At 57.5% G+C, this 57,671-nt stretch carries 49 protein-coding genes and 1 riboswitch (1 of these 50 only partly in view); of the genes, 31 read left to right on the top strand and 18 right to left on the bottom strand.

From position 1 onward, the window contains the following. Positions 1-773: 773 nt before the first annotated feature. Genes ABUK73_RS15160 through ABUK73_RS15180 form a run of 5 tightly spaced genes read left to right on the top strand, consistent with a single transcriptional unit; the run spans position 774 to position 7,661 of the window. Positions 774-1,577, top strand: a complete 804-nt coding sequence (locus tag ABUK73_RS15160) for a hypothetical protein (protein WP_353578013.1) — start codon at positions 774-776, stop codon at positions 1,575-1,577. 11 nt (positions 1,578-1,588) lie between these two features. Next, positions 1,589-3,880: a transposase family protein gene (locus tag ABUK73_RS15165; protein ID WP_353578014.1), complete on the top strand. Its 2,292-nt coding sequence runs from the start codon at positions 1,589-1,591 to the stop codon at positions 3,878-3,880. A gap of 16 nt (positions 3,881-3,896) precedes the next feature. Continuing rightward, positions 3,897-4,919: an ATP-binding protein gene (locus ABUK73_RS15170; protein WP_353578015.1), complete on the top strand. Its 1,023-nt coding sequence runs from the start codon at positions 3,897-3,899 to the stop codon at positions 4,917-4,919. Then, a complete protein-coding gene (locus ABUK73_RS15175; protein ID WP_353578016.1) occupies positions 4,916-6,964 on the top strand; it encodes a hypothetical protein in 2,049 nt (682 codons plus the stop codon). The genes ABUK73_RS15170 and ABUK73_RS15175 overlap by 4 nt, the downstream gene beginning before the upstream one ends. A gap of 46 nt (positions 6,965-7,010) precedes the next feature. Then, positions 7,011-7,661, top strand: coding sequence for a type IV toxin-antitoxin system AbiEi family antitoxin domain-containing protein (locus tag ABUK73_RS15180; RefSeq protein ID WP_353578017.1), 651 nt, complete (start codon positions 7,011-7,013; stop codon positions 7,659-7,661). Between the two features lie 178 nt (positions 7,662-7,839). On the opposite strand, the gene ABUK73_RS15185 is transcribed toward ABUK73_RS15180, so the two are convergent. Continuing rightward, complete coding sequence (locus ABUK73_RS15185; RefSeq protein ID WP_353578018.1) at positions 7,840-8,160, bottom strand: low molecular weight protein tyrosine phosphatase family protein; 321 nt, start codon at positions 8,158-8,160, stop codon at positions 7,840-7,842. Positions 8,161-8,308: 148 nt separating this feature from the next. On the opposite strand from ABUK73_RS15185, the gene ABUK73_RS15190 reads away from it, so the two are divergent. Continuing rightward, positions 8,309-9,358 carry a hypothetical protein gene (locus ABUK73_RS15190; protein ID WP_353578019.1) on the top strand — a complete coding sequence of 350 codons (1,050 nt, stop codon included), beginning with the start codon at positions 8,309-8,311 and terminating at the stop codon, positions 9,356-9,358. Between the two features lie 124 nt (positions 9,359-9,482). Next, positions 9,483-9,702, top strand: a riboswitch (cobalamin riboswitch). Positions 9,703-9,724: 22 nt separating this feature from the next. Here ABUK73_RS15190 and ABUK73_RS15195 read toward each other — a convergent pair. Then, positions 9,725-10,033, bottom strand: coding sequence for a hypothetical protein (locus ABUK73_RS15195; RefSeq protein WP_353578020.1), 309 nt, complete (start codon positions 10,031-10,033; stop codon positions 9,725-9,727). On the opposite strand from ABUK73_RS15195, the gene nrdH reads away from it, so the two are divergent. From nrdH to ABUK73_RS15225, 6 genes are all read left to right on the top strand, one after another. Next, the gene (gene nrdH / locus ABUK73_RS15200; RefSeq protein ID WP_353578021.1) at positions 10,032-10,253 is read left to right on the top strand and encodes a glutaredoxin-like protein NrdH; all 222 of its coding nucleotides are present in this window, start codon (positions 10,032-10,034) and stop codon (positions 10,251-10,253) included. The genes ABUK73_RS15195 and nrdH overlap by 2 nt on opposite strands. 56 nt (positions 10,254-10,309) lie before the next feature. Then, positions 10,310-10,708 (top strand): class Ib ribonucleoside-diphosphate reductase assembly flavoprotein NrdI, encoded by a 399-nt coding sequence (nrdI, locus tag ABUK73_RS15205; protein WP_353578022.1) that lies wholly within the window; start codon positions 10,310-10,312, stop codon positions 10,706-10,708. Beyond that, positions 10,696-12,870, top strand: a complete 2,175-nt coding sequence (gene nrdE, locus ABUK73_RS15210; RefSeq protein WP_454892380.1) for a class 1b ribonucleoside-diphosphate reductase subunit alpha — start codon at positions 10,696-10,698, stop codon at positions 12,868-12,870. Before nrdI ends, nrdE begins: the two co-directional genes overlap by 13 nt. A gap of 17 nt (positions 12,871-12,887) precedes the next feature. Continuing rightward, complete coding sequence (gene nrdF / locus ABUK73_RS15215; protein WP_353578023.1) at positions 12,888-13,862, top strand: class 1b ribonucleoside-diphosphate reductase subunit beta; 975 nt, start codon at positions 12,888-12,890, stop codon at positions 13,860-13,862. 408 nt (positions 13,863-14,270) lie between these two features. Then, positions 14,271-14,723, top strand: a complete 453-nt coding sequence (locus ABUK73_RS15220) for a hypothetical protein (protein WP_353578024.1) — start codon at positions 14,271-14,273, stop codon at positions 14,721-14,723. Between the two features lie 297 nt (positions 14,724-15,020). Beyond that, complete coding sequence (locus ABUK73_RS15225) at positions 15,021-15,506, top strand: dual specificity protein phosphatase family protein (protein ID WP_454892381.1); 486 nt, start codon at positions 15,021-15,023, stop codon at positions 15,504-15,506. Positions 15,507-15,654: 148 nt separating this feature from the next. Here the strand turns inward: ABUK73_RS15225 and ABUK73_RS15230 are convergent, their stop codons facing one another. Continuing rightward, a complete protein-coding gene (locus tag ABUK73_RS15230; protein WP_353578025.1) occupies positions 15,655-16,902 on the bottom strand; it encodes an AGE family epimerase/isomerase in 1,248 nt (415 codons plus the stop codon). Positions 16,903-17,094: 192 nt separating this feature from the next. Between ABUK73_RS15230 and metH the strand changes: the two genes are divergently transcribed. Both metH and ABUK73_RS15240 read left to right on the top strand, forming a co-directional pair. Beyond that, positions 17,095-20,868, top strand: coding sequence for a methionine synthase (metH, locus tag ABUK73_RS15235; RefSeq protein WP_353578026.1), 3,774 nt, complete (start codon positions 17,095-17,097; stop codon positions 20,866-20,868). A gap of 228 nt (positions 20,869-21,096) precedes the next feature. Further along, a complete protein-coding gene (locus ABUK73_RS15240; protein ID WP_353578027.1) occupies positions 21,097-21,369 on the top strand; it encodes a hypothetical protein in 273 nt (90 codons plus the stop codon). Between the two features lie 33 nt (positions 21,370-21,402). Here ABUK73_RS15240 and ABUK73_RS15245 read toward each other — a convergent pair whose 3' ends face one another. From ABUK73_RS15245 to ABUK73_RS15275, 7 genes are all read right to left on the bottom strand, one after another. Next, the gene (locus ABUK73_RS15245; protein ID WP_353578028.1) at positions 21,403-22,179 is read right to left on the bottom strand and encodes an AAA family ATPase; all 777 of its coding nucleotides are present in this window, start codon (positions 22,177-22,179) and stop codon (positions 21,403-21,405) included. A gap of 22 nt (positions 22,180-22,201) precedes the next feature. After that, positions 22,202-23,245, bottom strand: coding sequence for a zinc-dependent alcohol dehydrogenase family protein (locus tag ABUK73_RS15250; RefSeq protein WP_353578029.1), 1,044 nt, complete (start codon positions 23,243-23,245; stop codon positions 22,202-22,204). A 451-nt stretch (positions 23,246-23,696) separates the two neighbouring features. Then, a complete protein-coding gene (locus ABUK73_RS15255) occupies positions 23,697-24,755 on the bottom strand; it encodes an ABC transporter ATP-binding protein (RefSeq protein ID WP_353578030.1) in 1,059 nt (352 codons plus the stop codon). 9 nt (positions 24,756-24,764) lie between these two features. Next, on the bottom strand, positions 24,765-25,547 hold the full coding sequence (locus tag ABUK73_RS15260; protein WP_113087565.1) for an ABC transporter permease: 783 nt from the start codon (positions 25,545-25,547) through the stop codon (positions 24,765-24,767). Further along, positions 25,544-26,434, bottom strand: coding sequence for an ABC transporter permease (locus ABUK73_RS15265; RefSeq protein WP_353578031.1), 891 nt, complete (start codon positions 26,432-26,434; stop codon positions 25,544-25,546). The genes ABUK73_RS15260 and ABUK73_RS15265 overlap by 4 nt, the downstream gene beginning before the upstream one ends. A gap of 109 nt (positions 26,435-26,543) precedes the next feature. Then, entirely contained in the window at positions 26,544-27,650 is a 1,107-nt protein-coding gene (locus ABUK73_RS15270; protein ID WP_353578032.1) for an ABC transporter substrate-binding protein, read from the bottom strand. A gap of 215 nt (positions 27,651-27,865) precedes the next feature. After that, positions 27,866-28,750, bottom strand: a complete 885-nt coding sequence (locus tag ABUK73_RS15275) for a MurR/RpiR family transcriptional regulator (RefSeq protein WP_353578033.1) — start codon at positions 28,748-28,750, stop codon at positions 27,866-27,868. Between the two features lie 177 nt (positions 28,751-28,927). On the opposite strand from ABUK73_RS15275, the gene ABUK73_RS15280 reads away from it, so the two are divergent. The 8 genes from ABUK73_RS15280 to ABUK73_RS15315 all read left to right on the top strand — a co-directional run bounded on the left by ABUK73_RS15280 (position 28,928) and on the right by ABUK73_RS15315 (position 38,899). Beyond that, positions 28,928-29,689 (top strand): N-formylglutamate amidohydrolase, encoded by a 762-nt coding sequence (locus ABUK73_RS15280; protein ID WP_353578147.1) that lies wholly within the window; start codon positions 28,928-28,930, stop codon positions 29,687-29,689. A 193-nt stretch (positions 29,690-29,882) separates the two neighbouring features. Continuing rightward, positions 29,883-31,397, top strand: coding sequence for an amino acid permease (locus ABUK73_RS15285; protein ID WP_353578034.1), 1,515 nt, complete (start codon positions 29,883-29,885; stop codon positions 31,395-31,397). A 57-nt stretch (positions 31,398-31,454) separates the two neighbouring features. Next, positions 31,455-32,825: a glutamine synthetase family protein gene (locus tag ABUK73_RS15290; protein ID WP_353578035.1), complete on the top strand. Its 1,371-nt coding sequence runs from the start codon at positions 31,455-31,457 to the stop codon at positions 32,823-32,825. 20 nt (positions 32,826-32,845) lie between these two features. Beyond that, the gene (locus ABUK73_RS15295; RefSeq protein WP_353578036.1) at positions 32,846-34,234 is read left to right on the top strand and encodes an aldehyde dehydrogenase family protein; all 1,389 of its coding nucleotides are present in this window, start codon (positions 32,846-32,848) and stop codon (positions 34,232-34,234) included. After that, positions 34,231-35,376 (top strand): iron-containing alcohol dehydrogenase, encoded by a 1,146-nt coding sequence (locus tag ABUK73_RS15300; protein WP_353578037.1) that lies wholly within the window; start codon positions 34,231-34,233, stop codon positions 35,374-35,376. Before ABUK73_RS15295 ends, ABUK73_RS15300 begins: the two co-directional genes overlap by 4 nt. 819 nt (positions 35,377-36,195) lie before the next feature. Beyond that, positions 36,196-36,909, top strand: a complete 714-nt coding sequence (locus tag ABUK73_RS15305) for a ParA family protein (RefSeq protein ID WP_353578038.1) — start codon at positions 36,196-36,198, stop codon at positions 36,907-36,909. A gap of 66 nt (positions 36,910-36,975) precedes the next feature. Further along, complete coding sequence (locus ABUK73_RS15310; RefSeq protein ID WP_353578039.1) at positions 36,976-37,620, top strand: TetR/AcrR family transcriptional regulator; 645 nt, start codon at positions 36,976-36,978, stop codon at positions 37,618-37,620. A gap of 49 nt (positions 37,621-37,669) precedes the next feature. Further along, positions 37,670-38,899 (top strand): MFS transporter, encoded by a 1,230-nt coding sequence (locus tag ABUK73_RS15315; RefSeq protein WP_353578040.1) that lies wholly within the window; start codon positions 37,670-37,672, stop codon positions 38,897-38,899. 58 nt (positions 38,900-38,957) lie between these two features. Here ABUK73_RS15315 and ABUK73_RS15320 read toward each other — a convergent pair whose 3' ends face one another. Beyond that, a complete protein-coding gene (locus tag ABUK73_RS15320; RefSeq protein ID WP_353578041.1) occupies positions 38,958-40,382 on the bottom strand; it encodes a L,D-transpeptidase family protein in 1,425 nt (474 codons plus the stop codon). A 155-nt stretch (positions 40,383-40,537) separates the two neighbouring features. Here ABUK73_RS15320 and ABUK73_RS15325 point away from each other — a divergent pair, with 155 nt between their 5' ends. The 3 genes from ABUK73_RS15325 (at position 40,538) to ABUK73_RS15335 (ending at position 42,220) form a co-directional block, all read left to right on the top strand. Beyond that, positions 40,538-41,374 (top strand): DUF4432 family protein, encoded by an 837-nt coding sequence (locus tag ABUK73_RS15325; RefSeq protein ID WP_353578042.1) that lies wholly within the window; start codon positions 40,538-40,540, stop codon positions 41,372-41,374. Between the two features lie 123 nt (positions 41,375-41,497). Then, positions 41,498-41,836, top strand: coding sequence for a TIGR01244 family sulfur transferase (locus ABUK73_RS15330; protein ID WP_113087576.1), 339 nt, complete (start codon positions 41,498-41,500; stop codon positions 41,834-41,836). Between the two features lie 42 nt (positions 41,837-41,878). Continuing rightward, on the top strand, positions 41,879-42,220 hold the full coding sequence (locus ABUK73_RS15335; protein WP_062450148.1) for a RidA family protein: 342 nt from the start codon (positions 41,879-41,881) through the stop codon (positions 42,218-42,220). Positions 42,221-42,585: 365 nt separating this feature from the next. Here the strand turns inward: ABUK73_RS15335 and ABUK73_RS15340 are convergent, their stop codons facing one another. The 4 genes from ABUK73_RS15340 to ABUK73_RS15355 form a co-directional block, all read right to left on the bottom strand. Continuing rightward, a complete protein-coding gene (locus ABUK73_RS15340) occupies positions 42,586-43,338 on the bottom strand; it encodes a HugZ family pyridoxamine 5'-phosphate oxidase (protein ID WP_353578043.1) in 753 nt (250 codons plus the stop codon). Positions 43,339-43,548: 210 nt separating this feature from the next. After that, entirely contained in the window at positions 43,549-45,201 is a 1,653-nt protein-coding gene (locus tag ABUK73_RS15345; protein WP_353578044.1) for a thiamine pyrophosphate-binding protein, read from the bottom strand. Next, positions 45,198-46,403, bottom strand: a complete 1,206-nt coding sequence (locus ABUK73_RS15350) for a CaiB/BaiF CoA transferase family protein (RefSeq protein ID WP_353578045.1) — start codon at positions 46,401-46,403, stop codon at positions 45,198-45,200. Before ABUK73_RS15350 ends, ABUK73_RS15345 begins: the two co-directional genes overlap by 4 nt. A 372-nt stretch (positions 46,404-46,775) precedes the next feature. Then, positions 46,776-47,711 carry an alpha/beta hydrolase gene (locus ABUK73_RS15355; protein WP_353578046.1) on the bottom strand — a complete coding sequence of 312 codons (936 nt, stop codon included), beginning with the start codon at positions 47,709-47,711 and terminating at the stop codon, positions 46,776-46,778. Between the two features lie 104 nt (positions 47,712-47,815). On the opposite strand from ABUK73_RS15355, the gene ettA reads away from it, so the two are divergent. Beyond that, positions 47,816-49,465 (top strand): energy-dependent translational throttle protein EttA, encoded by a 1,650-nt coding sequence (gene ettA / locus ABUK73_RS15360; RefSeq protein WP_353578047.1) that lies wholly within the window; start codon positions 47,816-47,818, stop codon positions 49,463-49,465. A gap of 203 nt (positions 49,466-49,668) precedes the next feature. After that, entirely contained in the window at positions 49,669-51,906 is a 2,238-nt protein-coding gene (locus ABUK73_RS15365; RefSeq protein WP_353578048.1) for a methyl-accepting chemotaxis protein, read from the top strand. A 163-nt stretch (positions 51,907-52,069) separates the two neighbouring features. Here the strand turns inward: ABUK73_RS15365 and ABUK73_RS15370 are convergent, their stop codons facing one another. Next, positions 52,070-52,393 carry a winged helix-turn-helix transcriptional regulator gene (locus ABUK73_RS15370; RefSeq protein WP_353578049.1) on the bottom strand — a complete coding sequence of 108 codons (324 nt, stop codon included), beginning with the start codon at positions 52,391-52,393 and terminating at the stop codon, positions 52,070-52,072. Positions 52,394-52,544: 151 nt separating this feature from the next. On the opposite strand from ABUK73_RS15370, the gene gstA reads away from it, so the two are divergent. After that, positions 52,545-53,180 carry a glutathione transferase GstA gene (gene gstA / locus ABUK73_RS15375; protein ID WP_353578050.1) on the top strand — a complete coding sequence of 212 codons (636 nt, stop codon included), beginning with the start codon at positions 52,545-52,547 and terminating at the stop codon, positions 53,178-53,180. 56 nt (positions 53,181-53,236) lie between these two features. Here the strand turns inward: gstA and ABUK73_RS15380 are convergent, their stop codons facing one another. Beyond that, a complete protein-coding gene (locus ABUK73_RS15380; RefSeq protein ID WP_353578051.1) occupies positions 53,237-53,701 on the bottom strand; it encodes a VOC family protein in 465 nt (154 codons plus the stop codon). Positions 53,702-53,810: 109 nt separating this feature from the next. Between ABUK73_RS15380 and soxR the strand changes: the two genes are divergently transcribed. The 3 genes from soxR to metF all read left to right on the top strand — a co-directional run bounded on the left by soxR (position 53,811) and on the right by metF (position 56,293). Beyond that, a complete protein-coding gene (soxR, locus tag ABUK73_RS15385; protein WP_353578052.1) occupies positions 53,811-54,248 on the top strand; it encodes a redox-sensitive transcriptional activator SoxR in 438 nt (145 codons plus the stop codon). Positions 54,249-54,381: 133 nt separating this feature from the next. Next, positions 54,382-55,395, top strand: coding sequence for an ArsR/SmtB family transcription factor (locus tag ABUK73_RS15390; protein WP_353578053.1), 1,014 nt, complete (start codon positions 54,382-54,384; stop codon positions 55,393-55,395). Position 55,396: 1 nt separating this feature from the next. Further along, positions 55,397-56,293 (top strand): methylenetetrahydrofolate reductase [NAD(P)H], encoded by an 897-nt coding sequence (gene metF, locus ABUK73_RS15395; protein WP_353578054.1) that lies wholly within the window; start codon positions 55,397-55,399, stop codon positions 56,291-56,293. Between the two features lie 438 nt (positions 56,294-56,731). Here metF and ABUK73_RS15400 read toward each other — a convergent pair whose 3' ends face one another. Then, positions 56,732-57,671, bottom strand: partial view of a lytic murein transglycosylase gene (locus ABUK73_RS15400; RefSeq protein WP_353578055.1) — the 3' portion only. Its footprint extends 287 nt past the window's final position; 940 of the gene's 1,227 nt are visible here — the last part of the coding sequence; its start codon lies off the right edge, out of view; it ends in the stop codon at positions 56,732-56,734.

A 57,671-nucleotide genomic window follows, 5' to 3' on the forward strand; every position in this document is an offset into this window, starting at 1 on the left:
TGTGTCGCCATCTCCGATGTTCAAAATGCCTGTTTCAACTTCTTGCGGTCAAGTGGCTGTGGCAGGAGATTCGCGCGATTGAGCTTGATGCACATTTGAGATTGGAAGGATTCATCTTCGTCCGGTCAGTCTCTCTTCCTTGGGTACATCGAATCCTTGAAAGTCAGGATGTCGTGCAGGTTTTCATAGGACTCAGTCTCTGGTCCTGTAGACCTTGAGTCCTTTCTCTGTCTTTTGGAATTTTTGAGGATGGATCCTGATGAGCAATGGAATAGATGCTGTTAAGTCCTGCTAATCGTATTGGGTTTTACGGAATCTTTTCTGCTTCTATGACTGCTGCGGTCGGGTTCGGGCACGTCGCATGCGACGAGCTTTTAGATGGACCTTTCAGAAACAACTCAATGATTGGAGAAAGTCTCATGCCAAATGCCTTAGGAGCCGATTACTTCTGCCAGCCTTTCGCCATGGCTGCAGCGCCTCAGACTCGGGCGAGCTACTTGACCGAGATGCAGCTCGCAGCGCGCGGCGGTTGCCCGCGTACCACCCCGGAGCCGGCCTTACAGCAGTCATGAGGGCAGTACCTTCGCTCCTCATCGAAGGCTGTTGCCTATTTCCGGTCCTTCTAGATCTTAAGCCTACCAGCGCTCCGCTCGCACGCTTCTTCGCGTGCCCACCCGGATTTCGCGAAGCCCTGGCCAGTTAGTCGCCGGCCACCACTAAAACAATCACCGGTAACCTTAAACCGGATCGCTTCGATCCGAGAAGGATGAATCATGCCTGTACCCAAGAAGAACATCAGAGCAGTCAGAAACAATGGAGTGGTCGCCACCATTGTCCGTTCAGAGGAGGGAGGGCCCTTGAGGCGGATAATCACCGGCAGGAAGACGAAGCCCACGGCGACGGTCCCCTGCCTGAAATCAGGGTTTCGAAACATGCCGGTGGAATCCATGAAATGCGAGCTGCCGACGTTGCAGATTTCGGAGGTCGCGACTGCAGTCCATGCGCTGATGTCGCAGTCCCACAGGTTGGAAATCTATGTCGAGGGCGATGACGCCCCCCTGATATACTTCCCGGACCTCGAACTGGAAGTAGAACCGCAGTTTCTCCAGAACATCCAGCGTGGCGTGCCGTTTGCTGACGCGGCGAGCCACCCTCTTCTCGGAACCCCGCGTCGCTTGTGCAAGAAGCTGGTTGTCGAGGTGAAGGACGATGACGACCCGCGCAACGGCGACGAGGTCTATCAGGAGAAATTGGAGCTAGCACGACAAGCATACCGGATGAAAGGAATCCACTTCATCGTCATTCGGCGCTCGGTCGACCTGAAGCCTTCGCTGCTCGCCCGCTTCGTGCCCATCGCCTTGAACGCGATGACCTCTGTCGACGCACGGCACAGCGCGATTGCCGTTGCTGTCTTGGGAAGCGAGGGCGTCGGCCACTACGGGAAGCTCGTGGAAGCTTTCGGTGGCGGTCCGCGCGGTGAGGCGACTCTGCATGCGCTCCAGGTTCGGAGGGTCATCTCCATCGATCTCAGATCCCCGATAACCGGAGCGTCGGTCGTTACGGTCGTCAGACAATAGGAGAGTGCGAAATGCTTAGGGACTTCGATCTCGAGATCGACGAGTTTTATGCGTTCAAGGAAACCAACGGCTGTACCGGGTTGCGGCAGTTCAAGTCGGTGCTGTCGAATGGCGATCTTCAGTTCAGGGATTCGAAGACAGGCAACAAGCGAAATCTTCCGCAGCGCGACTTCAAGCGCCTGAGAGGTCTTGGGGCCATCGCGAGAGTATCGGGGCAGGGTTCGGCGATGGAAAGGACTATGCCGGATCCGCGAGCGAACATGGATCCGCAGGAGGGAGGCATCAACCGGAGGGAGAGGGATCGGAGGATAGCGGCCGCGAAGGCTCTATTCGAAGGACGTACGCTTTTTCACTATGTCTTGGCTATGGACGCTCTCGGCAACGTCAAGCGGTCAACCAAGAAGCTGAACCGCTTCATAGCCGCCACACATGAGTCCGCCCTAGCGATGGGGTTCATGTGGTGTCCTTCCGCAAGCGCAATCCGACGCGCATGGCTCAAAGGCGTGCCCGGAAGGCGGCATTTGGACGATTTCGTCTCGCAGAGAGGAAAACACAGCGCCGAGAAATGGTGGCCCAAGCTCGTTCTTGAGCTCAAGGCCATGATGTTCGAGCACTACTGGTCGAGCATTGCGGTGTCGAAGCCCCAGGCCAAGGCTTTCTTCTATTCACGTTTCGATCGCGCGAATGCCGAAACTGCCTCACTGGGCGGGGCCGCGATGAAGCGCCCCTGCGCTACGACGTTGGACAACTGGATAAACGAGTCTGAGACCTACGACCGGTGCGTCCAACGTTATGGGCTGAAGGCCGCATTGACCCGCTACAAAGGGCACTCTCTTCCCTTGCAGCCGTTGCGGCCGCTCCACTACGTCCTTCTCGATCAGACCGAAGTGGACTGGTGGACCAGGGTTCTAAACGATCAAGGCGAGGTGATAGGATTTGTCAGACCTTGGCTCGTCATCGCTATGGATCTGTTCTCTAGGATGATCCTCGGAGCCTTCCTCAGTCTCGAACCTCCATCGGTCTACTCGCTGATGGAATGCGTCAAGCAGGTCGTCAGATACAAGGATTTCCTCGTTGACGAATATGGCGAGCACAAGGGGGCGACGGACGGGTTCGGCAAACCGATCTACTTCGTCGTGGACAACGGCCGCGAGAACGTAGGGGTCTCGTTCCAGGTGATGTGCGAGAGGGCCGGGATCGGACTGATCTTCGCACCGAAGGGCACGCCCCAGTATAAGGCGAGCGTCGAACGGTTCTTTGGAATCTTGAACGAACACCTGTGGCACAGGCTGCCCGGCGGAATCCTGAAGAAACCGGACGGCATGAAGGAACTGGAACTGAAGCCTCAGGAAGATACCGTTTTGTCCATCGAGGAGGTCTATCCTCGGCTCTGGCGTACCATCGTGACAATGCACCATGTCGAGGTCCATGAGGGAATCGGCATGGCTCCCGCCAGAAAGTGGAAGCTGGGGATTGAGCGGCATGGGCGGCCTATGGTCGACGATATCGCTACATTGGACGTCTCTCTCGGCCAGACCGTCACCTGCATGATCACTCCCCAGGGTATCAAGCTGGATGGACAGATTTTCCATCATCCGGAAATCATCAGCGGTCTCATCAACGATCTTGCTGCCTTCGGATCGGCGATCAGCTACCGTCACAAGGTCCCAAAACGCCACTCCATCGAGTGCGCCGCGGTCAAGCATCAGGAGGATTGCTCCTACATCGATGTCTGGAACCCGAAGAGGAAATGCTTTGTAACGGTTCCCAACAAGTTTCCAGATTATTCTCGAATGCTTTCCTGGGCCGTCGCAAAGCGGATCAGAGAGTTCGCCGATGCCCGCAATCTCGAATTCCACAGTGATGTGGAAATGATGGCGGCGCGCGATGCGCACTATGCCACGCTGGTGCCGTCAATCGAGGGCAAGCCGGTAAAGAAGTCCCGCAAGGATGCTAGGGCGCTCGAGGCCGAGCGCAGAAGACTCGTTGCCGGCAGTATCGTCGAGGAGAAGTTCGTGACCCCTTCGGCATCCGGTAGCAAGAGCCACGAGGTTCCCACCGCCTATCCCGCCAAGGAACGGAAAGGTCCGGCGCTGCCCGTGAAAGGACCAGTTCTAGGAGCTCGCAAGGCAGCCCAGACGCGAGCCCGAAATGTGCAGAAGGCTAACACGTCGACCAAGCCGAAGCCCGCATTCGAGTACTTTCCGGATCCGGTAAAGCCTCTGACCACCGTGGAGGACCTTGGAATGTTCGTCATACCCGATGCCGACGATGCGCTCGCGGCGATCCAACACCTCCTCTGATCGAAAGGTTGCAACAATGTGCCTAGCCACTTCCAAGGGTCATATCCGCGCGGAGTTTAAGAAAATACGCATCCCACATCCACGGCTTGATGCCGCCTTCGAGCTTTTCGACGACCTTCGAGAAGCGAAACGCAGGGAGCCGGGGGGAGAGCAGGACTGCGGGCTGCTCTTGGCCGACTCGCATTCCGGCAAGTCCATGTCCGTCACGACCTACATCGAAAACCGGATCGTGCCCTATGTCATGGAACTTGGAATCTTCGCCCCGGACACGAAGCCAGCGACCGTCGCCAAGCTGCAGAAAAAAGTGATCCACGTCACGCTCTCAGCGCCCGCATCACCGATGTCGCTTGCCACTGATCTCCTCACTGCGCTCGGGGATCCCAACCCGGAGATGGGAACCCTGCAGTGGAAGCGCCGCAGGATCTATAAACACATCGTGGAGTGGGAGACAGAACTCATCGCGATTGACGAGATCCAGCATCTGTCCTCCGCGACCTCATTTCACGCGCTCGAACGGTCAGGACTTGCAGACAAGAAGACGATGGTCGTACAGGACAATCTTAAGAAATATCTCATCGACGGCATGGTTCCTCTCATGTTTATCGGGACACCGATCGCTCGCGACCTGATATTCAGCGAGGATCAGGTCAAGTTCCGTGGAGTTCCGGAACTCGACTTCAGCCGACTGAATTTTTTCGTCCAGGAACAGCGTGAGATCTTCACCAACTTTCTGGGCACTCTCGGCGGCAAGCTTTGGAGCCACGGGCTTTTCGAGCGGCAGTCCAACTTCTTTTTCGGCGACATTCCTGCACTTGTACATATCGTATCGGGAGGTCGGATCGGGGTGGCTGCGAAGCTAATTCGCGCCGCCGCAGAGGCCGCGTTTACGCAAAAGGCCACCGCCGTGGAGCGCATTCATCTGGAGATGGCGGTGGATTCATGGGCGACACCGCTAAAACTCGTTTCCACCAATCCTTTTCGGGACGGTCCAAGCCTGGATTCGCCTTATCTCGAATTCATGAGAGCTCCTAAAAAATGAGCAATCTGAGATTTACCTCCGAAATGGCCGAACGTCGCTTGGAACTCGCTGGCAAGACCCTTGTGATTCCGGTTCGCCCGATATTGGGCGAGTCGGCAGCCGACCTAATCATGCGTGCGCTTTTCGTGAATGGCTATCCTGATAGTTCCGTATTGCGGAAGATGATTTCAAAGCGCTACTTCAGGGATTCGGTGACGATGTCGACGTTACTCATTAATTTCGCCGATAATATTGCCGACATGCTCGGTCTTCCTGGGGGAGTGGACGAGCTCCGTCCGCTTCTGCAGCCCGAAATTCCGGGGAGAGCGGGCTTTGTCGACTTCTTCGGTGTTCCGATCAGGGCGTCGCACCTACTTGTGCAGTTCCGAAGAGTGTCACCCCTGGCTCTCAGGCGTTCCCTTCATTCTCGCGCAGTCTGGTCACTGTTGCCCTTGCCCTACGATCCTGAGACTAAGCAGCTTCTTCTTGACCATTGTCCCAGATGTAAGAAGAAGCTTTGGTTTAGCCACAAGTACGGCGTCGAGAAATGCGGCTATTGCGTTTCGAGGGACCGTTTCGGATTACTTATTGGAAGCGAGGATCTGCGGGACGCCGTCAGACCGTTTGTGACGATCGACTATGAAGCTGGCCTCGACCTTGTGAGCGCGCTTGTCGATCCTTGTCTCAGGAATATGGGACCCAAAACTTCCCACATCTTCGCTAACGAGCAGCCTGGCCACCTGTGGGAATTCGTGATTGCTGTCGCGGAGGCGCTCAGTCTTTCGGCCGGCGGCCGGCGCGCGGACCGGCGCTTTGTCGATATCGATCCGCGATATCTGTCTCAGGCTGGAAGAGTCCTCATCGACTGGCCTAACGCGCTGTATGAGGTGGCAGACAAGGTGCGCGCAGACGCGCATCTCAGAAATGATCATCACTATGGGATCGGGAAGGAGTTGGGTCCACTTCTGTGGATCACGCACGACACGATGGTTGCACCGCATTTGCGTGGTCTCCTCAAGCAGGAACTGCTGGAAAATATGCGGCTAAGCGCGCAGGCGACTTTCTCGGTGAGAAAGGCCGAGAATAGGTTCAGACCCGAGATGATATCGATCGAGGAGGCCTCTGGTCTGACGGGAATTCCCCGCAAGCGCCTCTCGGCTCTGGCGTCTGATCCGAGGGTGACCGTTCTACGCTCGACGGATTGCCATAGTCCGGTGCTTATTCTCAAGCCAGAGCTCTTCGTGCTCATCGAGCGATCCAAGCAGCTCCTTGCTCCTCGACAGGTCGCCCATCTTACCGGGCTTTCGGAGCCGCTCCTTCCGAGCTTCGCGGCAGCGGGGCTTCTGACCCGCGACGAAAGTGCATGCTCGCATCTCATAAGGCTTCCGGAGCCCGGCGGATACTACGAAAAGGCCTCGACGGACAAACTGATCATGGCGATCGACAACGTGGTCAGAACGAGCACACCAGCCTTGGATGCCGTACGGTTGTCAGTCGCGATGGCGACATTTTCTCCGATGCCAACCAATCGTTGGCCGGAAACTGCTTCCGCCATTATCGAGAAACGCCTTCAGGTTTGGCAATCGAGCGACACAGGCAGTCACTTTGGGATGCAGCGCCTTTATTGCAGTCTGGGAGAGCTCCTGCAGCTTCTCGAGGTCACAGTTGGAAGCGAGATTCCGAATATGGTGATATCGCAAACCGATGCAGCGTTTTTATTGGGCACGCATGTTCCGAATTTGAACGACATGATGCTGACAGGTCTTCTGCCGCGTACGCTTTCAATTTCCGATCTGGTCGAGTTCCGCAAGAATTACGTTCTTACCCCGGAAATACAGCGGATACTGGCTGGAAGGTTCGTGACGGCTTCCGTTCGAGTGATCCGCGACCGTCTTGAAGCTCAGGGTGTCTATCCGCTTCCGTTGGTCGGCAGGGCAACCAAGCTTGTTTGGAAAAGGGCGGAAGTCGAGATGGTCATGGACAAAAATCCTCTGTCGTTCGCAAGCCGCCCACCTGGCACAGTGCCGCTTTTGAGTAGAGGTCAGAATGTTCCAGGCCGTCGCTAACGCTATGAACCGTCGGAACCCAACAAACGTAAGTTGAAGGACGCCCATGTTTACCATCCATGAAGAGAAAATCCTCGCGATGCTCGAAGTGCAGAGCGTGCGGAGGTGTAAAGATTTCTTAAGGTCTGGAATCCCCTTCGAAGCACTCAAGACAATGCGAAATAGCGGGAAAATCGACCTGATCCACTACGGGATCTATTGTTTACGGCGACCTGGCGAGCCTCGATCGAACTACAAGGCTGCTGAATTGGCGATTCGTTATCCGGACGGCATACTTTGTTTGGGAGGCGCTTTGATATTCCATAGCCTAGTTGACGAGCGACTAGCCCATTGGACCCTCGGATTTACCGGCACGACATGCCGCCCCACGGCCCCCGACGGTACTCGAATGCACCATTGGCAAGGTAGGTACAACTACGGGTATGGTGTGGAAGAGCGAGTAGTTCTGGGTGTCCGCGTTCGATTTACATCGAAGCCCAGGACTGTTGCCGACTTATTTCGCTTCGAAAGTAAGGTGCCAAGATTTTTGGCTTATCAAGCTCTGTCGGCTTTCTTAAGCGATGGAGGACGCCCGGAAGAAGTGGCCGAGATCGCTCAGGAATGGGGATTTTATAAACGTATAGAGCATCTCATCGAGTTTTCACAGCAACTGCTTTCCGATGGCGCTATTGCTGAGAGAGCCCAGATGCTCATTTGAACTTGTAGCGTTTCGAGTCCGTGCAAAGTCCCGACTTGAATCGCTGTATCTCGGGAAAGAATCACAAAGAGTGGCAAGATGAATCGATAGTTTTGGCTCACCTTGTGAAAATCAATGTGTTAACGGAATCGCTCTTTGATGTGAAAGACATCCGCCGTATCCGGCACGCCCTTATGGCCTAAAGATATCTCGGTACCTTCGCTTCCAGCACTGAGACCAGTGCAGGGTCCATGAACGTGTAGTTATCTGGAATGTCGAGGCATATCAGCCTTTTACCTTTTAAAGCAGCGCGGTATTTGCTCTGTATTTTCGTGCGGTGGATTTTTTCCATCACGAATATGATGTCGGCCCAGGCGATCTGCTCGCTGGAGAGCGGGTTTTCGGCATCGTTGTTGGTACCGGCAGAAGAGACTTCGATTCGGGGCCAGTTTGCGAAGACTTGTTCGGCGGTAGGGCTACGCAGCTTGTTCTGGCTGCAGACAAACAGGATGTTCTTCAAGCAGCTAACCTTTTCAAGATGCGCAGGGTTTTAGATGTGCCCGCTCCAGCTGGATTTGACAGCTGGTATGATGCCTTTTCTACCCAGGAAATCCGTGACATGCCGATAAGTTTGGTTATGATCTTAAGTTGTATAAAGAGGATAATCCATGAGCGTTACGGTTGATAGCTCCGAGTCCAGCAAGCGCAGCATTTTTGTCGTTCTTGGACAGGTGGTTTTGATTTCGGTTGTGGCCATGATTGGCTGGAATATTGCGATGCCGGGGCTCGATCCTGCGTTCATGGAAGCGCAGTCGAGGAATGGTCTTCCCTCGCAGCTCTCGATTCTAGCGTTGGGGGTGGGCTCTATTCTGACGGCGTTTGCGCTGGGGCAGATCGTTCGCCTCTTTGTTCCGCGTCTGGAAAACAGCGTGGCGCTGGTCGTGGTTGAGAATATCCTCGCACTGGTTTTGGCCGTGTCGCAGGCTTCTGGCATTGCGCAGATGGTATCGACCATGGGTTTTCTGGCTGATGCCAGTTCCTTTGGCGTGGCGGTCATCGTCGCGTCGCTGGTTGGCGGTGTGGCCGTACTTCTGTTCTTGTCGCGATTTGTCGTTCTACCAAGTCTCGTCGCCGGTTTCTGGATTTTGTGGCTTCTGCCCGCGCTGATGACGCTGCCATCTCAGCTGTCTTCGTCTTTTGAAATGTTGCGAGTTGGCGCTGTCGGCGGCTCGCAGTTTCTGTTGGCAATCGGCATCATTGCTGTCGCGGTCGGCCTGGTGGTCTTTGCCATACGTGCCGTGCTGGGCAATCAGGATAAGAAGGCGGCTACGGGTTCGATACGCTGGATGAATGTGGTCGTTTGGCCTCCCTTGCTTGCGGCAACTGCCAGCAGCTATGTCCTGATGCCGCTGGCCTTTCTGGCGCCGGATTCGCTGCCGGACGCACAGTGGCTGAGGGTTTATGTTTTCGCCGTGACGGCCGTCTTGATTCCCGTTTTCGTTTTTGGCTACCGCCGTTTCTTCGCGAATAGGGGCGTGATCTTACCCCTGACCACAATGCTGATTCTTGCTGCGGTTCAGATCGTTCTGGTGGTTGGCGGAGCCTTTGCAACCGAGCAGATCATGTTGCCACTTCCTTTTAGTGGCACGACCCTGCTGGTCCTGGTCGCCGTGATCTATGCCCTCATTGACGCGCTACGCGCACCCTCGACGCATTAGTCAGGGTGCCAAAAGGCCCTCAACGGGCAGGCGTACTCAACGCCTCTTCCGCCTAGCCTCAACGTTTTCCCCATCTCATTTCTCACAAATCGCAATAAGTCTTGACGGGAAATTAACCTAGTCTACTATATGTAGTGTTCTAGGTTCCTTCGAGTCGCAAGACTTGTGAGGCTAAGATGGGAATACGGTGCGTTCATGATGAGCGTTCAAAAGCCGTAGCTGCCCCCGCAACTGTAAGCGGTGAGTGTCTGTTCCAAAATGCCACTGGGTCATGTCGATCCGGGAAGGTGGGATAGATACGTTGATCCGTGAGCCAGGAGACCTGCCTAGAGCGATTACGTCAACGGGCGGGGTGTCCGGGAGCTATTACGTCTGTTGCGGCATGGAGCCGCGCGTGTCGTGTTCCCGAATGTCCTGCATGAGCTGCTTCGGGGTGAAGTCCATGTCCAGTTTGTTTTTCTTGTCCAGTGCCTTTTCGCGAAGGTGTTCAACACTCGTGTGACTGTCTGCGGGTGGCGTAAGCCGTTCCCGATAGTCTGCGTCTGCCAGATGACGTCGCATCTTTTGTGAGGTGCGGTGCCTGTCGGCCTGTGTTCGCTTCCATTGCCATGTCGTCCACGCGCTTCGTCCGGTTGCGCGTTCGCTCTCGCTTGTCCAATCCCAAGAGGAAATCATGACCATTACCGTCTACAGCAAACCCGCCTGCGTCCAATGCACTGCCACCACCCGCGCGCTGGACCGTCAGGGCATCGATTACAGGATTGTCGATGTCTCCGAGGATGCTGATGCCTATGCGCTGGTGCAGGGGCTGGGCTACCGCCAGGTGCCTGTGGTTATTGCCGGTGAACAGCACTGGGCAGGCTTCCGTCCGGATATGATCGGCGCTCTTGCCTGAGCCTATAGCCGCCTCGCTCCAGCAGGGCGTGCAGCGTTCAGCCAGCCGGGGATGTGATGGGCCTGATCGTTTATTATTCCAGCCGTTCGGAAAATACCCATCGCTTTGTCGAAAAGCTGGGTGTGCGGGCTTTGCGTCTGCCGCTTTCGGCAGATGAGGACGCGCCCGAGGTGGACGGGCCTTACGTGCTGCTGACGCCCACCTATGGCGGCGGAGGGCTGAAGGGGGCGGTGCCCAAGCCCGTGATTCATTTTCTCAACAGTGTTGCCAACCGCAGTCTCATCCATGGCGTCATCGCCGCGGGTAACACGAATTTCGGCGCGGCCTTCGCCTCGGCGGGAGACATCGTATCGCGCAAATGCGCGGTGCCGTTTCTCTATCGCTTCGAGCTTCTAGGCACGCCCGAAGATGTCGCCAATGTCAAACATGGATTGGAACGATTTTGGATACGTTGACCACCATCTCCCCCAAGCCCTCGCAGGGTCATGCGGTGAAATCCACTGAACCGACGCTGGATTACCACGCGTTGAACGCCATGCTGAATCTCTATGATGAGGATGGGCACATTCAGTTCGAAAAGGACCGCATGGCGGCCCGGCAGTATTTTCTGCAACATGTGAACCAGAATACGGTGTTCTTCCATAACCTGCGGGAAAAGCTCGATTATCTGGTCAGTGAGGGATATTACGAGCAACAGGTGCTCGATCAGTATTCCTTCAACTTCGTGCGTGATCTCTTCGATTACGCCTATGCGAAGAAGTTTCGCTTCCCGACCTTCCTCGGCGCGTTCAAATATTACACCAGCTACACGCTGAAAACCTTTGACGGAAAACGCTATCTGGAGCGCTACGAAGACCGCATCTGCATGGTGGCGTTTACGCTGGCGCAGGGCAACGAGCAGCTGGCGCGCGATCTTGTGGACGAGATCATTTCCGGGCGTTTCCAGCCCGCGACGCCGACCTTCCTCAATGCGGGCAAGAAGCAGCGCGGCGAACTCGTGTCGTGCTTCCTGCTGCGGGTGGAAGACAATATGGAATCCATCTCGCGTGGCATCAATTCTGCCTTGCAGCTCTCCAAGCGCGGCGGCGGTGTGGCGCTGTCGCTTACCAATATTCGCGAGGCCGGTGCGCCGATCAAGCAGATCGAAAACCAGTCTTCCGGCATCATTCCGGTCATGAAGCTGCTGGAAGATGCGTTTTCCTACGCCAACCAACTGGGCGCGCGTCAGGGGGCAGGGGCAGTCTATCTCAACGCCCACCACCCGGATATCATGCGTTTTCTGGATACCAAGCGCGAGAATGCGGATGAGAAAATCCGCATCAAGACATTGTCGCTCGGCGTGGTCATTCCCGATATCACCTTCGAACTCGCGAAGAACAACGAGGATATGTACCTCTTTTCGCCGTACGATATCGAACGCGTCTATGGCGTGCCTTTTACCGAAATCTCGGTCACCGAAAAATACCGCGAGATGGTGGCCGACAGCCGCATTCACAAGAAGAAGATCAAGGCCCGTGATTTCTTTCAGGTGATTGCGGAGATACAGTTCGAAAGCGGTTATCCCTACATCATGTTCGAAGACACGGTGAACCGGGCCAACCCGATTGCCGGACGTATTTCCATGAGCAATCTATGCTCGGAAATCCTGCAGGTCAGCGAAGCCAGCACCTACAATGAAGACCTGTCCTATGACCAGATGGGCAAGGACATCTCCTGCAATCTCGGTTCGCTGAACATCGCCTCCACCATGGATTCGCAGAATTTTGGCAAGACCATCGAAACCTCCATCCGGGCGCTGACTGCGGTCTCTGACATGAGCCACATTTCCTCCGTTCCCTCGGTGGAAAAGGGCAATGACGACAGCCACGCCATTGGGCTTGGCCAGATGAACCTGCACGGCTATCTGGCCCGCGAGCGGATTTATTACGGCTCGGAAGAAGGCGTCGATTTCACCAATATCTATTTCTATACGGTCGCTTATCACGCCATTCGTGCGTCTAACCGGCTGGCGGTGGAGCGTGGCCAGAGCTTCAAGGGGTTCGAGAACTCCAAATATGCGTCCGGCGATTATTTCGAGAAATATGTGACGCAGGAATGGAAGCCTGCGACGGCACGCGTGGCAGAACTGTTCGAAAAGGCTGGCATCGCCATCCCGACGCAGGAAGATTGGAAGGCCCTGAAACAGGCCGTGATGGAGGGCGGCCTTTATAACCAGAACCTTCAGGCCGTGCCGCCCACAGGCTCCATTTCCTACATCAACCACTCGACCTCTTCGATCCATCCCATTGTTTCGAAAATCGAAATCCGCAAGGAAGGCAAGATCGGACGCGTCTATTATCCCGCCGCCTATCTCAGCAACGATAATCTCGAATATTATCAGGATGCCTATGAGATCGGGCCTGAAAAGATCATAGATACCTATGCTGCCGCCACGCAGCATGTGGATCAGGGCCTGTCGCTGACGTTGTTCTTCCGCGATACCGCCACCACCCGCGATATCAACCGCGCCCAGATCTATGCGTGGAAGAAGGGCATCAAGACCATCTACTACATCCGCCTTCGCCAGATGGCTTTGTCCGGCACGGAAGTGCAGGGCTGCGTATCCTGTACGCTGTGATCGACAAGGAAAAGACCATGAACATGCAAATCAAACCGATCAACCGTATCCGCGCCATCAACTGGAACCGTATGGAGGACGACAAGGATCTGGAGGTCTGGAACCGCCTGACATCGAATTTCTGGCTGCCGGAAAAGGTGCCGCTGTCCAACGATATCCAGTCCTGGGCTACGCTGAAGCCGGAAGAGCAGCAGCTGACCATCCGCGTTTTCACCGGGTTGACACTGCTTGATACGATCCAGAACGGTGTCGGCGCTATCAGGCTCATGGCGGATGCGACGACCCAGCATGAGGAGGCGGTGCTGTCCAACATCTCCTTCATGGAAGCCGTGCATGCGCGCTCCTATTCCTCCATCTTCTCCACGCTCTGCTCGACGCCCGATGTGGACGATGCTTATCGCTGGTCGGAGGAAAATGAGTTCTTGCAGCGCAAATCAGCGCTCATCATGCGCGAATATGATAGCGGCGATCCGCTGAAGAAAAAGATCGCCAGCGTCTTTCTCGAAAGCTTCCTGTTCTATTCCGGCTTCTACCTGCCGATGTTCTGGTCGAGCCGGGCCCGGCTCACCAACACCGCCGATCTCATCCGCCTCATCATCCGCGACGAGGCCGTGCATGGCTATTACATCGGCTATAAGTTCCAGCGCGCGCTGGAGCATCTGGACGAGACCCGCAAACAGGAGATCAAGGATTTCGCCTTCGACCTGCTGCTGGAGCTTTACGACAACGAGGCGAAATACACCGAAGCGCTGTATGACGGCGTCGGTCTGACCGAAGACGTCAAAAAATTCCTGCATTACAATGCCAACAAGGCGCTGATGAACCTCGGTTACGAAGCGCTTTTCCCGGCAGAAGCCTGCAAGGTCAACCCGGCCATTTTGTCTGCCCTATCCCCCAATGCAGACGAAAACCACGACTTCTTCTCTGGCTCCGGCTCATCCTATGTTATCGGCAAGGCGGTTGCCACGGAGGATGACGATTGGGATTTCTGATGCGTTGGGCGAGGGGCGGCGGTAAATTCGTCAATTTCCATAGGCGCTTAACGTGTAAGTGATTGCCCGCTCGCCTTGACATGGTGGTGGGTGGACATAGAGTTGTTGGAAGATAGAGCGGTAGATGACCATAGGCGTCAGCGCGCGTGGCTTACCCCCCTCTGTCCTGCCGGACATCTCCCCCTCAAGGGGGGAGATCGAATTGCGGCAAGCTTATCGCCCATCTCAAACCTTGCGGATAGAGCGGCGAGAGGACGTCTTGCTGATCTCCCCCCTTGAGGGGGAGATGTCCGGCAGGACAGAGGGGGGTAAGCCACACACGCTGACGCGCCTTATGACATCTCGCTCACTGCTGGGGAGGCATTCATTGACACATCACGCAAGTAACGACGCGGCCGGGGCCAATTCATGATTGTTGGCATTGTACTGACCGCAGCCTTGCTGCTGTTTCTGATCGCCTATCCGAAGCATCTGAAGCCCGTCGTCATCGGTCTGGCCGTCGTCTGGGCGGCCACGGCGGCGTGGGTTTTGTTCGATTGGCTGCGCACGGGTGAGCGGCTGGAGGCGATCATTGCTACGGCGTCGTTCGATCCGTCCTGCACGGAGGCCAGCGCCCCCATTCGCATCACCTTTCAAAACACCAACAATGTTCCGGTGCGGCGGCTGACCTATACGCTGGAAGGTTTCGAAGCGGCGTTTCGCGCTTCCGTTTCCTTCGATCCCTATCAGGTCAGCGAGCGTCGGCTGGAGGCGCATGAGAGCTATGCCGCATGCCGCCCGTTCCGTTTGCGCAACAATGAAAATGTCGATCCGAAGAATCTCGAATGGCGCGTCACCATCAATTCGGCGGAGTTCGAATAGCGCGCTGACGATGCTGTAGCGGATTTTCTCACGATTTTTTGAAGCCGAATATTGGTGCCGGAAAATCTGCTAATAAGAGCCAGTCCTTAACGCTTGTAGCGTGACTACGGCTGCGCCGCGTTAACCCGCCCAGACCGGCCTGCAACCTTGAGGGGCTTGTATGTGACTGGCGGCGATGTCATCTGCCGGGCAATTCTTGAATTGCTCCAGAAGGTCTGCATTTTGGTTTCCCTGTCCAAGGTTTTGAAAATAGCCGTGCTTTGCTTTGTCGCGGTTCCCGCATCGGTCGGCGCACATATGGGCATCAACCAGCTGACCGGAAACTTCCATGAAGTGCTGCCGGGAGAACTCTACCGCTCGGCCCAGCCAAGCGGTGCGGATGTGGCGAAATACGCGCATCAATTCGGCATCAAGACCATCATCAATTTGCGCGATGAGAACCCGAAAGGGTGGTACGACGACGAGAAGTCCGCGGCCAATGCCAATGGCGTCAGCCTCATCGATTTCCCGCTGAGTTCCAGCAAGGAATTGCCCCAAGCCCGCGCCGAAGAACTGGTGCGCATCATGAAGGATGCGCCAAAGCCTATCCTCATCCACTGCGAACACGGCGCGAACCGCACCGGGCTTGCCTCGGCCATCTACGTCGGCGCGGTCGCCAAGAAAAGCGAAAGCGCTGCCGAGTTTCAGCTGTCTCCCTATTACGGCCATGTGCCGATCAAGGGCGTCGGTCGTTACGAGATGTATCAGTCCTGGGATGATTTCGAGGAAACGCTGGGGTTTTGACGCAGGGCTGAACCACGATGTTCGTCATCCTCGTGCTTGTCCCGAGGATCTAACAACGTTTGATGTTGGGGTTCGTTAGACCCTCGGGACAAGCCCGAGGGTGACGGCGGAGAAGTGAGTGGCTTCTCCTGCCAATTTGATGGGCGTGCTAAAACCGCCCGCCCTTATCCGAAATCACCTTCGTCAAGCTGCCATCCGCTGGAAATAGCGGGATAAGGCAGGCTTGCAGCGCGTGGTAGATGTCGCCCTTGCCGGGGAAGATGGTGTTGGCGGGTGTGAGGTTTTCCGTCAGCTCCTCATGCCAGCCACCGTTCTGATGGTCGAGGAAGCTCGTGGCGATGGTGCTCCAGATGCGGCGGTAGCTGTCTTCGTAGAACTCGTCGGCGGGCAGATGCTCGTTGAGGAAGTGGGCCGCACCTGCCGCCTCGCACATCGGCCACCAGAGCTTCTCGCGCTTGGCGGGCACATTGTCCCAGCCCAGCGTATAGAAGAAGCCGCCCTTTTCACGGTCCCAGCCCAGAGACATGGACTGCACGAACAGCGATTTTGCCGCCGTCGGCATCCAGTCATGCTTTCGCTCGCCCAGCACCCAGAGCTGAAGAATGAGGCGCGCCCATTCCAGCCAGTGGCCGGGGGTGGAGCCGGAAGGGCGAAACATTTCGTTGCCGCGATAGTCCTTGTCCAGAACCCAGTTTGCATCGAAATGCTCCGGCACGCGGAAGTCCAGAGCACCGGCGGCGCGGCGAATGACCAGATCGGCAATGCGCTCAGCCTTCGTCAGATAGGCCTTGTCGCCGGTCACTTCGAAAGCTGCCATCAGCGCTTCGGTCAGATGCATGTTGGAGTTCTGGCCGCGATAGTTCTCGATGGGAGACCAGTCGCGGTAGAATTCCTCGTTGATGGCGCCGTGCTGCTCTTCCCAGAATTTCGTGTTCAAAACCTCGGTAATATCCGCCAGCATCTGGTCTGCCAGCGGGTGTCCCACGGCCTTTGCCGAGGAGGCGGCGAGAAGCACGAAGGCGTGGCCGTAACCCTGCTTGCTGGCATCGACAGGGCCGTCCTCATTCACCTGCCAGAAGTAGCCGCCATGCTCTGTATCGCGGTGGTGGTTCCACAAATAGGTCATGCCGTGGTCGATGACATCGCCGCAACCGGGGCGGCCCAGCAGATGGCCGATGGAGAAGCAGTGCACCATGCGCGCCGACATGTGAATGCCACGCACCGGGTTGTCCGGCTGCAACGGCGCGCCCTGCCGATCGAGATCGAAAAAGCCACCCTTGGGATTGATGGCGCGGTACTGGAAGAAGTCGAACAGACCCTCGGCCTGCTTGACCAGCCATTGCCGGTGCCAGGGCAGGGTGCTCCAATTGGTTTTCGGGTGTTCCGCCTCGGTCATCTCTTCCTCCTCGTGATATGCCTGTTGCGATTGTCTATATCTTTAGGACGTAACGGTGTCATCCATAACGGAAATTTCGTACCCTTGAGGTAGAACGCAATAGTATCGCCGTGAATCGACCATATATTGACATAAAGATATCTTTATGTGACTGAGATATTGCAAATCAGCAAGAGAATGAGGAGTGTGCCGATGTTGGAAGATCTGTTTGGTCCTGTAGGGGGCAAAAGAGACGGCGCGGAAATCCTGAAGGCGCTGCGTCAGGCGGCACAGGAGCGTATCCTTGTTCTCGATGGTGCCATGGGCACGCAGATTCAGGGGCTTGGTTTCAACGAAGACCATTTCCGTGGTGATCGCTTCATCGGCTGCGCCTGTCATCAGCAGGGCAACAATGACCTTCTCATTCTGACCCAGCCTGATGCTATCGAGGAAATCCATTATCGCTACGCCATGGCGGGTGCAGATATTCTGGAAACCAACACGTTTTCCTCCACGCGCATTGCGCAGGCGGATTACGAGATGGAAGGTGCCGTCTATGACATGAACCGCGAAGGCGCGTTCATCGTGCGTCGCGCTGCCCTACGTGCGGAGCGGGAAGACGGTCGCCGTCGTTTCGTGGCCGGTGCCATTGGCCCCACCAACCGCACGGCCTCTATTTCTCCAGACGTCAACAATCCCGGCTACCGCGCCGTCAGCTTCGATGATCTGCGCATTGCCTATGGCGAGCAGATCGACGGCCTGATCGATGGCGGTGCCGATCTCATTCTCATCGAAACCATTTTCGATACGCTGAACGCCAAGGCCGCGATCTTTGCCTGCGAAGAGCGCTTCGCCGCCAAGGGCATTCATCTGCCGGTGATGATCTCGGGCACGATCACAGACCTTTCCGGCCGCACGCTCTCGGGCCAGACGCCATCTGCCTTCTGGAATTCCGTTCGCCACGCCAACCCCTTCACAATCGGCCTGAACTGCGCGCTGGGTGCCAGCGCCATGCGTCCGCATTTGCAGGAATTGTCCGAGGTTGCCGACACCTTCATCTGCGCCTATCCCAACGCGGGCCTGCCGAACGAATTCGGCCAGTATGACGAAACACCCGAAATGATGGCGGCACAGGTCGAGGAATTCGCCCGCGAAGGCCTCGTCAACGTGGTTGGCGGTTGCTGCGGCTCGACCCCGGAGCATATTCGCGCGATTGCCGAAGCCGTTGCAAAATATCCGCCGCGCAAGGTGCCGGAACATCGCTCCTTCATGTCGCTGTCTGGCCTCGAACCCTTCGTGCTGACCAAGGACATTCCCTTCGTCAACGTCGGCGAGCGCACCAACGTCACCGGTTCTGCCAAGTTCCGCAAGCTCATCACCGCTGGCGACTATACGGCGGCTCTCGCTGTCGCCCGTGATCAGGTGGAAAACGGCGCGCAGATCATCGACATCAACATGGATGAAGGCCTGATCGACAGCCAGAAGGCCATGGTCGAATTCCTCAACCTCATCGCTGCCGAGCCGGATATCGCCCGCGTGCCTGTCATGATCGACAGTTCCAAGTGGGAGATCATCGAGGCTGGCCTTAAATGCGTTCAGGGTAAGTCCATCGTCAACTCCATCTCGCTGAAGGAAGGCGAGGACAAGTTTCTGGAGCAGGCGCGTCTGGTGCGCCATTACGGTGCCGCCGTCGTCGTCATGGCCTTTGACGAGGTGGGGCAGGCCGACACTTACGAGCGCAAGGTGGAAATCTGCACCCGCGCCTATAAGCTGCTGACCGAAAAAGCGGGCATTCTTCCCGAAGATATCATCTTCGACCCCAACGTCTTTGCGGTTGCCACCGGTATCGAGGAGCACAATAATTACGGCGTCGATTTCATCAACGCCACCAAGACCATCCGCGAAACCATGCCGCTGGTGCATATTTCCGGCGGTGTTTCCAACCTGTCCTTCTCCTTCCGTGGCAATGAGCCGGTGCGCGAAGCCATGCACGCCGTGTTCCTCTACCATGCCATTCAGGTTGGCATGGATATGGGCATCGTCAATGCCGGTCAGCTGGCAGTTTACGAAAGCATCGACCCGGAACTGCGCGAAGCCTGCGAAGACGTGGTGCTGAACCGCCGCGCTGATGGCACCGAACGGCTGCTGGAAGTGGCGGAAAAGTTCCGGGGCGGTCCGGGCCGCGAAGCCAAGGTGCAGGATCTCGCCTGGCGTGAATGGCCGGTGGAAAAGCGTCTGGAACACGCACTGGTCAACGGCATCACCGATTACATCGATGCCGATACGGAAGAGGCGCGCCAGAGTGCTGCCCGTCCGCTGCATGTCATCGAGGGTCCGCTGATGGCGGGCATGAATGTGGTCGGCGATCTGTTCGGTTCCGGCAAGATGTTCCTGCCGCAGGTGGTCAAGTCCGCCCGCGTGATGAAGCAGGCCGTGGCCGTGCTTCTGCCGTACATGGAAGAAGAGAAGCGCCTCAATGGCGGTGATCAGCGCAAGGCCGCCGGCAAGGTGCTGATGGCGACCGTGAAGGGCGACGTGCACGATATCGGCAAGAACATTGTCGGCGTCGTTCTCGCCTGCAACAATTACGAGATCATCGATCTCGGCGTCATGGTGCCCGCCACCAAGATTCTGGAAACGGCGATTGCCGAGAAGGTCGATGTCATCGGCCTATCCGGCCTCATTACCCCGTCGCTGGATGAAATGGTGCATGTTGCCGCTGAAATGGAGCGTCAGGGTTTCGACATTCCGCTGCTCATCGGTGGTGCCACGACCAGCCGCGTCCATACGGCGGTCAAAATCCATCCACGCTATGAGAAGGGTCAGGCTATCTACGTGACCGATGCCTCGCGCGCCGTGGGTGTCGTGTCTGCTCTGCTGTCGGAAGATCAGAAGCCAGCCTATATCGATGGCATCCGCGCCGAATATGCCAAGGTGGCCGAAGCTCACGCTCGCAACGAGCGGGAAAAGCTGCGTCTGCCTTTGTCGCGCGCTCGCGCCAATGCCCATAAGGTGGACTGGACGGCCTACCAGCCGGTCAAACCGCAGTTCCTGGGCACCAAGACCTTCGAAGCCTATGATCTGGAAGAGCTTGCCAAGTACATCGACTGGACACCGTTCTTCCAGACATGGGAGATGAAGGGTCGCTACCCCGCCATTCTTCAAGACGAGAAGCAGGGCGAGGCAGCACGTCAGCTCTTTGCCGATGCGCAGGCCATGTTGAAGCAGATCATCGACGAGCAGTGGTTCCGCCCGCGCGCCGTCATAGGCTTCTGGCCTGCCAATGCGGTGGGCGACGATATCCGTCTGTTTACGGATGAGAGCCGGAAGGAAGACCTCGCCACCTTCTTCACGCTTCGCCAACAACTGTCCAAGCGCGATGGCCGCCCCAATGTGGCGCTGTCGGATTTCGTCATGCCGCAGGACACTGGCGTCACCGATTATGTCGGCGGCTTTGTTGTCACGGCGGGCATCGAGGAAGTGGCGATTGCCGAACGTTTCGAGCGGGCCAATGACGATTACTCCTCCATCCTCGTCAAGGCGCTGGCCGACCGTTTCGCCGAAGCCTTTGCCGAACGCATGCATGAGCGTGTGCGCAAGGAGTTCTGGGGCTATGCGGCTGACGAGAGCTTCGGCCCTGATGATCTGATCGGTGAGGCCTATGCGGGCATTCGCCCAGCCCCGGGCTATCCGGCCCAGCCCGACCACACCGAAAAGGAAACCCTATTCCGCCTGCTGGATGCGACGGAAGAAACGGGCGTGGTGCTGACCGAAAGCTATGCCATGTGGCCCGGCTCTTCCGTGTCCGGCATCTACATCGGTCACCCGGAAAGCTACTATTTCGGCGTTGCCAAGGTGGAGCGTGATCAGGTGCAGGACTATGCCCAGCGCAAGGGCATGGCGCTGGAAGAAGTCGAACGCTGGCTCGGCCCTGTCCTCAACTATGTCCCGACCGAGGCCGAAAAAGAGGTGGAGACCGCCGCCTGATAATTCGATTCAGGTGGTTGTGGGCCTGATTCCGAAGTCGGCTCTTAAGTATTGATTTTACATAGAAAAAGCGCGGATCGTTCCGCGCTTTTTGCTGTTTTGGCGCTACGCATTGCCGTGCGTATCCGCCAGAAGGCACAATTGTTGATAACGCCTTTATATAATATTAGACTATTTGAATGTATTCAAAGGTTGTGACTTCCATTGGTGTCCTCATTGGAGATTAACGTGCAGCAGCTTTCTTCTCTCTTGCTGGTCTTCATCACCCTCACGATCCTCAGCGCCCATGTCGTGACCGGTGCCGCAAGCGATGGCAAATGGGGCGAGGGCGTCGCCGCCCTCATCATTGGCCCGCTCGTCTTCTTTTTCGTGGCCCACACCGTACTGTATATCGGCGCCCGGCTGGTCCGCGGTAGGGATGGGGTGGCGTCTTACACGGCCAGCAAGATCAATCGAATTTCGGCGCTGATGACGATTTTAGCGGTTATGGCTGCGGCTTGATATCGGTCTAGCAGCCGGAAAGCTGCTGATTGACTAGTCGTCCAGAAACTTGGTGGGGCGGTCGAGGAAGCGCCGCAAAAACTGAATATTGTCGAGTTCGTCGTAAAGCTTCTCTGTAATGCCATCCTCGCTGAAGGAGTAGATCGTCGCTTCCGGTATCGCCAGCAACACCGGCGAATGGGTCGCGATGATCAATTGTGCACCATTATCGGCCGCCTGCCGGATGATGGTGGCAAGCGTCAGTTGCTTCAGCGGTGAAAGAGGACTTTCCGGTTCATCGAGGAAATAGAGACCCGCACCGTGTAGTCTCTCCTCCAAAATATCCAGAAACCCTTCGCCATGGGAGCGCTGATCGAGAGGGTTGTTTCTGACGATGCTGCCGAAGGTATCAGGTGTTTCCTCGGGGAGGGGGTCGCCTTCCTGTAACGCTTTGTCCCGATAATACCTGAAGTCATCGAGCTTTTCTTCGTTCAGGCGACGCACATATCCCAGCACATCCTCGGATCGCATGAACATGCGCACCTTGGGATATTTCTTTCTGGCAAAGTAAAGTGCACCCGCCAGCTTTTCCGCATGTTGAAGATAGATGTCGCCCGCCACCTGGCCATGTGTGCCGATGGAATAGGCCTTCATGCCAGCCGCAATCGCTTCCAGCAGGGTGGATTTGCCGGAGCCATTATCTCCGGCAAAGAAGGTGATCGGCGTTTTTAATTCCAGACGTTCAAGGCCTTTGAGGGCCGGAACGGAGAAGGGGTATTCCGCGGCGGTATCGAAAGCGTCTTTTGCTGTGATGCTGTCGAGATAGAGCATGCGGTTTCCTGTTTGTTAGGCCTCACTCGAACCGGTCGATGATGCTGATGCCGCTATCCCTAAAACTGTTCATTTCGGGCAGGGCGGTCACTGCGTCGGAAAGCGAGATGTGCCGCCCGATCAGCTTTTCCGGCGAAAGCTTGCCCGACCTGATCATCGCCAGCATATCATCATAACGCCAGGCCTGCATGCCGTGGCTGCCATAGATTTCCAGCTCATGCGCAATGACGCGCGCCATCGGTATCTGTGGCATGGAATGGTCGGCCAGCATCAGGCCCACCTGCACATGGCGTCCGCGACGGCGCAGATTGGTGATGGAGTTGCAGCAGGTTTGCGGGTGGCCCAGCGCATCAACGGAGACATGCGCGCCGCCGCCGGTGATGTCACGTACGGCTTCGGCCACGTCAGCCACTTCGCGGCTGTTGATCGTCGCGGTCGCGCCCAGTTCTTTCGCCAGCGCCAACTTGTCTTCGGCAATGTCGATGGCGACCACCTGTGCGCCCAGCCCCGCACCGATCATGATGGCGGAGAGGCCGACGCCGCCGCAGCCATGCACCGCCAACCACTCGCCACCCTTCAGCCGACCCTGATCGACAACAGCGCGAAACGAGGTGGCAAAGCGGCAACCGAGGCTGGCGGCGGTATCGAAGCCCATCTCATCGGGCATATGCACGAGGTTCTGGTCGGCGTAGTCGATGGCGACATATTCCGCGTAGGAGCCCCAATGGGTAAAGCCCGGCTGGAACTGCGTTTCGCAAACCTGCTGGTTGCCGGAGCGGCACTCCTGGCAATGGCCGCAGCCGGAGACGAACGGCACCGTGACGCGGTCACCGACCTTGAAGCGCATAACGTTCTTGCCCACGGCGGAAATCACGCCCGCGAATTCATGGCCCGGTACATGCGGCAAGCGGATGTCGGTGTCATGGCCCATCCAGCCATGCCAGTCGCTGCGGCACAGACCTGTCGCCTTGACCGATATCACCACGCCGCCCGGCGTCGGCTCCGGGTCCGGCAGATTGGCGATGAGGGGTGCTTCGCCGAAGCGTTCGTAGAACAATGCGCGCATGCGTTTTCTCCTGAGATGACCGTTTTTAGCCCGATCACCCAGTCAGAAACAGTGCGCCAGCCTGCTACAATCATCAAATCTTCTGATGCAAATTTCAGCGTGATGCGCTCACCGATGGCCGGTGGTGGCTCTCCTGATACCGTCGTCACTATACCGTTGGAGTGAAAATCGGGATGTCTTTTTGGAGAGGACGGTCTGTCCTTGGCGCGTTGAAATACAGCGGGTGACAGTGGGTGTGGCTTACCCCCCTCTGCCCTGCCGGGCATCTCCCCCACAAGGAGGGAGATCGGATGGGAGCGCACTCCCAGCCTCTACCGCGACGTCAGAGATAATCGAGCGATAACCACGAGTCGATCTCCCCACCTGTGGGGGAGATGTCCGGCAGGACAGAGGGGGTAAGCCACAGGCTCTGTCCTGCATTGGGGAAAGACTTAAGGCCGCCGTTCGGCGGTCAGTCTGCTACAATCATCAAATCTTCTGATGCAAATTTCAGCGTGATCCGTTCACCGATGGCGGGTGGTGTCTTGCCGGGATCGTTGAACATATCGAAGGAGAGCGTCGCTCCGCCCACATCCATGCGTGTGCGGATGACCGAGCCGAGGAAGTGGCTGGAGGTCACTGTGCCTGATATCGCGACGTCACCGACATTGGCTTCGCCAAGGGAACCGGCCTCGGGCCGCAATGCCACAGTGACCTTCTCGCCATTGCCTTTGCCCAGCGGCTTTTTCAGCGAAACCTGCTGATCACCGATCAGGATCGTGCTGTTCGATGCATCCACAACGGTAGCGTCGATCAGGTTCAACGTACCCACGAAGGATGCGACGAAACGCGTGGCGGGCTTGTTATAAATGTCGAAGGGCGATCCGATCTGGTCGGCGCGTCCGGCATTCATCACCACGATACGGTCGGATATCGTCAGCGCCTCTTCCTGATCGTGGGTGACGAAAATGGTGGTGATACCGAGCTTGCGCTGAATACTGCGAATTTCTTCGCGCAGCGAGACGCGGATTTTGGCGTCGAGCGCAGACAGCGGTTCGTCCAGCAACAGAACCTGCGGCTTGGGAGCGAGCGCACGTGCCAGCGCCACGCGCTGCTGCTGCCCGCCGGACATCTGGTAGGGGTAGCGGTCAGCCAGATGATCGAGATGGATCAGTGCCAGCATTTCCTTCACCCGCGCATCGATTTCCGCCTTGGGCTTGCCCGCGATCTTGAGGCCGAAGGCAACGTTTTCATAGACATTCATATTGGGAAACAGTGCATAGGCCTGAAACACCATGCCGATGTTGCGCTGGTTCGGTTTCAGCGTTGTCTGGTCCTTGCCCTTGACGACGATGCTGCCAGCACTCGGCGTCTCGAAACCGGCAATCATCCGCAGGATGGTGGTCTTGCCGCAGCCCGATGGTCCAAGGAAGGAAACGAATTCGCCCTGCTCGATGGCCATGTTGAAATCATGGACGACCTGAACCTGACCGAAGGATTTTTTGATGTTCTGAAGTGTCAAAAAGCTCATAAAATATCCTCAGGCCTTGGGAGGCGTGCCTTTTTGGTATCGCGAAACGAGTTGGATCAGGCCTAAGCAGCCCCAGGTGATGCCGAAGGAAATCACGGCGAGCGCCGCTGGCTCGTAAGCGCGGTTGGCACCCAGCAACTGCATGTAGGGGCCAAAGGCCGGGCGGTTGAGAAGGGCGGCCATGGTGAATTCACCGATGACGATGGCGAAGGTGAGAAACGCTCCCGATAGCACCGCCACCAGCACGTTCGGCAGGATGATGCGACCGAGGATCGTGGTCCACCCTGCACCGAGGCTCTGGGCCGCTTCCGTCAGCGTGGTGATGTCGATGGTACGAAGCCCGGTATCGACGGCGCGGTACATATAGGGCAGGGCAAGCGTGGTGTAGCCGAACATCAGCAGCAGATTGGTGCCCGATGTCGTGCCCGTCAGCGGCAGCCAGCTCGATGTGTTGTAGAGCCTGATGTAACCGAAGACGATGACGATGGCGGGAATGACCAGCGGCAGAAGCGTGATGAATTCGATGACCGGGCGAAGTGCTGGCAGTTTCAGCCGCACCCAGTAGGCGGTCGGCACCACCAGCAGCACGCCGAAGATGATGGTGACCAGCGCCATCATGACGGAAAAGCTGAAGGTTTCCTGAAAGCGCGGATCGCTCAGCACCTTGCCATAGGCATCGAAGGAATATTCCCCACGTCGCATTTTCAGCGAAAAGTTGGTCATGCCGATGAGCGGCAGGGCGAAATAAAGGAGGCCGAACAGCAGGGCTCCCCACGCAAAGATACGTTTCATTTCAGCCACCTTTCACTGCGCGTGCGCATCCAGATGTAGAGCGTGTTGGCAATGCAGGTGACGAGGATCATGCCGAAAGCGAGTGCGTAACCGAGGTTGGGATTACCCAGTACGTCGCCACGGATTTGCGCAAACAGCAGGATCGGCACGATGTTGAGCGACGAACCGGTAAGCGCAATCGCCGTTGCGACGGCGCCGAAGGCATTGGCAAACAGCAGCGAGAACGTGCCGAGAATGGAGGGCAGCAGAATGGGAAACGCTACCATGCGCCAGTATTGGAGGCCGCTGGCACCGAGAATTTCCGCTGCCTCGCGCCACTCGCGCTTCAAGCCGTCCAGCGCCGGAGTGATGATGAGTATCATCAGCGGTATCTGGAAAAACAGATAGGTAACGGTTAGGCCCCAGAATGACAGGATGTTGAAGCCCAGCAGACGCAGATCAAGGCCAAGCTGGGTTTTCAAAAACACGGTGACGAGGCCGACAGGGCCAAGCGTCGCGATGAAGGCAAAGGCCAGCGGCACGCCTGCGAATTGCGATGCGACACCGGAAAAGGTCAGCAGAGGTGCGCGGATTTTCGGTGGCAGACCGCCCAGCACCACGGCTGTGGCCACGCCAAAACCGATCAGACAGCCAAGGGCTGCCGAGGCGACACTGATCTTGATGGAAATCCAGTAGGCCGAGAGGATCGACGGCGTAAACAGATCAGCGAGGTTTTGCAGCGTGAAGCCGCCATCCGGGGTCTGAAATGCGCCAAGGACGATCTTCATCGTCGGCATGATCAAAAAAAGCAGAATGAAAATTGCAAAAGGCAAAACGCCAAGCCATTCCAGCTTCAGGCGGAAACGTCCTGATGGCCGCAATGGTGCGCCAATATTGTCTGGTGTCATACCAAGTTCCCGAATGCCGCTCTTATCGCGGCTTTTCTTATAAAATCAGCCGCCCCGGCTTTTGAAAAGGCCTTAGCCTTTGAAAAGATCGGGGCGGCTGTTTTGGTCTTTACTTCACGTTTGCGCCGACAACCTTGTCCCAACCGGCGGTGACGGCGGCCTTGTTGGCATCGACGTCTTCGAGTGTCGGGAAGATTGCCTTTTCATAGGCTGCTGCTGGTGGCAGGGCGTCCAAGAGATCCTTTGGAATCTTGTTTGCCTTGGCAAGAGCGTTGAAGCGGATCGGGTGGCAATAGCCCTTCAACCAGCCAAGCTGACCGTCGTCGGAATAAAGGTGCTCCATCCAGAGCTTGGCAGCATTAGGATGCGGTGCGTAAGCGGAGATACCCTGAACGTAAACGCCAGCCAGAACGCCGGAGGAAGGAACGACGACTTCTGTCGGCGGGTTGCCGTTCAAAGTCTTTGCCCATGACAGCGCGTTGTAGTCCCATGCAACGACGATCGGTGTCGCGCCCTGGGCCACGGTGCCAGCCTTGCCGATGACAGGCAGGAAGTTACCAGCCTTGTTCAGCTCGCCGAAATACTTCAGACCGGCTTCGCCAGCGGCCTTGCCGTCTTTGGCACCAGTGGAAAGACCAGCGGCGAGAACACCCAGAATGGCCTGGTTGGAGGCGCGTGGGTCACCAGCAAGAGCGACCTGACCGGAATATTCCGGCTTCAGAAGGTCGGCCCAGTCCTTCGGGGAATTCTTGACGAGGTCCTTGTTCACGAAGATGGACATGACGCCGTAATAGTCGCCGTACCAGTAGCCTTCGGCATCCTTCACATTGTCAGGAATTTCGTCCCAGGTGGAGACCTTGTAAGGCTGGAGAAGGCCTTCTTTTTTGGCCTGCGGGCCGAATGCGAGACCGACGTCGATCACGTCAGGAGCCTGTGGGCCCTTGTTGTCCTTGTTGGCCTTGATGGCTTCCACTTCGTCGGCAGAGCCGGCGTCAGGGTTCAGCTCATTGACCTGAATTTCAGGATATTTTGCCTTGAAAGACGCGATGACGTCGCCGTAACCGCACCAGTCGTGTGGCAGGGCGATGGTCGTCAGCATGCCTTCCTTCTTGGCGGCAGCGATGAGTTCTGCGCTTGGCGCGGCAGAGGCAATCGCGGTCGATGCGATAACCATTGCAGTGGTGAGCGATAGCAGGCGGCGGCTGTGCGAGATCACGGTTAGTCTCCTCTGTGTGTCTCATGCGTCTGACGACGCTGTACGTGGGTTGCATGAACGTTATGTGACGGATTTCCAGGCGGTCTCCCGCCGTCATCATGGTCCCTGCCGTTTTCTTGCCATCATTGCGCCCTGTCGTCGCCATGATATTTGATAAACGACATAAAGAATTCGCGTTGCGCCGTTTCGGAAATAAATCGGGCTTCCGCTTCTTCCTATTTTTCTCCCTTTCCCGGTTTGCGAAACAGGCGTGTCTGCTCGAACAGGTCTTCGAGAGAATTCATGCGCTGGCGGGTTTCGTCCCAGCCGTTGTTCTGCACGGCCTCGATCAGCGCTTCCACCACGAAAAGCGTGACAACGGAGCTATCCCAGGCCGAAGGCGCCTCGATGCGCACGCGGAACGTATGTTCTGCAAAGCGTGAGACCGGCGAGGTCCACTGGTCGGTAAACAGCAGAATTCGCACGTTATTTTCATGCGCCACCTGCGCCAGTGTCACCATGTCCTGCTCGTAGCGGCGGATATCGAACATCACCAGCACGTCACCCGCATTCATGTTCAGCATGAACTGCGGCCATGAACTGGAGTTGGAAGACATCAGCGCCGTTCTGGGCCTGATAACCTGCATGTGGGTGAAGAAATATTCGGCAATCGCCCCGGTAATGCGCCCACCGACGAAGTAGATACTGCGCTTGCGGTCCGACAGAAGCGTCGCGGCATTGTCGAAATCCGCCGTGTCGAGATCGCTCAGCGTATCGCGCAGATTGCTGGTGATGGCGCCTGCAAAACGGTTGAGAATGTGCAGACCCGGCGCATTGCTGGCCCAGCGGTCATGCTTGGCGATGGGGTTGGAAATGGTGGCTTCCAGTTCCTGATGCAGCCGCGCCTGAAAATCCGGGTAACCCTTGAAGCCCAGCTTCTGCACCATGCGCGCAACCGTCGGCGTCGAGACACCCGCATTTTCCGCAATGGTGGTTATGCTGCCCAGCCCAGACACCGGGTAGTTGCCGAGAAGGCTTTCCGCCAGACGCTTTTCGGCACGTGTCAGGCTCTCGTAATGAGCCTGGATAACGTCCGAAACGGTCGCGGCAGAACTATGCAAATTTTTCCCCTAGCCGGTCTTTTCGCCGGTCTGTTAGCGCTGATTAAGATACGGCGGGCAGACGGAGTCAATCGAAAAAATGAAGAGAAAATTTCAAAAATCATTTGACACTTTGGCGTGTGTGAAGAATTCTTTTCTAACTGTCGGGGGACAGTGATGTTGACAGCGGGGTTCACCATGATGGTGCAAAGCCAGTTTTTCACAAGCGATGAGGCAGAGCCCGTTGTCGTGGAAAACGCTGACGGAAAGAGCCGCGTGCTGCTGGTGTGCGAACATGCGTCACGCACGCTGCCCGCCCGGTTCGGCACCCTTGGCCTCAACGAAGAGGTGCTTGCAAGCCATATTGCCTGGGACCCCGGTGCTCTCGCCGTCACCCGTCTGCTGTCGGCCAGTCTCGATGCGACCGTCGTCTACCAGAACTATTCCCGGCTGATCTATGACTGCAATCGCCCGCCGGAATCGCCTTCGGCCATGCCGGTTACCAGCGAAATCTACGACATTCCCGGCAATGCGGATTTGAGCGATGCGGAGCGTTTCGCCCGCACCTCCGCGCTCTATATTCCGTTTCACGACCGCATCAGCGAACTCGTTGCTGCGCGGCAAAACCCCGTTATAGTGACGATCCACAGTTTTACGCCCGTCTATCACGGCAAGCAGCGCGAAGTCGAAATCGGCATTCTGCACGATACCGATGCCCGGCTGGCCGATGCGATGCTGGCCAGCGCCGCGGGCTCATCCTTCAAGGTCGAGCGCAACGAGCCCTATGGCCCGGAAGACGGCGTGACCCATACGCTGCGTCTGCATGCGCTGCCAGACGGGCTTTTGAACGTGATGATCGAGGTCAGAAACGACCTCATACAGGATGAAGAGGGGCAGCGCGTCGCTGCCGATTTTCTGCATGGGCTTCTGGTGGCGGGGATTGCCGCCGAGGCCTCGTAAATTCGTTTCGCGGGAATTAGCCCTGCGAAACTGGAATGGCGCTGCACCGTCAAGAATGCCGAACAATCGGCACGGGTGCAGCGTGGGAACAGCAGATGTGCATGGCGTGATCGGGTTTTTCATCGCGCCGAGACTGGGGCAAAATCGGCCATTCCGGCTGACAGCCTGTTTTTCTTGATCAGGAGAGAACGGCATGGACAGTTCATCATCAGGGGTCAGCTATAAGAAGGCTGACGCGTCTTACTTCGAAAAAAGAGGGCTCTCGCGCTATGCAGGCGTCTGGTCGCTGTGGGCGCTGGGCGTCGGCGCAGTCATTTCGGGCCATTTTTCCGGCTGGAACTTCGGCTTCGCCACCGGCGGCTGGGGCGGCATGCTGGTGGCCGGCATCATCATCGCCATCATGTATCTGGGGCTGACATTCTCTATCGCGGAAATGAGCCCGGCGCTGCCGCATACGGGTGCTGCCTATTCCTTTGCCCGCACTGCCATGGGCCCATGGGGCGGCTTCATCACCGGGCTTTGCGAGAACGTCGAATATGTTCTCACGCCCGCCGTCATCGTCACCTTCATTACGGCTTACGTAAACTCCATCCTCGGGCTCGATCCGGCCTATTCGCCGTTTCTATGGGTACTGTTCTACGTCATCTTCCTGGCGCTCAACGTCTTCGGACTTGAATTATCCTTCAAGGTAACCCTTGTTATTACGCTGATTTCGCTAGGTGTTCTTGTCTTCTTCTGGATCAGCGCCATTCCCAATATCGATTTCTCCCGCTGGGCGCTAAACATCGGTGTTGGCCCGGATGGTGCGGCGGTCGAACTGCCGGAAGGCAACGGGTCCTTCTTCCCCTTCGGCTTCTCCGGCGTTCTGGCTACGCTGCCCTTTGCGGTTTGGCTGTTCCTCGCCATCGAACAGTTGCCACTGGCAGCCGAAGAATCCGTCGATCCAAAGCGCGATATGCCCAAGGGCATCATCCTCGGCATCATCACGCTGATGATCTCGGCCTTCATGATCGTGCTGCTCAACCCTTCGCTGCCCGGCATCGGTGCCTTCCATCTCGGTTCTTCGCTGGAGCCGCTACTGGATGGTTTCAAGGCCGTCTATGGTGACGGTGGCGTGGTTCTGCTCGGCTTCGTGGCTCTCACAGGCCTCATCGCCAGCTTCCACACCATTCTCTATGCGCAGGGTCGCCAGATCTATTCGCTGTCGCGGGCGGGCTATTTCCCGACGGCCCTGTCCGTCACGCATCCCAAGTTCAAGACCCCGCATGTGGCGATGCTGACGGGTGCCATCGTTGGTCTTGCCGTGATGATGACCATCTGGTTCGCATTGGGTGCGGAGCAGGGCGGTAGCATCATCGGCAGCGTGTTGCTCAACATGGCCGTGTTCGGGGCGATGTTCTCCTACATCATGCAGGCCATCTCCTTCATCATGCTGCGCCGTAACCTGCCCAACATCGAACGGCCCTTCCGTTCGCCGCTCGGCATTCCCGGTGCGGTGCTGACCATCATTATCGCTGTCATAACCTTGCTCTATCAGGTCCAGGACCCGAACTTCACCAAGGGTGTGATCTGGGTGGCGCTGTGGTTTGCCGTTGCCATCGCCTATTTCGCGCTGGTCGGGCGTCACCGCCTCATCCTGTCACCGGAAGAGGAATTCGCGCTGGAGCACAAGCAGGCTGCACTCGATGCGGCGGCTGCCAAGGCCTGACCGACAAACAGGGCGACCGGCAACGGTCGCCCCATAAACAAAGGGAACGGAACAATCATGACGACGACCTACACATTCGACGAGCTCAAAAAAGATGTCGCCGAGGGGCGCATAGACACGGTTCTGGCATGCCTCGTGGATATGCAGGGTCGTCTGATGGGCAAACGCTTCCAGGCGGAATTTTTCGTCGAAAGCGCTTACGAGGAAACCCACACCTGCAATTATCTGCTGGCCACAGACATGGAAATGGAAACCGTGCCGGGCTACAAATCCACTAGCTGGGAAAAGGGCTACGGCGATTATACGCTGAAGCCCGATCTTTCGACCCTGCGGCGCGTGCCGTGGCTGGAAGGCACCGCGCTGGTTTTATGCGATGCCTATGACCACCACACCCACGCAGAAGTCGCCCATTCCCCGCGCGCCATGCTCAAGAAGCAGGTCGCTCGCCTCGAAGCCATGGGCCTGAAGGCCTATATGGCCAGCGAACTGGAATTCTTCCTTTTCGACCAGAGCTTCGAGACCGCCCGTGCCAATGGCTACCGTGATCTGCAACTGGCCAGCGCCTATAATGAAGACTACCACATCTTCCAGACCACCAAGGAAGAAGAGGTCATGCGCGCCATCCGCAACGGCTTGCAGGGGGCGGGCATTCCGGTGGAAAATTCCAAGGGCGAGGCGTCTGCCGGTCAGGAAGAAATCAATGTGCGCTACGCCGATGCGCTCACCATGGCCGACCGCCATGCCATCATCAAGAACGCCACCAAGGAAATCGCCTGGTCCAAGGGCAAGGCCGTGACCTTCCTTGCCAAATGGAATTACAGCGCGGCAGGCAGCTCATCGCACATCCACCAATCGCTATGGAGTCTGGATGGCAAGACGCCGATGTTTCTGGACAAGGACGCCGACCACGGCATGTCCGCAATGATGAAGCATTACATCGCCGGACTTTTGGCCCACGCCAGCGAAATCACCTATTTTCTGGCACCCTATATCAACTCCTACAAGCGCTATATGGCAGGCACGTTTGCGCCCACCAAGGCCGTGTGGAGCACGGATAACCGCACCGCAGGCTACCGCCTGTGCGGCGCAGACACCAAAGGCATCCGCATCGAATGCCGTGTCGGCGGCTCCGACCTCAACCCGCACCTCGCCATGGCCGCACTTCTGGCAGCAGGCATTGACGGCATCGAAAACAAGATGGAACTTGAAGCGCAGTTCGAAGGCGACGCTTATGGCGGCAAGGACATCCGCGAGATACCCAAGACATTGCGGGATGCGACGGATCACCTTAACACGTCCAAGATGCTGCGCAGCGCTTTTGGTGATGACGTCATCGACCACTATGTTCGCGCCGCAAAGTGGGAGCAGGAAGAATACGACCGCCGGGTGACGGATTGGGAAGTCGCACGCGGTTTCGAGAGAGCATAACAAGTTAGGGAAGAACCATCATGGTCATGATCCAGAATATCTCGCCGATCGACGGCACTGTTTATGCCGAGCGGGAAGCGATGTCGCTGGATGCGGCGCGTGGCGTCGTGTTGAAGGCGCGTGCTGCGCAAAAGTCCTGGGCGCGTCGCCCTTTGGAAGATCGCGTTCAACTGGTGCTGAAAGGCGTGGCCCGGCTGAACGAGATGGTCGATGAGGTCGTGCCGGAACTGGCTCATATGATGGGCCGTCCGGTGCGTTATGGTGGTGAGTTCAAGGGCTTCAACGAACGCTCCAACTATGTCGCCTCCATCGCGGCGGACGCGCTGGCACCGTTGGTTATCGAAGAGAGCGGCAATTTCGAACGTCGCATCGAGCGCGAGGCGCACGGCGTCGTTTTTGTCATCGCGCCGTGGAATTATCCTTACATGACGGCGATCAACACCATCGCGCCTGCCTTGATGGCAGGCAACACCGTTGTCATCAAGCACGCCGCGCAAACGCTTTTGGTGGGCGAGCGCATGGTGCGCGCTTTTGTCGAGGCGGGTGTGCCGGATGATGTTTTCGCCAACCTCTTCCTCGATCACCAGACAACATCGGCGCTGATCGCCGAAAGCAATTTCAACTTCGTCAACTTTACCGGCTCCGTTGAAGGCGGTCGCGCCATTGAGCGCGCTGCGGCTGGCACCTTCACCGGTCTCGGGCTGGAGCTTGGCGGCAAGGATCCCGGCTATGTCATGGAAGATGCCGATCTGGATGCGGCGGTCGATACGCTGATGGACGGCGCGACCTTCAATTCCGGGCAATGCTGCTGCGGTATCGAGCGCGTTTATGTCAATGAAGCGCTGTTCGATGCTTTCGTTGAAAAGTCCGTTGCCTGGGTTTCCAATTACAAGCTCGGCAACCCGCTGGAGCAGGAAACGTCGCTCGGCCCGATGGCCAACAAGCGCTTTGCCAAGGTGGTGCGCCAGCAGGTGGCCGATGCGGTTGCCAAGGGTGCGAAGGCGCTGGTCGATCCGAAACTCTTTGCCGCCGATGATGGCGAAAGCGCCTATGTCGCGCCGCAAATTCTCATTGATGTCGATCACTCCATGGAATTCATGACCGAGGAAACCTTCGGCCCTGCCGTCGGCATCATGAAGGTGAAGAACGACGACGAAGCCATCCGCCTGATGAATGACAGCAAATACGGCCTGACCGCATCGCTGTGGACGCAGGATGCTGAGCGGGCAGGGCGCATTGGTCGCGAGATCGAGACCGGCACCGTCTTCATGAACCGCGCCGATTATCTCGACCCGGCACTGTGCTGGACCGGCGTCAAGGAAACCGGTCGCGGTGGCTCATTGTCGGTCATCGGCTTCCAGAACCTGACCCGTCCAAAATCCTACCATCTGAAGAAAGTCACGAAATGAACATCGTCGCAAACTGGAGCTACCCGACCCCGATCAAGATGGGACGTGGCCGAATCAAGGAACTGGCGGATGCCTGCAAGCAGCTCGGCATCAAGAAGCCGCTTCTGGTCACCGACCGTGGCCTGGCCAATATGGCGATCACCGGCCACGCGCTGGATATTCTGGGCGAGGCAGGTCTTGGCCGCGCCATCTTTGCCGATGTGGACCCGAACCCCAACGAGATCAATCTCGAAGCAGGCGTCAAAGCCTTCAAGGATGGGGGCCATGACGGCGTCGTCGCCTTCGGTGGCGGTTCCGGTCTCGACCTCGGCAAGGCCGTCGCCTTCATGGCAGGCCAGACCCGCCCCGTCTGGGATTTCGAGGATATTGGCGACTGGTGGACGCGCGCCAATTCCGATGGCATAGCGCCCATCGTCGCAGTGCCGACTACGGCTGGGACCGGCTCGGAAGTGGGCCGCGCCAGCGTCATCACCAATTCGCAAACCCATGTGAAGAAGATCATCTTCCACCCGAAATTCCTGCCCGGCGTCGTCATCTGCGATCCCGAACTGACGGTCGGCATGCCAAAGGCGATTACCGCAGGCACCGGCATGGATGCCTTCGCCCATTGCCTGGAAGCCTATTCCTCGCCCTTCTTCCACCCCATGAGCCAGGGCATCGCGCTCGAAGGCCTTCGGCTGGTGAAGGAATATCTGCCACGTGCCTATAAGGATGGCACGGATATCGAGGCCCGCTCCAACATGATGGCCGCCGCCGCCATGGGCGCCGTCGCCTTCCAGAAGGGGCTGGGCGCTATCCATTCCCTCTCGCATCCCATCGGCGCTGTTTACAACACCCACCACGGCATGACCAACGCGGTCGTCATGCCCGCGGTCCTTCGCTTCAACCGCCCTGTTATCGAAGACAAGATCGCCCGCGCCGCCGCCTATCTTGGCATCGAAGGCGGGTTTGACGGGTTTTATGATTACGTGCTGGAGCTTCGCAAAGAGTTGGGCGTACCGGAAAGCCTGACCGCCATGGGCATCAAGCCGGACCGCGTGGATGAACTGGTGGCAGAGGCCATCAAGGATCCAAGCTGCGGCGGTAACCCGGTGGAGATGACGGCGGAGAATACGAAGGCGCTGTTTCTGGAGTGCTTTTGAGTGAGGTGATGGCGCCTTGGCTGATTTGAAAGGCGAGGTGCGGGACGCTTAACGTTGTAAGGTTGGTCCGCAACAGAGCAACCCTCATACTGAGGCGGGAGCAAAGCGACCCTCGAAGGACGGGGGTTGCGGGCTTGGGTCGGAGTGCGCGGCGGATGCTTCGAGGGCGCTGCGCGCCACCTCAGCATGAGGTCGGTGGGTGTGGTGGCCCTACAGTTTGAGAGTGCGGAGGCTACAGCTGTCCAGAGACCTCAACAAGCTTAGGGCGTGGCACACCGTAGCAACCCTCATCCTGAGGCGGGAGCAAAGCGACCCTCGAAGGGCGAGGGTTGTGGGCTTGGGGCAGAATATGCGGCGGATGCTTCGAGGATTTGCCCTTCGGCCAAAGCACCTCTCCTTCGACAGGCTCAGGATGATGCATGAGGGCGGTGGGTGTGTCGACGGTTACGCCTGGGTTACCTCTCCCCTTGTGGGAGAGGAAGAAAAATCATGATCTTAGCAAAGCTAAGTCATAGATTTTTCAGGTGAGGGGTTTGCCGCTTGCGCCGAGAGAAACCCCTCACTTGCAATTTCTAACACTTAGCTTTGCTAAGATGTTGAAATTGCTTTCTCTCCCACAAGGGGAGAGATAACCCAGCCGCATCCTCTGATATGAGAGTGTTACTCAGGCGGTTGTCAGACCCAAATACCCCACCCCATACAAAACCTCGCACCAAATCTTTCCATTTCATTAACCATCTTCGTTAACAATATCCCTGCACCATGAATCTCGCGGTGCGTTGAAGAGCGATGAATTCAGGCTCTGCATTTGGGGGCCACATGCCTGTCATTACGTTTGCAAATACAAAGGGCGGCGCGGGGAAGACGACGGCGGTTTTGCTGCTGGCGACCGAGCTTGCGCGTACCGGTCACCGCGTGACGGTTCTCGATGCCGATCCGCAGCTGTGGATTTCGCGCTGGTCTGAAATGTCGGGCCAGATGCAAAATCTGGCGGTGATTTCCCATGTCACCATGGCTTCGCTGGAAACGCATATTCGCGAAAACCGGTCGAATACGGACTGTTTCATCATCGATCTGCCGGGCACGAAAAGCCCGCTTCTGACGATGGCGCTCGGTATTTCCGATCACGTTATCATCCCCGTGCAGGGCTCTGCCATGGATGCGCGCGGCGCCGCCGAAGTGCTTGAGCATATCGAATTCCTCAACCGCAAAATGGGCATGAAGATCGATCATTCGGTCGTACTGACCCGCGTCAATGCCATGGTCAGCACCCGTTCCATGCTGCTGGTCAAGGCGCTGCTGGCAGAAAAGAACGTGCGGGTTCTGGATACGCCGATTGCCGAGCGCGCAGCCTTCCGCGATATTTTTGATTATGGTGGGACGCTGGCTGGTCTGGACTGTCACAAGGTCAGCAATGTCGACAAGGCTATGGAAAATGTTCGTAGCTTCGCCAATGAAGTCCTGCGGCTGATGCCCGTGCGCGTCGTTCGCTCCGGCAATGTGCTGAAAATGTTCGGTCGCAAGGCGGCGTGATTTCAAGCCAATTCGATGCGCCCGGACCTCTCACGAGCCGGGCGTATTATTTTGCTTGATTTGGAAATGATCGTTTCCTATATTGCCGTCATGACACAGAACCTTTCACCTGCCACCCTCACACGCCAGCGCGGTCGTCCGCGTGAGTTCGATGTCGATCAGGCCATCGACAAGGCCATCGGCGTGTTTTCGGAGCGCGGTTATCACGCGACCTCTGTGGGGGATCTGACACAGGCCATGGAGTTGACGCAGGGCAGTCTCTACAAGGCCTTCAAGGATAAGAAGGATATCTACATTGCCGCTGTCGAGCGCTACAAGCTGGTGCAGACCCAGCGTTTCGAAGCGGCTGTCCGGGCTGGCAAGAATGGCCGGGAGAAGCTGCTGGCGACAATGAATTTTTATGCCGATGCATCCGCCGGTCAATCGGGCGGGCGCGGTTGCCTCATCGTTGGCGCCACGGCTGATCTGGCTTCGCTGGATGAGGACATGGCCCGCGTCGTGCGCGGCGCCATAGAAGCACGCGAACGTATTTTGGCGCGTCTCGTACGGGAAGGGCAGGCGGATGGCAGTGTTACGGCTGATCGGGATGCGGGGGCGCTGGCAAAGACCGCGCTTTGCATTCTCTACGGAATTCGCGTTGTCGGCAAAACCGCCCCGACGCGGGAGGAACTGAGTGCAGTGGTCGATATTGCCATGAAGGTATTCGACTGAATTTTTTTGCTTATTTTGGAAACGATTATTTCCGAATTGGAGACTTAACATGACATCCAAGGTGCTTGGCGCTGAGCCCGCACAGGAAGAGACGCTCTCTTCCACCATGATTTTTCTGCTGGCCACCGCCTGTGGTCTGGTTGCGGCCAATCTTTATTATGCCCAGCCGCTGGCGGGCGTCATTGGGGCAGAGCTTGGCATTTCGGCAGGCGCAACAGGCCTGATCGTGACGCTGACGCAGATCGGATATGGCCTTGGCCTGTTGTTCGTGGTGCCGCTGGGCGACCTCATTGAAAACAGAAAACTGATCGTGACCACGGTTGCGATGGCGGTGATTGCGCTGATTGGTGCTGCACTTGCGCCGCATGCGGGACCGTTTCTGCTGGCCGTCTTCCTCGTCGGCATAAGCTCCGTTGCGGTGCAGATGATCTTGCCTTTGGCAGCGCATATGACTCCCAATGCCACGCGCGGGCGGGTCGTTGGCAGCATCATGAGCGGTCTGATGGTCGGCATCATGCTGGCGCGACCTGTTTCCAGCGTGCTCTCGGATTTCGTGTCATGGCGCGGTGTCTTCTGGATATCGGCGGCTGTCATGGCTGTGCTGGCAACCGTTCTCTACCGTTTGTTGCCGCGCCGTATGCCGGATGCGAAGCTGCCCTATACTGCGCTGCTTGCCTCCATGGCCAAGCTTGCCGCCAACACACGTCTGCTGCAACGGCGCGCGCTGTATCAGGCCAGCATGTTTTCAGCCTTCAGCCTGTTCTGGACGGTGACGCCGCTTTATCTGAGCGGCCCGGCCTTTCGCCTGTCGCAGACTGAAATCGCACTCTTTGCTCTGGCCGGTGCTGCCGGTGCGGTTGCCGCACCCATTGCCGGGCGTATGGCTGACCGCGGCTGGACATGGGCGGCGACATTTGCTGCGTTGACAGCGGGTGCAACCGCGTTCCTCATCACCCATATTGCGCCGGAGGGATCGCACCTGTCACTGGCATTGCTGGTGGTCGCAGCCATCGTGCTGGACTTTGCCGTCACCACCAATCTGGTGCTTGGTCAGCGCGCGATCTTCACGCTGGGCGCAGAGTTTCGCAGCCGCCTCAACGGCATCTTCATGGCGACGTTTTTCATGGGTGGCGCCGCCGGTTCGGCGCTGGGTGGATGGGCCTATGCCCATGGCCATTGGGCTGCCGCGTCGTGGCTTGGCTTTGCGCTTCCCGCATCTGGCCTTGCATTTTTCCTGACGGAACGCGCGTCAGAAAAACGTCGACTCCGTCTCGGATAAGCAGCCTCCAAAAAGAAATGCCCGGCACTTGGCCGGGCATTTTGTGTTTGTGACCTGATTACTCAGCAAACTCAACGACAACGCCGGGGCGAACCATCTTGGCCAGCTCCGTGGCATCCCAGTTGGTCAGGCGGATACAGCCATGGCTGTTGGTCTTGCCGATCTTGGATGGCTCCGGCGTGCCGTGAATGCCGTAGGTGGGCTTGGAAAGCGCAATCCAGACCGTACCGACAGGACCGTTGGGGCCGGGCGGAATCTGCAGGATCTGGTTGTTCTGACCCTGCTGGAAGTTGATCTTCGGATTGTAGGTATAACCCGGATTGAGCGCGATGCGCTCCACCGTATGGGTTCCGGATGGAGACGGCGTATCGGAGGAGCCGATCGTGGCCGGGTAGGCTGCAATCAGAACACCGCCCTGGTCATAGGCGAAGACCTGCTTGATGCCCTTGTGGGCAACGATACGGGCAACCTGACCTGTCTTGGCTTCGCCGGGATTGACGACCTTGATGATGGTGCCGGGTACAGTGAAGTCCACGCCGGGGTTCAGTTCCTTCAAATAGGTCTCATCCATGTGGAAGCGTTCAGCCAGCGCTTCCGATGTCGAGGTGTAAGCCATTGCCGGGAGCTGCGCCTTTTCGGCATAGTCATCCGGAATGGAGGCGACGTAGGGGCCAGCGGCATCGGCAGCCGTTATCGTATAGTCAACAATCGCCAGACCGCCGGTGTTGCGCAGGCGCTCCAGAATGTCCTCGGTATTGTTCGGGTCCAGCTGCTCGCCGGTCATTTCCTGCCAGGCAGCAATGGCCTTGTTGACGTTGTCGCCCATCTTGCCATCGATCACGCCCGGCGAAATGCCCTGACGGTCGAGGAACACCTGAAGCGCCACGATTTCCTGACGCGACCGGTTGACCGGCGCTTTAACCGGCTGGTTGCGCTCGATCAGATGGTCCGGCTGAGGCACGGCTTCAACGGTGCTTTCGCCCGGCATCGGCTGGTTCAACGGTGCGCTTTCAACAGCGCCGGGGCGGGCGACGGAGCCGGTATACACATTCCGGTCGCTGCCATCGCCGCGATATTCGCGGTAATCCTGCACATTGCCGTTGCCGCCCTGATAGCCATAGTCACGCTGCGGTTCGCGATACTGGCCGCCGGGGGCTGGTGGGTAGTAGGTCTCGTTTTGATTGTAATAGGGATCGCGATACGGGTCCTGCTGCTGGGCCTGACGGCGCGGCGTTGCCCCGCGCGGCATTTCCGTTGCCACCAGATTGCCATAGCGATCGTAATAAACCGTGCGACCCATGCGGTCTCGACTGATGACGATGTCGCGGCTGTCGGGCATGAATTCAAGAACACGCCCGTCGGGGGAGACGAGCATGGGCTGTTCCTGATAGACCTGTCGCTGTTGCGCGCTGGCATCAACCGGTGCAAGCATCGGCGTTGCCGCGACGGCGAGACAGAACATTGCGTTAATAAAAAGTTTCACGATTCTGCGATCCCTTGGGTTCTTGCCCAACACACACACGTTAATCTTGACCCTATTGTGAAAAAGATGAATTCGAAGTTAACGCAATCTTAATTTCCTGACGTTGCGATAGCTTTTGCGTGATCGCTACGTCAATTGGGCAGTGAGGAGGAAGCATGCGAGCCTTGAAATCCGGGAAATCCCCCACGATTTTTCTCGATGAAACATCCGTTTTCGACATCGGCGCCTGCGTGGTCGAAGGTACTGATATCGCGCCGGGGCGGGCCATTCCCGACGATGGAGATGCGCGAATCGATCACTCTCTCGAAGGGTTTCTGTTTACCTGCGGACCTGACCACATTCGCCACCCCCAACCCATCGAAAACGATGCCGGTGGCCGCAAGTTTCCTCTGCATGGTTCGTTTTCCGCCCATCCAGCCGAAATTCTCGACTGGGAGGCCTCGGATCATAATGCGCGTGCTGCCGCTAGGGTTCCCGTGACGCTGGCAGATGGCGGAACGGCGCTGCTGGAACGTGAGTGGCGGATAAATGGGGCGACCGGCGAAGTGAGCTTGCAGGACCGCGTGACCAATACCAGCGACCATGCACGTCCGGTCTTTCACATGTACCACATGAATGTCGGTGCAAGGCTGTTCGATGACGACGTGCGCCTGTCCGGCGCGATGTTCGAAGGTGGTGGCTTTGGCTGGCGCTTTGGAGAGGAGCCGGGCGGCGTATTCTGCGTGCCGGTGGAGCAGGGGGCAGACTGGGCGGAGATGACGCTTGGGCCGATTGCGGCACTTGGCGGACGAACGCTAAAAGTGGCGTTCCGCAACGATACGCTGCCCTATCTTCAGATGTGGCGAAACCAGCAGACGCCTGCGCATGTCATGGGCATAGAGCCGGTTTCGCACCGCTGGGTAGACCGCGATGAGCTGGAGAAGGCGGGTGAATTTCACATTCTCCAGCCGGGTGAGAGCCGCAGTTACGCTCTACGCTTTTCTATTCTCTGAATGGGCCTGCAATTGGAAAAGCGTGTCATTGACGCACCGGATTTAACCCCTTACACCGGTTTCGGATTTTAGGACGGCACGGCCTGTAAAGGTCGGTTGCCGTCGCGACCGGAGGACACGAAGATGGATATCAGGCGTATCGACGACGAATATTCCGTAACCGGCCAGATCAGCGTTGCCGATCTCGATGAGGTCAAGGCGCAGGGCTTCAAGTCCATCGTCTGCCATCGCCCCGATGGTGAAGAAGACGGCCAGCCGCTGTTTGCCGATATTGCCGAACGCGCCGAAGAACTGGGCATTGCCATCGTGCATGTGCCCGTCGGTCGTTTTGGCGTGGATGCCGATGCCGTAGCCGGCATGGTGGATGCGCTGGACGAGCTTCAGCGCCCGATGCTGGGCTTTTGCCGCTCCGGCGCGCGCTCCACGGCCATTTACGAAAAGACCCATCATATCCGCGGCTGAGTTCCAGCCATCTGCAAAAGACGACCAACAGGAGTTTCCAGCATGAGCATCAAGCGTATCGAACCCGGCAAGCGCATGAGCGGCGCAGTCGTTCACGGCAACACGGTCTACCTCGCAGGTCAGGTCGGTGAAGGCACGTCCGTGACAGAACAGAGCAAATCCGCTCTGGCCGAAGTCGACCGCCTGCTGGCGTTGGCCGGTTCCGACAAGTCCAAGGTTCTCCAGACCATCATCTACCTCTCCGACATGTCCACCTTCGGCGAAATGAACGCCGTCTGGGAAGGCTGGATCGACCCCGCCAACCCACCAGCCCGCGCGACCAGCGAAGCAGCGTTGGCTACGCCGGATTATAAGGTTGAGTTTATCGTGACCGCTGCTATTTGAGTGGCTTGAGCATTTGACGATAAAGCCGGTCCTTGTGGCCGGCTTTTTTGTTGGCTGGTTTACAATAGCAGGTGGCAGTGGGTGTGGCTCACCCCCTCTGTCCTGCCGGACATCTCCCCCTCAGGTGGGGAGATCGGCAAGATGCTCACTCACCGCTCCAATTGTAGCGTCAGAGGAGGGCTCCTGCAAAACAACTCGTCGCCCTGTGCAACGTCTGAGATGACCGGTGAGCGCGCGCCCAGCTAATCTCCCCACCTGAGGGGGAGATGTCCGGCAGGACAGAGGGGGGTAAGCCACACCCGCCGCCGTTTGCTATTTCGCCATACAGCAAGGAATTCTGCTTAATTTTGAATTCCTTACCTCCATCACTTCGAAGTTCGATTCAGCGCCTTGCCAAGTTGATTCACATTCGTCACGCGCTCGTCAAACCACAGCCGGGCAAGATCGCCAGCCGATGCAAGATTAATCCCATCCGGATCGACAGACGTAATTTTCCACGCCCCGGTTTTCTTACCCGCCAGAACCGCCAGACGTGATGCCTCGCCCTTGATGGCGTTAAGGCGATCCACTTCGGCTTCAAGCCCTTCAGAACTGGAAAGGTCCGTGCGCAAATCGGCTGGTGTGATGTTGCTGGCATTGCGGGCAGGGCCGCCGTTGATTTGTACACCTTCGATGTTCAGGCGGTAAAGCTGCGTGTCCGGTAGCGAGAGGTAGAGCTTGGCTTTCGGATAGCGGGCGATGTAGCGCGCCTTGGCAAGCGGGACCTCGTCATCACCCATCAGCAGGGCCTTTCCAACCAGCGTCAGTCTCGGCAATGTCAACGCATCGCCCTTGCTGAAAGGTGCGAGAACCAGCGAGATGCGCGGGTCCATTTCGATGTTGCGGGCGTGGAGGGCGAGCCGGGCTGCGAAGAAGAACGGCGTGCCATCCGGCTCAATGGCGATGTTCGTGGCTGTGTTGTAGGGATAACCGCTTTGCGGATCGATCGTCGCGAGCCCAGCGATACGGCAGGTGTGCAGTACGTCCCGCGCCACGCGCACGGCTTCGAACGGCGCACCGGCTGAGGGTTCGATGGTTGCGCTGCGTGGTGTGATGGGTGGGATTGTCGTGTCTGCCATTGTTGTCTCCGTAGCCAGTCGCGGTATAGCCCGGCACAACGGCCAGTCAACTCGTGAATAGCGTTCCACGACCTCCGTCATCCCGGACCTGATCCGGGATCCAGTCAGACCAAGTCCTTGGTCTGAAAGAACTCTTTTCGTCTTGCAGACGCAAGCCGGCTGGATCCCGCATCAAGTGCGGGATGACGGCGGAAAGGGCGTCAGCAACGATTACGTCCTCTCACGAATCTGCGTCAGTGTCCGCGCAGGCGTAATCGCTTCCGGGTCGAGCTTCACCTCGATGATCGCAGGCTTGCCGCTGGCACGCGCACGCTCATAGGCCGGGCCGAAATCTTCCGTTTTCTCAACGATTTCGCCATGGCCGCCATAGGCCTTGGCGAAGGCGACGAAATCGGGGTTGACGAGGTCCGTGGCGCTGACGCGGCCGGGATATTCCCGTTCCTGATGCATGCGGATGGTGCCGTAGGTGCCGTTGTTGACCAGCACGGTGATGATCGGCAGGCCGTACCGCACGGCGGTGATGAATTCCTGGCCGTGCATCATGAAGCAGCCGTCACCCGCAAAGCAGACGACTTCGCGGTCCGGGAACAGATGCTTTGCCGCGACGGCGGCGGGCAGGCCGTAGCCCATGGAGCCGGAGGTGGGCGCGGACTGCGTGTTGAACCGCTGGAAGCGGTGGAAGCGATGCAGCCAAGTGGCGTAATTGCCAGCACCATTGGTGAAGATGGCGTCAACGGGGGTATTGGCTTCGATCCAGTCCATGATCGGGCCCATCTGCACCGGGCCGGGGCCAGTCTTTGGCGGGGTAGACCACTTCAGATAAGCATCGTGCATGGCGGCGGTGCGTTCTGCCCAGACGTGGTTTTGCGGCGCATCAAGGCTTTCGATTGCATCCACGAAGTCGCTGGCGGAGGCGCAGATCGCGAGATCGGGGCGATACATGCGGCCAAGCTCTTCGGCATCCGGGAAGATGTGCACCAGCGTCTGCGACGGGTAGGGGATGTCGAGCAGGGTGTAACCCGATGACGGCATTTCCGACATGCGGCTGCCCAATAGCACGATGAGATCAGCGTCCTTGATCTCCTTTGCCAGCGCCGGGTTGATACCAATGCCGACATCGCCCGCATAGGATGGGCTGAGATGATCGAACAACATCTGACGACGGAAAGAGCAGCCGACGGGCAGTTTGAAGGTTTCGGCAAATGTCTTGAATTTCGCAACGCTGTCTTCGGTCCAGCGGGTGCCGCCGACGATGACCATGGGGCGTTTGGCAGCGCCTAGCAGCTCGGCGAATTTGACAATCTGTTTGGGGCCGGGGTGGTTTTCGACGGGTGTGTAGGGCTGGGCGTCCGGTGCGTCGACCAGATCGACCAGCATATCCTCGGGCAGGCTCAGCACCACGGGGCCGGGGCGACCGGAGGTTGCGATGGCAAAAGCGCGGGTGACGAATTCCGGGATGCGGCGGGCATCATCGATTTCGCCGACCCATTTGGCGAATTCGGTGAAGGCGCGACGATATTCGACCTCCTGAAAGGCTTCACGCTCACGCGCATCGCGCTGCACCTGGCCGATGAACAGGATCATCGGAATGGAATCCTGCATGGCGATATGCAGACCAGCAGCCGCGTTGGTCGCGCCGGGGCCGCGTGTGACCATGCAGATGCCGGGTTCGCCGGTCAGGCGTCCCCAGGTATCTGCCATCATCGCCGCGCCACCTTCCTGACGGCAGACGACCGTTTCGATGCCGCTTTCGTAGAGAGCATCCAGCACGGCCAGATAGCTTTCGCCCGGCACGCAGGAAACACGCGAAACGCCGTTGGCTTTCAGGGCTTCGACAATCAACTGTCCGCCGGTTCTCTTCATGGCGCAATGTTCCTTTCGATGTCTCTCAACTCGGCCAGTACTTCATCCTGATGCTCGCCGAGGCGAGGGCTTGGTCGATTATAATGCAAAGGCGTTTCGGACAATATGATGGGTGTGCGGACGCCCGGAATGACGGTGCCATCGGCTGCTTCCAGATCGACGCGCAGGCCACGGGCCTCTACCTGCGGATCGGCGAACATTTCCTCGATGGAGTTGATGGGACCGGCGGGCACGGCATTGGTTTCGCAAGCCGTCAGCAGGTCGCGCTTCGTCCATTTCAGTGTTTCGGTGGAAACGATCTGGCGCACCTCGACCTTGTGGGCGACGCGGGCCTTGTTGGTGGCGTAACGTTCGTCATCAGCAATGGCATCGATGCCGAGGATCTTGCACAGGCGGCGGAACTGGCCGTCATTGCCGACGGCGAGAATGAGGAAGCCATCAGCGGTCGGCACCACCTCATAGGGCGAAATATTCGGATGCGCATTGCCCAGCCGCACGGGTGCCTTGCCGGAGATGAGGTAATTCATGTTCTGGTTGGCCAGCACGGCCGATTGCACATCCAGCAGCGCCATATCGATATGCTGACCATGCCCCGTTCTCATGACGTGAATGAGGGCGGCCTGAATGGCGGTGACGGAGTAGATGCCGGTGAAGATATCGGCCACCGCAACGCCCGCCTTCATCGGCTGACCATCCGGCTCACCGGTGATCGACATGAAGCCCGACATGCCCTGGACGATGTAATCGTAACCGGCAAAATCCGCGTAAGGGCCTGTCTGGCCGAAGCCGGTGATGGAGCAATAGATGAGCTTGGGGTTCAACGCCCGGAGCGACTGGTAATCCAGCCCGTATTTCTCCAGCCCGCCACGCTTGAAGTTTTCAATCACCACATCGGCAGTCTTGACCAGACGTCGAACGGTCTGGCGACCTTCTTCGGTTTTCAGATCAACGGTGATGGAGCGCTTGCCGCGATTGGTGGAGTGGTAATAGGCAGCAGAAAGATTGTCGCCATCGGTGCTTTCCACGAAGGGCGGCCCCCATGCGCGGGTATCATCGCCACCATCAGGGCTCTCCACCTTGATGACATCGGCCCCCATATCCGCCAGCATCTGGCCCGCCCAGGGACCTGCCAGCACACGCGCAAGCTCGATAACACGAATGCCTGCAAGAGGCGGCTGTTTTTTATCGGAAGGTTCGGCCATGTCTGTCTCACTCTTTTGAGGAGTTTATAGACGGACGACCTTTTGCGCGCATGTGATATTATCTCATGGGGGCATTCCGATTTGGAAATAAGGTAAACTCCAACAGAGCTTAAGGGCGTGGCGTGCTTTCAGCAATTGGTTGAACGGCGAGGCGCAAGCCCATCGTGCGCAATATTGCACTCAGATTTCAGTTTCGGGCTCCGTCACCCCGGACTTGATCCGGGGCCCAGTAGACGCGCGTCTGCGCGGCGTAAGAGTCTGTCACCCCAAAGACTTGGGGTGACTGGATTCCGGCTCAGGGCCGGAATGACGGAAGGCGGGAGCGTTGCGGCTGGAACCTGCTGTCCGGATGCGGCGTGACGGAAGAGGGGACTATAGCGTCGTCACCTTCCTCGCCCATTCTGCAAAATCCGCTGCCGGAACTTCCCAGCCGATTTCGTGCAGGGTTTCGTGGCGCATGTTGGGGTAGATGTGGTCTTCGACCGCAGTGAACCCTGCGTTGCGGAACTGCTGGGCCAGCCAGACAATTTCGCGGCCATTGTTGGTGGCGGCGTCTTCGTTGCCGCTGACGAGCAGGATGGGCAGGTCTTTGGGCAGGCGCGACAGGAGTTTCGGGCCGCGATAGGACATTTCGAAGACGTCCTGCCATAACGACACGCTGGCTTCGAACTGGCAGAGCGGATCGTTGACATAAGCATCGACCGCAGCCTTGTCGTGGCTTAGCCAGTCTGCCGTGGTGCGCTTTTCCGGCATCTTGCTGTTCCAGATACGGAAGGTCGTCTTGGGCAGGATGGCGCTGGGGACATCCGAGCCTTTCAGCATTTTCTCTATTCTGAGAATGACCTGCGCCAAGCGCCCCATGATGCCAGTGTTGAGGTTGGAGTTCCAGATCGACAGGGCATCGAAGCTGCCGGGATTGCTGACGGCTGTGTTGAGCGCGATGAGGCCGCCCATGGAGTGGCCGAAGAGGATGATGGGCAGGCCGGGGTGGCGTTCGGCAACCAGCGTGCGCATTGCCATGACATCGGTGATGACCTTGGTCACGCCCTCCTTCCAGGCAAAGCGCCCGATGGGGGCCTCATCCGCTTTCGTGCGACCGTGGCCGCGATGGTCGTGGGCGTAGACCTCGAAACCCTGTTTCGACATGACCTCGGCGAAACGGCGATAGCGCCCGGCATGCTCGACTAGACCGTGGCAGATCATCAATATGCCACGGGGCGTGCCGGTGGCGGGTTGATGCCGGTAGGCGAGGGTTGCGCCGGAAGGGCTTTCCAGCCGGTTGATTTCGCCAAACATCATATCGTCCATTCCCGTCTCCGGCGCTTGCTTATTCTTGGTTGGAGGTTGCTCCAAAGCCTCATTTACCCTACATAGCGGCAACTTTCCCAAACTGACGTGGAGCATTCGCTACAATGGCACGCCAATTCATCTACCACATGTCGGGGCTGAACAAGTCTTACGGCGCAAAGAAGATTCTCGAGAACGTCAACCTGTCGTTCTACCCGGATGCCAAGATCGGTATTCTCGGCCCCAACGGTGCGGGTAAGTCGACCGTGCTGCGCATCATTGCCGGTCAGGACAAGGATTTCACCGGTGAAGCCTGGCTGGCCGAAGGTGCGACCGTTGGTTATCTGGAGCAGGAACCACATCTGGACCCGGCCAAGAACGCATTTGAAAACGTCATGGTTGGCGTGGCCGACAAGACTGCCGTTCTCGACCGCTACAACGAACTGATGATGAACTATTCCGATGAGACCGCCGATGAAGGCGCGAAGCTTCAGGACATCATCGACAGCCAGAACCTCTGGGATCTGGAACAGCAGGTCGAAATGGCCATGGAAGCCCTGCGCTGCCCGCCAAAGGATAGCGACGTAACGCTGCTGTCCGGTGGTGAGCGCCGCCGTATTGCGCTCTGCCGTTTGCTTCTATCGCAGCCGGACCTGCTGCTGCTCGACGAACCGACCAACCACCTTGACGCCGAAACCATTGCGTGGCTGGAAAAGCACCTGCGCGATTACCCCGGCGCCGTGATGATGATTACCCACGATAGATACTTCCTGGATAACGTCACAGGCTGGATTCTCGAACTCGACCGTGGTCGTGGCATTCCTTACGAGGGCAATTACTCTGCTTACCTGACGGCGAAAGCCAAGCGTATGCAGCAGGAAGCCCGCGAAGATGCAGGCCGCCAGAAGGCGATTTCGCGTGAACAGGAATGGATCGCATCCAGCCCGAAGGCACGTCAGGCCAAGTCCAAGGCCCGTATCAAGTCCTACGAGCAACTGGTGGATGCCGCCGACAAACAGCGTCCCGGCGACGCGCAGATTATCATTCCGGTTTCGGAGCGCCTGGGTCAGGTGGTTATCGAGATGGAAGGCATCGTCAAGGGCTTTGAAGGCCGCACGCTGATCAACGATCTGTCGATCAAGCTGCCGCCGGGCGGTATCGTCGGCATCATCGGCCCCAACGGTGCCGGTAAGACGACGCTGTTCAAGATGATCACCGGTCAGGAAAAGCCCGATAGCGGTTCGGTTCGCATCGGTGAAACCGTGCAGCTTGGCTACGTCGACCAGAGCCGCGATGCGCTTGCAGCCGACAAGACCGTCTGGGAAGAAATTTCCGGCGGTGCCGAAGTCATCAAGCTCGGCAAGTTCGATATGAACTCAAGAGCTTACTGCGGCGCCTTCAACTTCAAGGGTGGCGACCAGCAGCAGAAGGTGGGCAACCTTTCCGGTGGTCAGCGCAACCGCGTTCACCTTGCGAAGATGCTGAAGGCCGGCGGTAACGTTCTCCTTCTCGACGAACCGACCAACGACCTTGATACGGAAACACTCGGCGCGCTGGAAACAGCCCTCGAAAACTTCGCCGGCTGCGCCATCATCATCAGCCACGATAGAATGTTCCTCGACCGCCTTGCCACCCACATCCTCGCCTTCGAAGGCGACGGCCATGTGGAATGGTTCGAAGGCAACTTCGAAGACTACGAACAGGACAAGGTCCGCCGTCTGGGCGCTGACGCGCTCAACCCCGGTAGCCAGTCCTACAAGCGTCTGACGCGGTAATCTGCTTCAGAAATAACAAAAGTCAAAAGCCGCTGTGCAGTCATTGCCCAGCGGCTTTCTCTTTTTTAGTCGCGCATTATTTTGAGAGCGAAGTGAAGGGAGAATTTTCAAAATTATCTTCTTGGGGATAATGATTTTAACACGTTCTTATATTCGATTTGAGAGATTGCGATTAGTTTCCTAGAGGGGGTGTAGGGGTCGCAATGTTTTCCATCAGAAATATTCTTGTCACCGTGTTTCTTGTCATAAGTGTAGCGCTTGGCGGCATGGTTACTCGGTCGCTTTACGTTTCATATAACAATTTCAGTAACTTCCGCGATGTTGCTGCATTGACGGCAGTGGACAAAGCTTTGTTCGACTTCCTGTTGAACTATCGTCTGGAGCGCGGGCATTCGAACACCGTTTTCATCACGGTGCCGGAAAAAGCTGCCTCGACCCAGAAGGAGATTCCGGTCGATCGCCAGAAGGTCGACGATGCGATGAAGGCGATTACGGAATCGATCGTGGCTGTGAACAAGCCTGACTTCACCGATATGCTGAACAAGATAAAGACCAACTACGATACAATCGTCTCCATGAGGCAGGCGATCGATACGCAGTTGGCGATGGATATGCAGAGCCGTGACAAGGACGTCAACGCGAAGCAGTTGAGTTTCGGAAGCGGCGTTCTCGAGCATCTTGAAAAGAGCTCGCAATATACCGAAGCGAAAATTCGTCTGTTGGACAGCAGCTTGATGGACCTTCTTCAGATCCGTTACAACGCATGGGCTGCACGTGCTGCTGCGGGTGCTGAGAACATTGTTCTGAACAAGGCTGCTGCGCTGAAGACGCCGCTTTCACGCGATGAAATTGTCGATCTGGTAGCCCAGGACACCTCCGTTAATGCGGCATGGAAACAGGTTCGCGTTCTCATCGATCATCCTTCGACGCCGGATGAGCTGAAACAGGCTATGTCCGCTGCTGAATCGGGTTATTTCAACAGCTCTGTCTCTCAAATGCGAGCCGATATGTTCAAGGCGGCCACGAATGGGCAGGCGCTGGACGTTTCGCTCGATGCGTGGATCACACCGAGTTCAAAATCTCAGGCTCCGATTGCCGCAGTTGTCGTCCTGTCGCTGAAACTGGTCAATGACAAAGCCAACACGCTGGCGAATTCCGCTTTCTCCGATGTTGTCTTCTATGGCGCCTTGCTGTTGGTCACTGCCATCGTCGCCGTCGCCGGAATGCTGATCGTCGTGCGCCGGGTTGCGGGTCCGATTGGTGCGTTGACGTCCACAATGAACGATCTGGCCGGTGGCAACACGGCGCTCGACGTTCCATTTGCCGATCGCAAGGATGAAATTGGAAAGATGGCAGGCTCCGTCGAGGTGTTCCGACTGGCTGCCATTCGAAACAAACAGCTGGAAGCCGAGACGGAAATCAACCGTCAGCGCTCGGAAGAGGAACGCGTGGCGACACAGCGCACTGCCGAAGCCGAAGCTGAAGCACGGCTTGTGCAGGCGACCAGCACCTTCGCCGTCAGCATGAAGCGTCTTGCTGCGGGCGACCTGCTCTGCGAGCTAAACGAGCCTCTGACGTCGCAGTTTGAAGCGCTGCGTCAGGATTTCAACAGCTCCGTGCGTCAATTGCGCGAAACGCTATCAAGCGTTGGCCAGTCGGTCTCTACCGTAACCAGCGGTTCGCATGAAATCTCCTCCGCTTCGGACGATCTGGCCAAGCGCACGGAACAGCAGGCGGCATCACTGGAAGAAACCGCAGCGGCGCTGGAGCAGATCACCGCAAATGTGACGTCCACCTCCAAGCGTTCCGCAGAAGCGCGTGGCGTGGTGCGGACTGCACGCGAAAAAGCCAGCAACTCCAGCGACGTGGTGCGCAATGCAGTTGCGGCGATGGAGAAGATCGAAGACTCCTCCAAACAGATCGGCCAGATCATCGGCGTCATCGATGAAATTGCCTTCCAGACGAACTTGCTGGCGTTGAATGCCGGTGTGGAAGCTGCACGTGCGGGCGAGGCTGGCAAGGGCTTTGCGGTGGTTGCGCAGGAAGTGCGCGAACTAGCGCAACGGTCTGCCAAGGCGGCCAAGGAGATCAAGGAACTGATCGGTAATTCGGCAATCGCCGTGGGTGAGGGCGTTCGTCTCGTCAGCGATACCGGAACAGGACTGGGCGAGATTGCCGAACTGGTACAATCGGTCAATGTTCACATGGAAGCGATTGCCACGGCTGCGCAGGAGCAGTCCGTTGGACTTGCCGAAGTCAACACCGCCGTCAACCACATGGACCAGGCCACGCAGCAGAATGCGGCGATGGTGGAAGAGATGAATGCAGCGGGTGCTTCACTGGCACAGGAAAGCGCCAACCTGAACGACCTGCTGTCAAACTTCCAGTTGGGACAGGAGAGTGGACGGCGGGCTGCGTCATCTGGACGGTGGGCAGCTTAACCAGCCGTGCGCGCTGCGGCTGGCCCGCAGCGTTCCCGATACCACAAGGCAACACGGCGCTGGCCGTGGTGCCTGAACGGGAAGCGTTTTTAGTTTAAGCGCGAAAATTCAACGAGGCGGCGATAGCCGCCTCTTTTGCGAAAGCCACATAGCACCGTAGCCTTCAAGCCGCCCTGCGCGCTTTCAGCCACAAACCAAATTCCTGAACCACGGTCACGACTTTCTCCATTCGTCTCCCATCCTCTGTCAGTGCATACTCCACTTTGACGGGGACTGTGGGATAGACGGTGCGCTGGACAAGTCCTGCCTCTTCAAGTGCGCGCAGATCAAGGGTCAGCATGCGTTGGGAAATGCCCGGCATCAGCCTGCGCAATTCGTTAAACCGCTTCTGCCCATCGACAAGATAAGACGCGATCAGCAGACGCCAGCGCCCGCCGAGGAGATGCATGGCTTCTTCGACGGAGCAGCCCGATACGGTGTCTTTCATCTGAAGAGCCTCTCGATGATACCAGGTATAATTTTTGTACCTAGATGACAAGTTTTTGCGTTCTTACGTTTTTATACCGCATGAATTACAGGGTTGGCACGTCCTCTTCAAGCGCAAGGGGGATCGTGAAATCCATGGAGAATTTTCCAATATGAAACTGTATTATATGCCTGCTGCCTGCTCGCTTTCGCCGCACATCGTCGCGAATGAACTTGGTCTCGATGTCGAGTTCATCAAAGTCGATCATAGCGACCACACGACCGAGCAGGGCAAGAATTTTTACACCGTCAACCCGCATGGCTACATTCCGGCTCTCGAACTGGATGATGGCAACGTGTTGCGGGAAGGTACTGTTATCGTTCAGTATCTCTCGGACCTGAAACCCGAACTGGGTCTGGCGCCCGCCAATGGGACATTCGAGCGGTACAAACTCCAGGAGATGTTGAGCTTCCTTTCAACGGAGGTCCATAAGGGCTTCATTCCGTTGCTGTATGCGCAGTTGGCAGGGGATTATTTGAAGACCGCAAAGCCAAAGCTGGAAAAGCGCTTTGCGTGGATCAACGATCATCTCGCCGATAAGCCGTTTCTGATGGGCGACAGCTTCACCGTCGCCGACGCCTACCTTTTTGCTCTGACGGGTTGGGGACAGGCACCCTGGCTGAAGTCCTATTACACTGCGCCGATTCAATTCGACGCATTGCAGGCCCTTCAGGCTTGGTACGAGCGTGTGAAAGCTCGCCCGTCGGTGCAGACGTCGATCCTTGAGGAGGGGCTGGATTTGAATTGAGGGGCACTCATGCGTCGCCGGCCGTCTGACGACGCATGAGCTTTCTGCGGTTGGCTTTAGTCTTTTGCCAGCCGTTCCCATTCCGAAAACGTCATCATTCCCGCAATTTCGGGCCGGGCTTGCTCTGGCAGGATTGAGATATATTCCAGCTGATGTCCGTCCGGGTCGTCGAAATAGACGTTTGCGGACGGCATCCACGGGAAGACGCTGGGTTCGGTTATCTCGATACCGGCGCCATTGCGGGGGATGATGCCCTTTCCGCGCAGATAGCCCGGCGCTGCGATGACCTGGTCGAGCGTCGTTTTGAAGGCGATATGCAGTTTCAGACGTAGCGGCGAACTGTGGATCGACCAGAGGCCGATCATGGATGTTTCAGGCCCGCCGACCCAGAAGAAGGCCACGTTTCGGTCTGGAATGGTGTGGGCCAGTTCGAGCCCGACGACATCGCGGTAGAATTCGATTGAGCGCGTGAGGTTGGAAACGGTCAGATGTGCCTCGTAAAGTCCTTTTATCGAGATCATGGTCAACTCCTGTTGGTGTGACAAACGCCTTGAATGGCGCTTGATTGATGAGCTGACAGGGTTCATAGGACCTCAACTATGGTTGAGGTCAAGAGGCGTGAGCGTTAAATTGGATATTCATAGGGAACTGTCTGTCGGTGAGGTGGCGAGTCGCAGCGGCGTGCCGGTTTCCACGATCCACTTCTATGAAGCCAAGGGTCTGCTGACCGCTTCGCGCAACGCCGGAAACCAGCGTCGGTATCCGCGGGAGGTGTTGCGCCGGGTTGCCGTCATCAAGATTGCCCAGCAGGCGGGCATTCCGCTTTCGGAAATCCGGCGGGAATTGTCTCTGTTGCCCAACGGGCGAGCGCCCAATGCAGAGGACTGGAAAGGACTTGCCGCCTCGTGGCGCACAACGCTTCAACGGCGGATCGACAGGCTTACGCAACTGAGGGACGATCTAGAAGGCTGTATCGGATGTGGCTGCCTTTCGGTGAAAGACTGTCCTCTGCGTAACCCCGGTGACATGCTAGGGGCGGAGGGAAAGGGCGCGGTTTTGCTGAAGTGAGATGTGATGCTAGCGGCGCCTTCACGCATTCACCAACTCTTAATTTTCCACCGCTGTTGGATGCTCTCTTCTTGCAATTCCTCATCAATCGTATAAAGATATCTTTATATGTTGATTGGCTTGAGGTGTGGTGTTGGCTTTAGGGCTTGATAATCTGGTGGGGCTTTTGAAGGCTGCGGGTGAAACGACGCGGTTTCGTTTGCTTGCGCTGCTGGGTGCAGGCGACCTGACGGTGACAGACCTGACGGAAATTCTGGGCCAGTCACAGCCACGTATTTCGCGCCATCTGAAGCTTTTGGCCGAGGAAGACCTGATCGACCGTTATCAGGAAGGTGCGTGGGCATACTTCCGTTTGAAGCAGGATGGCAAGTCTGCTGAGCTGGTCAAACAGCTTCTTTCTGTCGCGTCACCCAATGATGCGGTTCTTTTGCGGGATTTCGAGCGCCTTTCTGCCGTCAAGCGGGTGAGAGCCGAGCGGGCGCAGGATTATTTCAGCCGCAATGCTTCCGCCTGGGACGAGCTTCGCCGCCTGCATGTCAGCGATGACGCAGTGGAAAGCGCGCTGCTGAAACTGATCGGCACGACGCCGGTGGATTCCATGCTGGACCTTGGCACCGGCACGGGCCGTATTCTCCAGCTTTTCAGCGGCATCTACCGCCGCGCAATCGGCATCGATGCCAGCCGCGATATGCTCTCCGTTGCCCGCTCCAATCTGGATAAGGCCGGTGTTGCTCACGCCTCCGTGCGGCATGGCGATATCTTGAACCTGCCGCTGGAAGGGCAGGATTTCGATCTTGTCGTGGTGCATCAGGTTCTGCACTTCCTCGATCACCCGGAAATGGCGCTTGCAGAAGCAGCGCGCATGCTGCGCCCCAATGGGCGCCTGGTGATCATCGATCTGGCGCCGCATTCGCTGGAATATCTTCGCGAAGACCATGCGCATGTGCGTCTTGGCTTTTCACATCAAACCATGGAAGAGTGGCTGAAAAAGGCTGGCCTTACACCGGAGCAGGCGTTCGATCTGCATTCCGGCAAGGCATCCGCCCAGTCTCTCGACGTAACAATCTGGGTTGCGCGCGATCCACGTCTGCTGATTGCGGGCGAGGAGCCGATCGATGCACCACTTCTTTCCGCCGGGAGGGCATGACATGACGAAGACTGAGGCAGATCGCCACGCAAACGGAAATTTCAAGCTCTCCTTCGAGTTCTTTCCACCCAAGAACCCCGATATGGATGTGCAGCTTTGGGAGACTGTCGAGGAGCTTTCGCGCTGGAACCCGGACTTCGTTTCGGTCACCTATGGCGCAGGCGGCACCACGAAAGCTCCAACGCTTCAAGCTGTACAGCGCATGATCTCCATTGCCGGACTGCCAACGGCATCGCACCTGACCTGCGTGGATGCGAGCAAGCAGGAAGTGCATGATGTGGTGGAGGAGTTTCGCGAGGCTGGCGTGAAGCATTTCGTGGCGCTGCGTGGCGACCCATCCACTGGCATCGGTACGGATTACAAGCCGCATCCGGAAGGTTACGAGAATGCAGCCGCCTTGGTGCGTGGCCTGCGCGAGATTTCCGATTTCGAGATTTCCGTTTCCGCCTATCCCGAGAAGCATCCGGAAAGCGAAAGCGATGCAATCGATATCGATATGCTGAAGCGCAAGGCCGACAATGGTGCTACGCGCGCGCTGACGCAGTTCTTCTTCGATAACGACATTTTCGAGCGTTATATGGAGCGCGTCGTTAAGGCAGGGATTACCATTCCGGTCGTGCCGGGCATCATGCCGATCCAGAATCTCACGCAGCTGAAGCGCTTTGCCGGTCGTTGCGGCACCAGCGTTCCGGCCTTTCTGGATGATCGTTTTGCCGGTTTCGATGAAGACCCTGTCGGACGCGCCAAGGTGTCTGCAGATGTTGCCGCTGAACAGATTCTCGACCTGCAACGACGCGGCGTTAACGAATTCCATCTCTACACGATGAACCGCGCACCGCTGGTGAATGCAGTGCTGGATAATGTCGGCTACCGCCCCCTGCGGAAATCAGCCGCGTAAGGCCAATTTCGAATTCTGACGATCAGAATGAAAAAAGCGCAGGTTTCGAAAAACCTGCGCTTTTTTAATGGCTTATGATGATCAACTCTTTGGGTGTGCGCGATAACGCAATATGCGTGTCAGATGAAAAGCATCACTCCGACAAACGCAAACGCCACACCGACTGCTAAGGCATTAAGAGAATTTGTAAGTCCCATGCTCTGCCTCCTTTACGTTGACAGTAATCATTATGACCGTTTTGTGTCTCTTGAAAAGCGAATTTTATGATGCGGTGCACACGAAAATGGCAATGATATCTGAGACTTTGGCGCCAATGTGTTGAAAAACAACTTATATTACAGTCTGAAAAAGTCGGTGCGAAATGCAAAAAAAGTAAACGGCCGTGGTTAATGCCACGGCCGTTTGATGTTTGCAGAGAGAATCTTCGTATGGGACGGCTTAGAGAGCGTCCAGCAAGGCGCGTGTCGGCCAGCCATCGGCGGGCAGGCCGAGGCGCTGCTGTTCGCGCTGGACGGCGATGCGGGTGCCGGAGCCGAGGATGCCGTCGATCTTGCCGACATCATGCGTCTTGGCATCGAGCTTGGTCTGAAGTTCCTTCATGGCTGCATCGTCAAGGCCGGGCTCCGGGTTGCCCTTGGCGTAGACGGGGGCGCCCATGAAACGGGTTGCGAAATAGGCAGCGGACGTCGTGTAGATGAAGGACTGGTTCCATTCCAGATAGATGTTGAAGTTGGGGTAGGTGATGAAGGCCGGACCCTTGCGGCCCTGCGGCAGAATGAGAGCGGCGGGCAGGGCGGAGAAGTTCTTGTTGCCATCGCGCGGGGCAACGCCGAGGTTGAACCATTCACCAGCCGTCAGCGTGCCGCCCAGACCGGATTTTTCCCATGGCAAGTTTTCCGGCACGGACACTTCCTGAATCCACGGCTCGCCCTTCTTAAAACCGAGATGCTGGATGAACTTTGCGGCCGTCAGAATGGCATCCGGGCTGCTGGACTTGACGTTGACGTGGCCATCGCCATCACCATCCACGCCGAACGCGATGATGTCCTTGGGCAGCATCTGTACCTGGCCGATTTCGCCTGCCCATGCGCCGGTGTTTGTGGCCGGATCGAGATCGCCGTGCTGCACCATTTCAGTCAACGCGATCAGTTGTGGGCGAAACAGTTCCGGGCGGCGGCAGTCATGTGAGAGGGTGACGAGGGCGTTGCGGGTGTTGAAATCGCCCTGTACGGCGCCGAAATCGGTTTCCATGGCCCAGAAGGCGGCGATGACGCCTGCTGGTACGCCGAACTCATCGTCCGCGCGCTTGAAGGCGGCGGAATATTCCTGAAGCTTCTTGCGACCGAGATCAAGGCGACCCTGGCTGACGGTGCGCTGG

This window comes from Agrobacterium vacciniicorymbosi, from assembly GCF_040427045.1.
Taxonomy (GTDB): Bacteria; Pseudomonadota; Alphaproteobacteria; order Rhizobiales; family Rhizobiaceae; genus Agrobacterium.

Coding starts and splice junctions, on each gene's coding strand:
- ABUK73_RS15260 (WP_113087565.1), bottom strand. CDS start 25,547: ATGAAACGTATCTTTGCGTGGGGAGCCCTGCTGTTCGGCCTCCTTTAT.
- ABUK73_RS15280 (WP_353578147.1), top strand. CDS start 28,928: ATGATGGTGCAAAGCCAGTTTTTCACAAGCGATGAGGCAGAGCCCGTT.
- ABUK73_RS15380 (WP_353578051.1), bottom strand. CDS start 53,701: ATGATCTCGATAAAAGGACTTTACGAGGCACATCTGACCGTTTCCAAC.
- ABUK73_RS15295 (WP_353578036.1), top strand. CDS start 32,846: ATGGTCATGATCCAGAATATCTCGCCGATCGACGGCACTGTTTATGCC.
- ABUK73_RS15370 (WP_353578049.1), bottom strand. CDS start 52,393: ATGAAAGACACCGTATCGGGCTGCTCCGTCGAAGAAGCCATGCATCTC.
- ABUK73_RS15285 (WP_353578034.1), top strand. CDS start 29,883: ATGGACAGTTCATCATCAGGGGTCAGCTATAAGAAGGCTGACGCGTCT.
- ABUK73_RS15350 (WP_353578045.1), bottom strand. CDS start 46,403: ATGGCCGAACCTTCCGATAAAAAACAGCCGCCTCTTGCAGGCATTCGT.
- ABUK73_RS15180 (WP_353578017.1), top strand. CDS start 7,011: ATGTTTACCATCCATGAAGAGAAAATCCTCGCGATGCTCGAAGTGCAG.
- ABUK73_RS15255 (WP_353578030.1), bottom strand. CDS start 24,755: ATGAGCTTTTTGACACTTCAGAACATCAAAAAATCCTTCGGTCAGGTT.
- nrdI (WP_353578022.1), top strand. CDS start 10,310: ATGGGCCTGATCGTTTATTATTCCAGCCGTTCGGAAAATACCCATCGC.
- ABUK73_RS15345 (WP_353578044.1), bottom strand. CDS start 45,201: ATGAAGAGAACCGGCGGACAGTTGATTGTCGAAGCCCTGAAAGCCAAC.
- ABUK73_RS15245 (WP_353578028.1), bottom strand. CDS start 22,179: ATGCTCTATCTCGACAGCATCACAGCAAAAGACGCTTTCGATACCGCC.
- ABUK73_RS15315 (WP_353578040.1), top strand. CDS start 37,670: ATGACATCCAAGGTGCTTGGCGCTGAGCCCGCACAGGAAGAGACGCTC.
- ABUK73_RS15225 (WP_454892381.1), top strand. CDS start 15,021: ATGGGCATCAACCAGCTGACCGGAAACTTCCATGAAGTGCTGCCGGGA.
- ABUK73_RS15340 (WP_353578043.1), bottom strand. CDS start 43,338: ATGGCAGACACGACAATCCCACCCATCACACCACGCAGCGCAACCATC.
- ABUK73_RS15170 (WP_353578015.1), top strand. CDS start 3,897: ATGTGCCTAGCCACTTCCAAGGGTCATATCCGCGCGGAGTTTAAGAAA.
- ABUK73_RS15175 (WP_353578016.1), top strand. CDS start 4,916: ATGAGCAATCTGAGATTTACCTCCGAAATGGCCGAACGTCGCTTGGAA.
- gstA (WP_353578050.1), top strand. CDS start 52,545: ATGAAACTGTATTATATGCCTGCTGCCTGCTCGCTTTCGCCGCACATC.
- ABUK73_RS15335 (WP_062450148.1), top strand. CDS start 41,879: ATGAGCATCAAGCGTATCGAACCCGGCAAGCGCATGAGCGGCGCAGTC.
- ABUK73_RS15290 (WP_353578035.1), top strand. CDS start 31,455: ATGACGACGACCTACACATTCGACGAGCTCAAAAAAGATGTCGCCGAG.
- metF (WP_353578054.1), top strand. CDS start 55,397: ATGACGAAGACTGAGGCAGATCGCCACGCAAACGGAAATTTCAAGCTC.
- ABUK73_RS15190 (WP_353578019.1), top strand. CDS start 8,309: ATGAGCGTTACGGTTGATAGCTCCGAGTCCAGCAAGCGCAGCATTTTT.
- ABUK73_RS15195 (WP_353578020.1), bottom strand. CDS start 10,033: ATGATTTCCTCTTGGGATTGGACAAGCGAGAGCGAACGCGCAACCGGA.
- ABUK73_RS15165 (WP_353578014.1), top strand. CDS start 1,589: ATGCTTAGGGACTTCGATCTCGAGATCGACGAGTTTTATGCGTTCAAG.
- metH (WP_353578026.1), top strand. CDS start 17,095: ATGTTGGAAGATCTGTTTGGTCCTGTAGGGGGCAAAAGAGACGGCGCG.
- ettA (WP_353578047.1), top strand. CDS start 47,816: ATGGCACGCCAATTCATCTACCACATGTCGGGGCTGAACAAGTCTTAC.
- ABUK73_RS15330 (WP_113087576.1), top strand. CDS start 41,498: ATGGATATCAGGCGTATCGACGACGAATATTCCGTAACCGGCCAGATC.
- ABUK73_RS15160 (WP_353578013.1), top strand. CDS start 774: ATGCCTGTACCCAAGAAGAACATCAGAGCAGTCAGAAACAATGGAGTG.
- ABUK73_RS15305 (WP_353578038.1), top strand. CDS start 36,196: ATGCCTGTCATTACGTTTGCAAATACAAAGGGCGGCGCGGGGAAGACG.
- ABUK73_RS15355 (WP_353578046.1), bottom strand. CDS start 47,711: ATGGACGATATGATGTTTGGCGAAATCAACCGGCTGGAAAGCCCTTCC.
- ABUK73_RS15265 (WP_353578031.1), bottom strand. CDS start 26,434: ATGACACCAGACAATATTGGCGCACCATTGCGGCCATCAGGACGTTTC.
- ABUK73_RS15310 (WP_353578039.1), top strand. CDS start 36,976: ATGATCGTTTCCTATATTGCCGTCATGACACAGAACCTTTCACCTGCC.
- ABUK73_RS15365 (WP_353578048.1), top strand. CDS start 49,669: ATGTTTTCCATCAGAAATATTCTTGTCACCGTGTTTCTTGTCATAAGT.
- nrdF (WP_353578023.1), top strand. CDS start 12,888: ATGAACATGCAAATCAAACCGATCAACCGTATCCGCGCCATCAACTGG.
- ABUK73_RS15230 (WP_353578025.1), bottom strand. CDS start 16,902: ATGACCGAGGCGGAACACCCGAAAACCAATTGGAGCACCCTGCCCTGG.
- ABUK73_RS15220 (WP_353578024.1), top strand. CDS start 14,271: ATGATTGTTGGCATTGTACTGACCGCAGCCTTGCTGCTGTTTCTGATC.
- nrdH (WP_353578021.1), top strand. CDS start 10,032: ATGACCATTACCGTCTACAGCAAACCCGCCTGCGTCCAATGCACTGCC.
- ABUK73_RS15250 (WP_353578029.1), bottom strand. CDS start 23,245: ATGCGCGCATTGTTCTACGAACGCTTCGGCGAAGCACCCCTCATCGCC.
- ABUK73_RS15300 (WP_353578037.1), top strand. CDS start 34,231: ATGAACATCGTCGCAAACTGGAGCTACCCGACCCCGATCAAGATGGGA.
- ABUK73_RS15325 (WP_353578042.1), top strand. CDS start 40,538: ATGCGAGCCTTGAAATCCGGGAAATCCCCCACGATTTTTCTCGATGAA.